General features: G+C 33.1%; 56 protein-coding genes and 1 tRNA gene (2 of these 57 only partly in view). 45 read left to right on the forward strand and 12 right to left on the reverse strand.

What is annotated here, in order from left to right:
- The 8 genes from CBF36_RS01915 to CBF36_RS01950 form a co-directional block, all read left to right on the forward strand.
- Nucleotides 1–503, forward strand: partial view of a response regulator transcription factor gene (locus CBF36_RS01915; RefSeq protein ID WP_125956127.1) — the 3' end only. Its footprint begins 967 nt before the window's first position; the window shows 503 of its 1470 coding nt (coding positions 968–1470); the start codon falls outside the window, past its left edge; it ends in the stop codon at nt 501–503.
- A gap of 51 nt (nt 504–554) precedes the next feature.
- Nucleotides 555–2078: a helix-turn-helix domain-containing protein gene (locus CBF36_RS01920; RefSeq protein WP_125956128.1), complete on the forward strand. Its 1524-nt coding sequence runs from the start codon at nt 555–557 to the stop codon at nt 2076–2078.
- A 296-nt stretch (nt 2079–2374) separates the two neighbouring features.
- Nucleotides 2375–4216: an asparagine synthase (glutamine-hydrolyzing) gene (gene asnB, locus CBF36_RS01925; RefSeq protein ID WP_125956130.1), complete on the forward strand. Its 1842-nt coding sequence runs from the start codon at nt 2375–2377 to the stop codon at nt 4214–4216.
- Between the two features lie 20 nt (nt 4217–4236).
- Nucleotides 4237–5478, forward strand: coding sequence for a carboxylate--amine ligase (locus CBF36_RS01930; protein ID WP_165865356.1), 1242 nt, complete (start codon nt 4237–4239; stop codon nt 5476–5478).
- A gap of 11 nt (nt 5479–5489) precedes the next feature.
- A complete protein-coding gene (locus tag CBF36_RS01935; protein ID WP_125956134.1) occupies nt 5490–6200 on the forward strand; it encodes an aspartate/glutamate racemase family protein in 711 nt (236 codons plus the stop codon).
- Nucleotides 6201–6305: 105 nt separating this feature from the next.
- Nucleotides 6306–8264, forward strand: a complete 1959-nt coding sequence (locus CBF36_RS01940) for an alpha/beta hydrolase family protein (protein WP_125956135.1) — start codon at nt 6306–6308, stop codon at nt 8262–8264.
- Nucleotides 8261–9235 (forward strand): biotin--[acetyl-CoA-carboxylase] ligase, encoded by a 975-nt coding sequence (locus CBF36_RS01945; protein WP_125956137.1) that lies wholly within the window; start codon nt 8261–8263, stop codon nt 9233–9235. The genes CBF36_RS01940 and CBF36_RS01945 overlap by 4 nt, the downstream gene beginning before the upstream one ends.
- A 72-nt stretch (nt 9236–9307) precedes the next feature.
- A complete protein-coding gene (locus CBF36_RS01950) occupies nt 9308–9844 on the forward strand; it encodes a biotin transporter BioY (RefSeq protein ID WP_207854434.1) in 537 nt (178 codons plus the stop codon).
- Between the two features lie 141 nt (nt 9845–9985).
- Here the strand turns inward: CBF36_RS01950 and CBF36_RS01955 are convergent, their stop codons facing one another.
- Nucleotides 9986–10873 carry a polysaccharide deacetylase family protein gene (locus tag CBF36_RS01955; protein ID WP_125956140.1) on the reverse strand — a complete coding sequence of 296 codons (888 nt, stop codon included), beginning with the start codon at nt 10871–10873 and terminating at the stop codon, nt 9986–9988.
- Nucleotides 10874–11071: 198 nt separating this feature from the next.
- Here CBF36_RS01955 and recJ point away from each other — a divergent pair, with 198 nt between their 5' ends.
- Together recJ and CBF36_RS01965 are read left to right on the forward strand one after the other, a co-directional pair.
- Complete coding sequence (recJ, locus tag CBF36_RS01960) at nt 11072–13321, forward strand: single-stranded-DNA-specific exonuclease RecJ (RefSeq protein ID WP_463673926.1); 2250 nt, start codon at nt 11072–11074, stop codon at nt 13319–13321.
- Nucleotides 13318–13830, forward strand: coding sequence for an adenine phosphoribosyltransferase (locus CBF36_RS01965; RefSeq protein ID WP_125956144.1), 513 nt, complete (start codon nt 13318–13320; stop codon nt 13828–13830). Before recJ ends, CBF36_RS01965 begins: the two co-directional genes overlap by 4 nt.
- A gap of 34 nt (nt 13831–13864) precedes the next feature.
- Here CBF36_RS01965 and CBF36_RS01970 read toward each other — a convergent pair whose 3' ends face one another.
- Nucleotides 13865–14395, reverse strand: coding sequence for a P-loop NTPase family protein (locus CBF36_RS01970; RefSeq protein WP_125956145.1), 531 nt, complete (start codon nt 14393–14395; stop codon nt 13865–13867).
- Between the two features lie 175 nt (nt 14396–14570).
- On the opposite strand from CBF36_RS01970, the gene CBF36_RS01975 reads away from it, so the two are divergent.
- Nucleotides 14571–14643: transfer RNA gene (locus tag CBF36_RS01975), tRNA-Thr, on the forward strand.
- Between the two features lie 43 nt (nt 14644–14686).
- On the opposite strand, the gene CBF36_RS01980 is transcribed toward CBF36_RS01975, so the two are convergent.
- Complete coding sequence (locus CBF36_RS01980; protein WP_270279536.1) at nt 14687–15010, reverse strand: zinc ribbon domain-containing protein YjdM; 324 nt, start codon at nt 15008–15010, stop codon at nt 14687–14689.
- A 179-nt stretch (nt 15011–15189) separates the two neighbouring features.
- Between CBF36_RS01980 and mltG the strand changes: the two genes are divergently transcribed.
- The 8 genes from mltG (at nt 15190) to relB (ending at nt 21099) form a co-directional block, all read left to right on the forward strand.
- Nucleotides 15190–16491 carry an endolytic transglycosylase MltG gene (gene mltG, locus CBF36_RS01985; protein ID WP_243637952.1) on the forward strand — a complete coding sequence of 434 codons (1302 nt, stop codon included), beginning with the start codon at nt 15190–15192 and terminating at the stop codon, nt 16489–16491.
- 171 nt (nt 16492–16662) lie between these two features.
- The gene (gene greA, locus CBF36_RS01990; RefSeq protein WP_125956149.1) at nt 16663–17136 is read left to right on the forward strand and encodes a transcription elongation factor GreA; all 474 of its coding nucleotides are present in this window, start codon (nt 16663–16665) and stop codon (nt 17134–17136) included.
- Nucleotides 17137–17273: 137 nt separating this feature from the next.
- Nucleotides 17274–18005, forward strand: coding sequence for a cell wall-active antibiotics response protein LiaF (liaF, locus tag CBF36_RS01995; RefSeq protein ID WP_125956151.1), 732 nt, complete (start codon nt 17274–17276; stop codon nt 18003–18005).
- Nucleotides 18002–19078, forward strand: coding sequence for a sensor histidine kinase (locus tag CBF36_RS02000; protein ID WP_125956153.1), 1077 nt, complete (start codon nt 18002–18004; stop codon nt 19076–19078). The genes liaF and CBF36_RS02000 overlap by 4 nt, the downstream gene beginning before the upstream one ends.
- Nucleotides 19071–19703 carry a response regulator transcription factor gene (locus CBF36_RS02005; RefSeq protein WP_125956154.1) on the forward strand — a complete coding sequence of 211 codons (633 nt, stop codon included), beginning with the start codon at nt 19071–19073 and terminating at the stop codon, nt 19701–19703. The genes CBF36_RS02000 and CBF36_RS02005 overlap by 8 nt, the downstream gene beginning before the upstream one ends.
- Before the next feature lie 25 nt (nt 19704–19728).
- Nucleotides 19729–20391, forward strand: a complete 663-nt coding sequence (locus tag CBF36_RS02010; protein ID WP_125956156.1) for a potassium channel family protein — start codon at nt 19729–19731, stop codon at nt 20389–20391.
- A gap of 79 nt (nt 20392–20470) precedes the next feature.
- Nucleotides 20471–20758: a HesB/YadR/YfhF family protein gene (locus CBF36_RS02015; RefSeq protein WP_125956158.1), complete on the forward strand. Its 288-nt coding sequence runs from the start codon at nt 20471–20473 to the stop codon at nt 20756–20758.
- Between the two features lie 116 nt (nt 20759–20874).
- Nucleotides 20875–21099 carry a type II toxin-antitoxin system RelB family antitoxin gene (relB, locus tag CBF36_RS02020; protein WP_125956160.1) on the forward strand — a complete coding sequence of 75 codons (225 nt, stop codon included), beginning with the start codon at nt 20875–20877 and terminating at the stop codon, nt 21097–21099.
- A 98-nt stretch (nt 21100–21197) separates the two neighbouring features.
- Here relB and CBF36_RS02025 read toward each other — a convergent pair whose 3' ends face one another.
- Nucleotides 21198–21995, reverse strand: a complete 798-nt coding sequence (locus CBF36_RS02025; protein WP_125956161.1) for a DUF1189 domain-containing protein — start codon at nt 21993–21995, stop codon at nt 21198–21200.
- Between the two features lie 173 nt (nt 21996–22168).
- On the opposite strand from CBF36_RS02025, the gene CBF36_RS02030 reads away from it, so the two are divergent.
- The 16 genes from CBF36_RS02030 (at nt 22169) to holA (ending at nt 38319) form a co-directional block, all read left to right on the forward strand.
- Nucleotides 22169–22780 carry a superoxide dismutase gene (locus tag CBF36_RS02030; protein ID WP_125956163.1) on the forward strand — a complete coding sequence of 204 codons (612 nt, stop codon included), beginning with the start codon at nt 22169–22171 and terminating at the stop codon, nt 22778–22780.
- A gap of 129 nt (nt 22781–22909) precedes the next feature.
- Entirely contained in the window at nt 22910–23197 is a 288-nt protein-coding gene (locus CBF36_RS02035; protein ID WP_125956165.1) for a DUF1507 family protein, read from the forward strand.
- A 23-nt stretch (nt 23198–23220) separates the two neighbouring features.
- On the forward strand, nt 23221–24420 hold the full coding sequence (locus CBF36_RS02040; protein ID WP_125956167.1) for an FtsW/RodA/SpoVE family cell cycle protein: 1200 nt from the start codon (nt 23221–23223) through the stop codon (nt 24418–24420).
- Between the two features lie 24 nt (nt 24421–24444).
- Nucleotides 24445–27873 carry a pyruvate carboxylase gene (locus CBF36_RS02045; protein WP_125956169.1) on the forward strand — a complete coding sequence of 1143 codons (3429 nt, stop codon included), beginning with the start codon at nt 24445–24447 and terminating at the stop codon, nt 27871–27873.
- A gap of 25 nt (nt 27874–27898) precedes the next feature.
- The gene (locus CBF36_RS02050; RefSeq protein WP_125956170.1) at nt 27899–29044 is read left to right on the forward strand and encodes a CAP-associated domain-containing protein; all 1146 of its coding nucleotides are present in this window, start codon (nt 27899–27901) and stop codon (nt 29042–29044) included.
- Nucleotides 29041–29472, forward strand: a complete 432-nt coding sequence (locus CBF36_RS02055) for a YlbF/YmcA family competence regulator (RefSeq protein WP_125956176.1) — start codon at nt 29041–29043, stop codon at nt 29470–29472. The genes CBF36_RS02050 and CBF36_RS02055 overlap by 4 nt, the downstream gene beginning before the upstream one ends.
- A complete protein-coding gene (locus CBF36_RS02060) occupies nt 29459–29791 on the forward strand; it encodes a YlbG family protein (RefSeq protein ID WP_125956178.1) in 333 nt (110 codons plus the stop codon). Before CBF36_RS02055 ends, CBF36_RS02060 begins: the two co-directional genes overlap by 14 nt.
- A 72-nt stretch (nt 29792–29863) precedes the next feature.
- Nucleotides 29864–30430, forward strand: a complete 567-nt coding sequence (gene rsmD, locus CBF36_RS02065; protein WP_125956180.1) for a 16S rRNA (guanine(966)-N(2))-methyltransferase RsmD — start codon at nt 29864–29866, stop codon at nt 30428–30430.
- Nucleotides 30423–30911, forward strand: a complete 489-nt coding sequence (coaD, locus tag CBF36_RS02070; RefSeq protein ID WP_125956182.1) for a pantetheine-phosphate adenylyltransferase — start codon at nt 30423–30425, stop codon at nt 30909–30911. The genes rsmD and coaD overlap by 8 nt, the downstream gene beginning before the upstream one ends.
- Before the next feature lie 18 nt (nt 30912–30929).
- A complete protein-coding gene (locus CBF36_RS02075) occupies nt 30930–31955 on the forward strand; it encodes a SepM family pheromone-processing serine protease (protein WP_125956184.1) in 1026 nt (341 codons plus the stop codon).
- Between the two features lie 49 nt (nt 31956–32004).
- A complete protein-coding gene (locus tag CBF36_RS02080) occupies nt 32005–32634 on the forward strand; it encodes a helix-hairpin-helix domain-containing protein (RefSeq protein ID WP_125956186.1) in 630 nt (209 codons plus the stop codon).
- An 84-nt stretch (nt 32635–32718) separates the two neighbouring features.
- Nucleotides 32719–33111, forward strand: coding sequence for a hypothetical protein (locus tag CBF36_RS02085; RefSeq protein ID WP_125956187.1), 393 nt, complete (start codon nt 32719–32721; stop codon nt 33109–33111).
- The gene (locus tag CBF36_RS02090) at nt 33101–34411 is read left to right on the forward strand and encodes a Y-family DNA polymerase (RefSeq protein WP_125956189.1); all 1311 of its coding nucleotides are present in this window, start codon (nt 33101–33103) and stop codon (nt 34409–34411) included. Before CBF36_RS02085 ends, CBF36_RS02090 begins: the two co-directional genes overlap by 11 nt.
- Before the next feature lie 66 nt (nt 34412–34477).
- On the forward strand, nt 34478–34954 hold the full coding sequence (locus tag CBF36_RS02095; RefSeq protein WP_125956190.1) for a ComE operon protein 2: 477 nt from the start codon (nt 34478–34480) through the stop codon (nt 34952–34954).
- Nucleotides 34955–35105: 151 nt separating this feature from the next.
- Nucleotides 35106–37250, forward strand: coding sequence for a DNA internalization-related competence protein ComEC/Rec2 (locus CBF36_RS02100; protein WP_165865352.1), 2145 nt, complete (start codon nt 35106–35108; stop codon nt 37248–37250).
- 49 nt (nt 37251–37299) lie between these two features.
- Nucleotides 37300–38319: a DNA polymerase III subunit delta gene (holA, locus tag CBF36_RS02105; RefSeq protein ID WP_125956193.1), complete on the forward strand. Its 1020-nt coding sequence runs from the start codon at nt 37300–37302 to the stop codon at nt 38317–38319.
- 51 nt (nt 38320–38370) lie between these two features.
- On the opposite strand, the gene rpsT is transcribed toward holA, so the two are convergent.
- The 6 genes from rpsT to CBF36_RS02135 all read right to left on the reverse strand — a co-directional run bounded on the left by rpsT (nt 38371) and on the right by CBF36_RS02135 (nt 43863).
- Nucleotides 38371–38625 (reverse strand): 30S ribosomal protein S20, encoded by a 255-nt coding sequence (rpsT, locus tag CBF36_RS02110; protein ID WP_117973051.1) that lies wholly within the window; start codon nt 38623–38625, stop codon nt 38371–38373.
- A 107-nt stretch (nt 38626–38732) separates the two neighbouring features.
- Nucleotides 38733–39587 carry a DegV family protein gene (locus tag CBF36_RS02115; RefSeq protein ID WP_125956195.1) on the reverse strand — a complete coding sequence of 285 codons (855 nt, stop codon included), beginning with the start codon at nt 39585–39587 and terminating at the stop codon, nt 38733–38735.
- Nucleotides 39580–40122 carry a DUF1836 domain-containing protein gene (locus tag CBF36_RS02120; RefSeq protein WP_125956197.1) on the reverse strand — a complete coding sequence of 181 codons (543 nt, stop codon included), beginning with the start codon at nt 40120–40122 and terminating at the stop codon, nt 39580–39582. The genes CBF36_RS02115 and CBF36_RS02120 overlap by 8 nt, the downstream gene beginning before the upstream one ends.
- Before the next feature lie 89 nt (nt 40123–40211).
- Nucleotides 40212–42128, reverse strand: coding sequence for a heavy metal translocating P-type ATPase (locus CBF36_RS02125; protein WP_125956199.1), 1917 nt, complete (start codon nt 42126–42128; stop codon nt 40212–40214).
- 144 nt (nt 42129–42272) lie between these two features.
- Nucleotides 42273–43106 carry an undecaprenyl-diphosphate phosphatase gene (locus CBF36_RS02130; protein WP_125956200.1) on the reverse strand — a complete coding sequence of 278 codons (834 nt, stop codon included), beginning with the start codon at nt 43104–43106 and terminating at the stop codon, nt 42273–42275.
- 127 nt (nt 43107–43233) lie between these two features.
- A complete protein-coding gene (locus tag CBF36_RS02135) occupies nt 43234–43863 on the reverse strand; it encodes an MBL fold metallo-hydrolase (RefSeq protein ID WP_125956202.1) in 630 nt (209 codons plus the stop codon).
- Nucleotides 43864–43984: 121 nt separating this feature from the next.
- Here CBF36_RS02135 and CBF36_RS02140 point away from each other — a divergent pair, with 121 nt between their 5' ends.
- Nucleotides 43985–45328, forward strand: coding sequence for a hypothetical protein (locus CBF36_RS02140; RefSeq protein WP_125956204.1), 1344 nt, complete (start codon nt 43985–43987; stop codon nt 45326–45328).
- Nucleotides 45329–45332: 4 nt separating this feature from the next.
- On the opposite strand, the gene CBF36_RS02145 is transcribed toward CBF36_RS02140, so the two are convergent.
- Nucleotides 45333–45902 carry a DUF308 domain-containing protein gene (locus CBF36_RS02145; protein ID WP_165865353.1) on the reverse strand — a complete coding sequence of 190 codons (570 nt, stop codon included), beginning with the start codon at nt 45900–45902 and terminating at the stop codon, nt 45333–45335.
- A gap of 74 nt (nt 45903–45976) precedes the next feature.
- Entirely contained in the window at nt 45977–46597 is a 621-nt protein-coding gene (locus CBF36_RS02150) for a histidine phosphatase family protein (protein ID WP_125956207.1), read from the reverse strand.
- 274 nt (nt 46598–46871) lie between these two features.
- Between CBF36_RS02150 and rpsB the strand changes: the two genes are divergently transcribed.
- From rpsB to CBF36_RS02195, 9 genes are all read left to right on the forward strand, one after another.
- The gene (rpsB, locus tag CBF36_RS02155; RefSeq protein WP_125956209.1) at nt 46872–47657 is read left to right on the forward strand and encodes a 30S ribosomal protein S2; all 786 of its coding nucleotides are present in this window, start codon (nt 46872–46874) and stop codon (nt 47655–47657) included.
- A 117-nt stretch (nt 47658–47774) separates the two neighbouring features.
- Nucleotides 47775–48656, forward strand: coding sequence for a translation elongation factor Ts (gene tsf, locus CBF36_RS02160; RefSeq protein ID WP_125956210.1), 882 nt, complete (start codon nt 47775–47777; stop codon nt 48654–48656).
- Between the two features lie 117 nt (nt 48657–48773).
- Nucleotides 48774–49496, forward strand: coding sequence for a UMP kinase (gene pyrH, locus CBF36_RS02165; RefSeq protein ID WP_125956212.1), 723 nt, complete (start codon nt 48774–48776; stop codon nt 49494–49496).
- A gap of 3 nt (nt 49497–49499) precedes the next feature.
- The gene (gene frr, locus CBF36_RS02170) at nt 49500–50057 is read left to right on the forward strand and encodes a ribosome recycling factor (RefSeq protein ID WP_125956214.1); all 558 of its coding nucleotides are present in this window, start codon (nt 49500–49502) and stop codon (nt 50055–50057) included.
- 158 nt (nt 50058–50215) lie between these two features.
- Nucleotides 50216–51019, forward strand: a complete 804-nt coding sequence (locus CBF36_RS02175; RefSeq protein WP_125956216.1) for an isoprenyl transferase — start codon at nt 50216–50218, stop codon at nt 51017–51019.
- Entirely contained in the window at nt 51016–51804 is a 789-nt protein-coding gene (locus CBF36_RS02180) for a phosphatidate cytidylyltransferase (RefSeq protein WP_125956217.1), read from the forward strand. The genes CBF36_RS02175 and CBF36_RS02180 overlap by 4 nt, the downstream gene beginning before the upstream one ends.
- 34 nt (nt 51805–51838) lie before the next feature.
- Nucleotides 51839–53119: an RIP metalloprotease RseP gene (rseP, locus tag CBF36_RS02185; RefSeq protein ID WP_125956219.1), complete on the forward strand. Its 1281-nt coding sequence runs from the start codon at nt 51839–51841 to the stop codon at nt 53117–53119.
- 23 nt (nt 53120–53142) lie between these two features.
- On the forward strand, nt 53143–54843 hold the full coding sequence (locus CBF36_RS02190) for a proline--tRNA ligase (RefSeq protein WP_125956221.1): 1701 nt from the start codon (nt 53143–53145) through the stop codon (nt 54841–54843).
- Between the two features lie 79 nt (nt 54844–54922).
- On the forward strand, nt 54923–57671 hold the 5' portion of the coding sequence (locus tag CBF36_RS02195; RefSeq protein WP_125956222.1) for a PolC-type DNA polymerase III. 1583 nt of this gene lie beyond the right edge of the window; 2749 of the gene's 4332 nt are visible here — the first part of the coding sequence; it begins with the start codon at nt 54923–54925; its stop codon lies beyond the right edge, outside the window.

Below are 57671 nucleotides of genomic sequence, written 5' to 3' on the forward strand. Positions count from 1 at the left end.
TCCGTCACGTCACGTTTTTATTATTTACGGATATTTATCGTCGTTTCCCTTCACTGAGTGTGGATATCTATAATGAAACCTTAGAAAAAATAAAGCAATCTCATAGTATCAAAGAATTAGAAGAATGGCTTATTCACTTACTTGAATTAACCAAAAACATGGACGGAAAAACACGTCGTTATTCAGAACTAGTACAAAAAAGCATGGATATCATTGATAAAGAATATAAAGAAGATTTAACGTTGAAACGGTTATCTGAAGAACTTCATGTTAATTCAGTTTATCTAGGCCAACTTGTCAAAAAAGAAACCGGACGTAGCTTTGCTCAGGTGTTAAATCAATTGAGAATTGAAAAAGCACAGGATATGTTATTAAATACTAATTTAACGATTAATGAGATATCTTTTGAGATTGGGTATAATAATATGACTTATTTTTTAAAGATGTTTCGTAAGTTAAATGGCATGACGCCAAAAGAATTCAGAGAAAAATATCAAAAATAGCATACAATAATGGTATGATAAAGGAAATAGTATACGAAAAGTGGTGAGCTGATGGAAAAGCAAATGTTTCGATTACTAAATTCGACGAATCAACAATTATTAAGTATTCTTGAATTAATCTCTGAAAACAAACGGTGGTACACTACTAAAGAAATCGGGTTACATATCAATGTGGCAGAAAGAACAGCTCAAAGGTATATCCAACAAATCCGTGATATGGCTGAAATATTTAATACTGCTTCAAAAAAGCCTGTTATGATATATTCTGAAAAATATCGTGGTATCTATCTGGATAGTGAGTCTGGTTACATTGAATTAAAAAATTATATTTTTGAACAGGATGAAACCATTCAACTATTAAAGCATATTATTGTAGAAGATGGCGTGATGATTGAACGCTATGCTAATGAGCATTACCTTAGTCCAAACGCTGTTAAATCATCATTAAAAAAAATTAAAATCCTTTTTGAATTATATGATTTGACACTTTCTAGACAAAATCACACTATCATTGGCAATGAAAAACAAATTCGCTTAATCATTTATATTATGATGTGGACGTTGTACAAAGGAATGACATGGCCTTTTTCTACTATTAATGAAGCGATTATTTATCAAACAGTTGATTTGTTTTCTGAGACTAATCACTTGACGTTTTCTATCATACAACGAAAACAGTTAGCTTATGTTTTATCGACCAATTTGATTCGACTTAGAAAAAAACATTTTGTAGTGATGGAAGAAGAATGGCGAGATTACGTTGACATAGATGCACTGCTTGAAAAATTATCTTTTTTGAAAAGTTTAATGCAAGAATTTAATATATACTCTGAATCTGAAGTCTATTTTTATGCAGTTGTGTCACAAATCAAAACCAAGTTCTATGAATCTAGCGTCTTTAAAGAAGAAATATTAGCTTATCACAAACAAAAAAAATCAGATGTTTATCTAGCAACGCAACAATTTATTCAGTTGTTTCAAGTAACGTTTAGTGAGATTCCAGAGGATTTAAAGGAACGCTTTTTTATTACGAGTTTTTGTGCACATATGTTTTCCCGTTTATTTAAACGAGTACATGTTGACGTGGATGGTTATTATGTCATTAGTGAGATTAACGACCGTTATCCAGTCTTAAAACACAAAATGTTAGCCATGATACAACAGCTATATAAAGAAACAAATAATGAATTATTTTTAATGGAAGATTTTTTATTGCAGAAATATATCTTATTGTTCTCATCTATCCGTCCACTGACGTATTATGAAGCAGAAATTGCCATTTATTTAGATACGGACTTACCTTATTTTATTATAAAAGATATTGAAGAGAGAATTTTGTATCGTTACAAATATGACTATCATATTGTGTTTAAAAGTATTAGTGACACCGAGCCTATTGATATAGTGTTAACAAACATTCCAAATACGCTAGAAGAAAACAATCGGTACTCACCGCATATTCAATTATTTGATTATCCAATTAAAGAGCGAGATTTAATCGATATTGGAAAAAAATTACAACTTTTAGTACAAGAGAAAAGTCAGATGAAAATGAGGCTGACCCAGAAGTCTTAAAATAGAAAAAATCCCGTGAAATCAGTTTATTAAAATATTGATTTCATGGGATTTCTGTTTTATTAGTTTGGTGATTTTTACTTAATAAATTACTTTTGGGTCAGCCTCGTTTTTTTATCGCTTTATTGTTGTATTCTTAATAAAATATTAATAGAATTGTCAGGTTATCTTATTTTAATTTGAAAGTATCTATTATATACTTTAATTTACAGGTGATTTGAAGTATACTTGATAGTTGAAGAATAATGAGTCACTTATGATTAGAAGTTTTATTTATAAAATTGGAGGACGAAAACATGTGTGGATTTGTCGGATATATGAACCAACCAGGTATTGATCCAACAGTCATCAAACAAATGGCGGATCGTATTATACATAGAGGACCAGATGATGAAGGGTTTTACCAAGATGATGTTATCTCAATGGGATTTAGACGTCTGTCAATTATCGATTTGAATCACGGTCAACAACCTATGACTAACCAAACCAATACAAAAGTATTAACGTTTAATGGTGAAATATATAATTATGTTGAATTAAGAGAAGAATTACAAGAATTAGGTTATGAATTTAAAACAGAAGTGGATTCTGAAGTGTTGATTCATGGTTATGATGCTTGGCAAGAAGGGTTATTAGATCGTATTCGTGGGATGTATGCGTTCGTTATTTATGATTCTGAAACAGGCGAAGTATTTGGAGCACGCGATCACTTTGGTATCAAACCTCTTTATTACTTTAAAAATGAAGATACTTTTATGTGGGGATCAGAAATTAAAGCCTTTTTAGACCACCCATCATTTGTTAAAGAATTAAATGAAGAATTATTACCTATTCATTTAAGTTTTGAATACATTCCAAGTGATGAAACACTTTTTAAAAATGTCTTTAAAGTGAACCCAGGACATTATTTTAAATTTAAAGACAATGATTTAGAAGTCAATGAATATTATCACTTTACATTTGAAGAAGAACAAAAAATGACCATGGATGAAGCAAAACGTGACATCATTGATACAGTGGACGAATCTGTGAAAAGACATATGATTGCAGACGTTGAAGTGGGAAGCTTTTTATCAAGTGGGATTGATTCAAGCTACATTTTAAATGAGGCATCACAAGATCGTGACATTCAATCTTTTTCATTAGGATTTGACGATAAAAATATTAGTGAATTAGAATGGGCACAAGAATTTGCAAAAGAAATTGACCAAAAAAATACAGCGATTATGATTAATGATGAAGATTTCTTTGGTATTATTCCTAAAGCGATGTATCATATGGATGAACCATTATCTAATCCATCTGCGATTCAGTTATACTTCTTATCAAAAGAGACTAGTAAACATGTAAAAGTTGCTTTGTCTGGAGAAGGAGCAGATGAATTTTTCGGTGGGTATAATACTTACTTAGAAGCTGGTACTTTTAGAAAATATGAAAAATTTACGACACGTAATATGCGTCAATTGTTTGCTCAAACAGCGAAACGCTTGCCACATTTTCATGGACGTCGTTTCTTAATTCGTGGGGCACAAGATATTAGTGAACGTTACTATCGTGTGAATTATGTGTTTAATGAAGCGGAAAGAAATGACTTACTAAAAGATACACGTTTTAACAAGTCATCATCATTATATGTAAAAGCGTTATTTGATGAAGCAAAAAGTAAAGATGATGTGACTAAAATGCAACACTTTGATATTCATGGTTGGTTAGCCTATGATATTTTACATAAAGCAGACCGTATGAGCATGGCTAACTCACTAGAGGTCAGAACGCCTTTAGTGGATAAAGAAGTGGCTGAAATTGCAAAACGCATGCCAACTGATACGCGTGTTGACATGAAAAATGGTGTGACAAAAATTGCATGGCGTGAGGCTTCTGAAGCTAAATTACCAGATCGTATTGTCAACCGTGAAAAACTAGGATTTCCGTCTCCACTTGCTTCATGGTTAAAAGAAGATAAATACCAAGAGATGCTAAAAGACGCATTTAATTCAGATATTGCAAAAGAATTCTTTAATGTCGATTACTTGAATCGCTTATTAGAAGAACAAAAACAAGGAATAGCAAATATGCAAAAAATATTTACTATTTACACATTTATTGTTTGGTATCGTGTTTATTTTATTGAAAATTAATTAGAAGAAGGGAACCGATTATATTGACTCAAAAACAAGATTTTATCCCAGTGTTGTTAGGGGGAGATTTGAATCTGTATGGGATGGCCCGCTCATTTTATGACATTACAAATAAACCAGTCCGGACAATCGCCAGTGCCTCTATTGCACCAACAAAACATACGAAAATACTAGCTATTGAAGTTGTACCAAATTTTGATACAGATCCAACGTTTATCGAAACTATGAGAGAAGTCGCAAAAGAATATAAAAATTCTGATGTGCCAGTTATTTTGATGGGAATGGGAGATTGGTATACAGAACTGATCTCAAAACATTTAGAAGAATTATCTGAAACATTTGTTTGTCCATACATCAATAAAGAGTTAGAAAAACAATTAGTTAATAAGCAAGATTTTTATGATATTTGCGAAAAGTATGATTTACCTTATCCAAAAACGAAAATTATCACTCGTCGTATGGTAGAAAATTCTGAAGCTACACAACCTTTTGATTTTCCAATCGCTTTAAAACCTGCAAATAGTGTGTCATGGAATGATTTTACTGATCCGATTAAGGAAAAAGTCTATATTATCGATAATATGACAGAGTATAATCGTGTCATTCATGGCATATATGGAGCCGGATATAAAGATAATTTAATCTTGCAAGAATTTGTCGAAGGTAATGAAAGCCCAATGCGTGTGTTAAATTGTTATGTTGACAAAAATCATCAAGTCAAAATGATGTGTCTAGGTCATCCATTACTTGAAGACCCGACGCCACTTGGTATTGGCAATTACTTAGCTATCATGCCTGATTATAATGAAGCGATTTATAAACAAGTAAAAGACTTTTTAGAAGATATTAAATACACAGGTTTTGCAAACTTTGATTTGAAATATGATATAAAAGACAATACGTTTAAGTTTTTTGAAATTAATTTGAGACAAGGAAGAAGTAGTTTCTTTGTAACGCTTAATGGATTAAACTTAGCTGAGTGGGTTGTGAGAGATTATATTTATGATGATTTAAAAGATAGTGATACAGTTTATGCCAACATCCCAGATGATAAGGGGCAACTATGGCTAAATGTACCAATCGATATTTTCGATAAATATGTTCCTGAAACACAATATAAAGATATTGCTAGAGAGATGATAGCCGATAAACGCTATGGTTATACTTTCTATTATGATGGAGATCGTAGTTTAGGTCGTTATTTATTGCTTCAACGTATGTTTAGGTATTATCGAAAAGCGTTTAAAAAATATGGTAAGTAAGGTGGGATGATATGGAAAATTTCTTTACCGTCATTGGAGGTATGGGAACTAAAGCAACAGAATTATACGTCAAAATGGTGAATGATAAAACACCAGCTGAAAAAGACCAAGATTATTTAAATTATGTTTTAGTTAATTATGCCACTATTCCTGATAGAAGTTCTTATATAATGGATAAAGAAAATAATGAAAATCCATTACCATACTTACTTGATGTGATTAAAACACATGACAAGTTATCGCCAGATTTCTTTGTTTTAACCTGTAATACAGCACATTATTTTTTTGATGAGTTAGAAAAAGCAACAGACAAACCACTTCTTCATATGCCAAAATTGGCTATATCAAGAGTCAGTGATGCGTATGAAAAAAATGCACGTGTCGGGATTATTGGGACAGAAGGAACGATAAAAAATAAGATTTATGACCCTTTTATTGAAGAAGCTGGTTTCAACGTCGTTCATCCAACAAAAGATATCCAAGATAAAGTGAGTACGTTAATTTTTGATAAAATTAAACACTTAGATCAATTAGATCATGACTTATATCATGAAATACTTGATGATATGTTCAATGAATTAAACTGTGATGTCATAGTGTTAGGTTGTACAGAATTATCTATGATGGAAGATGCTGAAAATCAGATGAATGAGCATGTCATTGATCCACAAAATGTCTTAGCAGAAGAAACAGTGGCACTAGCTTTACAAAATAGAAAATAATGAAAAGATGACCTTATCTGCGGATGAGGTCATCTTTTTTGTCTAAAACTAGTATATTTTTAATTGTTGATTTACAATGAGACTAACAAAGAAAGGAATGAGTCTATGAAAACAATAACGAAAGAAAGTTTATTTGAACTAACTAGTTTATCCCAACCTATTTCAGTGGGAAACATCATCTTTTTTATGGAGCATTCGATTAATAAAGAGAGTGATCAATATGAATCTCGTATTTATAGTGTAGATAAACAGACAAAAGAGCGTCGATTATGGAGTGGTGAGGAAGTTTCAATTAGCCAGTTGAAAGTATCGCCAAATAAAAAATGGCTAAGCTATGTGAGTAAAGTTGGCAAAAAACTTCATTTAAAGATTCAATCATTAGATGGAGGTAGTGCCTATAGTTTGATGCAAAAAGATTCTTTTTCAGATTATACTTGGAATGAATCAAGTAGTGCGATTTATTTTATCCAAACGAAATCAATTGATGAAAAGAAAGAAGAAAAGACTTTAGAACAACCAAAAAGATGGAATAAATTGATTTATAAACTAGATGGAGCAGGATTATTAGACTTAAACGCGACATATCAATTAAGTAAGATAGTGCTAGCAACGAAAGAAGAAAGCGTCATGTTTGAAACCACTGATGAAATCAATTTAACCTATGTCTCTAAAGATGAAAGTTACGTGTTACTTGGACGAGATAAAGAACCACAAGATGAGTGGGATTATGGTAGTACATTGTATAAATATGATTTAGCAACAAAATCTCTGATGAGTTTAACAGAGTCATTGCCTACAGGAAGTTTTTATTATGGTAAGATGAGTCCTACTGAAGAAGAGTTGTTGTTAGTTGGAAATACCTTTGAATATGGCTTTGTTACCCAAAATAAATTGTATTACTATAATATGAAAAATGGTCGCTTAGTCTGTTTAACTGAAAGCCTAGATGAAGAAGTAGGTGACGCTATTGTTGGAGATTTCCAACAACAAGTAAGAGGAGTCGATATTGACTTTTTAACTCCTGATACTTTTATTTTCCCTGTGACTCATCATGGGAAAATTGTGTTATACAAGGGTGATTTTGATGGTAATTTCAAAAAAATATATGATGAAAAAAATCATCTAACAGATGCGTATTTAACAGGTAATGAACTAATTGTGACGTATTCAACGTTAATAGAGCCATCAGTTTTAGCGACTTTATCTTTAGAAGATGTCACATTAAAAACAGTATACAATCCAAATGAGTTAGTTTTAAAAGATATGACATTATCAACACCACAAGAATTTTGGTACGAATCTGAGGAGGATGTCTCCGTTCAGGGATGGTATGTGCCACCTATATCAAGTGAAAAACAGCATCCAGCCGTTCTATATATTCATGGTGGTCCTCAAGTCTGTTATGGTGAAACGTTTTTCCATGAAATGCAATACCATGCGGCAAATGGTTATGGTGTGGTGATGTTAAATCCTCGTGGAGGACAAGGTTATGGTCAAGAATTTGTAAGTGCCATATTAGGTGATTATGGCAACAAAGACTATCTTGATTTAATGACAGGATTAGATGCTGTGCTAACAGAACATCCTGAAATTGATGAGAAAAAATTAGTGGTTGCTGGTGGAAGTTATGGTGGCTTTATGACAAACTGGATTGTTGGTCATTCTAAACGATTTAAAGCGGCAGTGACACAACGTTCTATTTCTAACTGGATTAGTTTTTATGGGACAAGTGATATTGGGGCATTCTTTGTAAAATATCAATTATTAACTGATTTACCCAATATTTCAGATATGTGGAAGTTATCACCATTAGCTTACGTTGAGCATGCGAAAACACCGTTACTTGTTTTACATGGAGAAGACGATTTACGTTGTCCAAAAGAGCAAGGTGAACAAATGTATACAGCGATGAAACGTTTTAACGTGCCTACTGAAATGGTCGTGTATCCGAAATCGAGTCATGGCTTATCAAGAGGAGGATTACCTCATTTACGTTTAGCCCGTCTGACAGATATTTCATCATGGTTTGATAAGTATTTAAACAATGGAGAGACAATAAAATGAGTGTAAAAGACAAAACATTAGCAATGTTAGAAAATCATCGGGGAGAGTTTTTCTCCGGTGAAAAACTAGCTGAAACATTAGGTGTTTCAAGAAATGCTGTTTGGAAGGCGGTTAAACAACTAGAAACAGAAGGATACCCGATAAAAGCAGTAAAGAGTAAAGGCTATTCATTAGAAGAAACAAGTGATAAGTTATCTCTGCAGGGAATGTTACCTTTTCTTGATGAAACCATTGATTCTAGTTTGATTCAAGTTTATGAGTCGATTGATTCGACAAACAATTTAGCAAAAGAATTAGCTGTGTCAGGAGCAAAAAATGGGACAGTGATTATTGCAAATGAACAAACAAAGGGGCGTGGAAGATACGGGAAAACATTTGAATCGCCAAAAGATTCAGGTATTTATATGAGTATCATACTAAGACCTGAAGAGATGCCGCAAATTGATCCATCTCTTATGACAGCCTATTCAGCAGTTGTTGTCTCAGAGGTATTAGAGCAATTATCTGGTGAAAAAATAGGCATAAAATGGGTTAATGATTTGTTTTTAAACGGAAAAAAAGTATGTGGTATCTTAACAGAGGCTGTTAGTAATTTAGAAACTGGATGTTTAGATTGGATTGTAGTCGGTATTGGTATTAATGTATCAACTAAATCTGAGCTATTTTCAAAAAATGTTCAATCTGTTGCAACAGCACTGTTTAACAATAAAAAAACGATAAGAAATAAAATTGCTGCTAACGTTATCAATCAATTTTTCTTACAAGCTTCTAACATGACGCAAAAAAGTATGATGCAACAGTATCGTGAAAAATCTATCGTAGTTGGTCAACTGGTTTCCATTGTGTCAGGAGCAGATTCTTATGTTGCTCAAGTGGAAGATATTAAAGATAATGGCTCTTTGATGATTAAATTGTCTAATGGGGAAACAAGAGAGTTGAGATTTGGTGAAGTGTCGTTAAAACTAAAATAGTCACCTTTTTATTTTTTTTAGTTGACTAACCTTTTCTTTTTGTTATAATAAAAAAAGAAAAGGGGAGAAATGATGACAAAATTTAAAACATCTGATTTAACAAAAATTGCTTTATTTACTGCTGTGATAGTTGTCTTATCACAAATTAGTATTCCAATGCCGTATGGTGTCCCAATGACGTTACAAACATTTATTATTCCGTTAACAGGCGTATTACTTGGAAAAAAATCAGGCACTATGTCCACAATATTATATGTTTTGTTAGGATTAATTGGTTTGCCTGTTTTTGCAGGATTTTCTGGAGGAGCTGCTATTGTATTTGGTCCAACAGGAGGTTTTATTTTAAGTTTTCCAATTATGGCATATATTGCAGGTTGGTTTGCAGAACGTGAGAATATTGTGTTCCTATATATAGGATTATTTTTAGGAGCTATGATTAATTTCTTAGTAGGCTTTATTGTGTTTCATTTTGTTACGGGAAGTAGCTTATCTGTGGCTTTTACAGCAACAGTGTTACCATTTATTCCAACGACTATTATAAAAGTTGTAGTCATTGGTTTAATATCACAAAAATTGAGACCATTAGTAAAAAATAAAGTATTAGTATAGAAAAAAGCTGATTAAAAAGCCTTAAAATAGAAAAAATCCCATGAAATCCGTTAATTCCAACGTTGATTTCATGGGATTTCTATTTTGTTAGTTGAGTGATTTTTATTTAAAAAATCACTTTTTGGTCAGTCTTTTTTTGTGTTATTGAGCTGATAGTAGGTAGTTTCCAAAGGCTTCTTTGTCATATCCGGGAGAAATTCTAACACGTTTTAAAGCAAATAAGCCATCATTCTTACTAGCATATCCAGGTTCGGTAGTCAGTGCTAATTTATATCCCACATTTTCTGCTTCTTTTTCAACTTGTTCATCATATCGACCAGCTGGATAACACACGACTGATGTATTCTGATTTAAAGTAGTGTCCATCCAAGTTTTAGAATCTGCTAGCTCTGTATGAATTTGTTCATCACTTAATGTGTTTAAATCCAAATGGCTCACAGTATGACTTTCGATTGAAACAAAGCCACTGTCAATCATTTTTTTCATATCGTCTTCATGAAAATAATATTGATTATCTAGTTTTGAGGTGATGTAATTAATAGTCGCATTCATTTTTAAATCTTCTAATATTGGAAATCCTTCAGTAAAATTATTTAAGTAACCATCATCTAAAGTAACCCAAACGATATTTTCTTTTGGCTTTTTATTTTCTGTTAATACAATGTAGGCTTCTTCAGGAGTTAACGTATAATAATCATGTTCTTTCAACCATTCCATATGCTGTTTAAATTCCTCAGGTGGGAGTTTCAAGGTATTACCATCATCACTTTTAGTTAAACTATGATACATTAAAATTGGAAAAGAAATAGCTGTGTCGCTGGTTATCCAATTAGACGTATCAATGTCATTAGAATATTTTTTCTTTTCAGATGTTTGAGTTGTTTCTTGGCTCGCTACATCAACTAAACTAGATGATGCGGTTGTTTTAGTAGTCTTTAGTTGATTATGTGGTTGAAATAATTTTACACCCAAAATAATAAGTTCAACAGATAATAGGATAACTAAAAACCATAGTATTTTTTTCTTCATTTGTTGCCTCCTTGTCTTGTCTATAGTATCAAAGCCCTCTTTAGATTGGCAAGTATTTGTTGAAAGAATTGAGCTATGTTAAACTGTTTAAGATGAGTTAAGCAGAATTAATAGATAAAATAGAATGGAAGTGTTTGGGTGAAACAATCTCAATTTAAATGGGAAGAGCAATCATTATCTGAAGAACAACAACAACTTATTGAAGTGTTTAAAGAAAATAAATTATCTCCAATTATTAGTGAATTATTAGTAAAACGTGGTGTAGCAACTTTAGAAGAAGCACAATCTTTTTTGACCCCTACATTGGCAGCTACGCATGATCCTTTTTTGTTATACGATATGGACAAAGCGGTTAGTCGTATTCAACAAGCTATCGAACAAGGCGAAAAAATCTTAATATATGGTGATTATGATGCAGATGGTATTACCAGTACAACTGTGTTAAAAGAAGCTATTGAATTGATTGGTGGAGAAGTAGAGTATTATTTACCCGATCGATTTGTTGATGGATATGGACCTAATACAGAAGTCTATCAATATTATATTAATCAAGGAATTAATTTAATTGTGACAGTCGATAATGGTGTGAGTGGCCATGAAGCGTTGATGTTTGCAAAAGAGCAAGGAGTAGATGTGATTGTCACAGATCATCATGAGTTGCCAGCTGAATTACCTGAAGCATATGCAATTATTCACCCGAGACATCCGTTGGGAGAGTATCCATTTAAAGATTTAGCAGGAGTTGGTGTAGCATTTAAAGTTGCAACAGCCCTTTTAGGTGAAATCCCTATGGAAAGCTTAGATTTAGTAGCTATTGGAACAGTAGCTGATTTAGTTTCTTTAACTGGAGAAAATAGAATATTAGTTAGTTCAGGATTGAAAATATTAAAACAAACTGAGCGAGTTGGCTTGCATGCTTTAGCAGAAATTGGGAGCTTAGATTTAGCCAATGCAAATGAAGAAACGATTGGATTTGGCATTGCCCCTAGATTAAATGCAATGGGACGATTAAAAAGTGCTATGCCAGCTGTAGAGTTAATGACAACATTTGATGATGAAGAGGCAATGTGTATTGCAACAGATATTCAAGAAACCAATGCTGAACGTCAAGCTTTAGTTAAAACTATTACAAAAGATGCTTTAGAAATGGTTGACGCTATGGGCGAGTTGCCTATCTATGTTTTGTATAAAGAAGAGTGGCATGAAGGGGTATTAGGTATTGTTGCAAGCCATATTGTCAGACAAACACAACGACCAACCATTGTTTTAACGAAAAATGATGATACACAATTATTAAAAGGATCTGGAAGAAGTATTGCTAACATTGATTTATTTCAAGTTTTATCACAAATAAAAGAACAATTTGTGTCTTTTGGTGGGCACCATATGGCAGCAGGGCTATCATTTGAGTCGGATAAATTAGATGAAATTAAGAATGATTTGATTAAGATTGTGTCTCCTTTAATAACGGAAGAAACCAAAGAAACTTTAACCATTGATGCGAGACTTGAACTCTCAGATATTTCAGTTGAACTGATTGAGGAATTAACTAAGTTATCTCCTTTTGGAACAGATAACCCATCACCACATTTTTTATTTGAAAAAAATCAAGTGGATGGAATGAAAAAAATCGGGGCAGATAACAATCATCTAAAGGGACAATTAGTTCAAACTACTAGTCAAATTGATTGTATTGCATTTGGAAAAGGGGATGCAATAGATGAACTAGTGACAGGTGAATCGGTTGATGTAGTAGGAAAGTTATCTATTAATGAGTGGAATGGATTTAGGAAAGCTCAATTAATGATGGAAGATTATCAGGTATCAGGCATCCAAATTTTTGATATGCGTGGTGGAAAAAACAATGATTTTGCTCAGCTATCAATTAATCCTACCTACGTCATTTTTAATGATGAAACATCTGCAGCTAATATACCAACAGAATGTTTGTATCATGTTAAAACTAAAGAAGATATTGAGGCTTTAACACAAATTAAAGAAATGGTGTTTGTTGATTGTCCTTATGATTTAGAAGTAGTTTCATCTTTAGTTTCACTGTGTGACATTCATCGTTTATACTTGTGGATAAATGTCTCGACAGAACATTATTTATCAGGCGTTCCAACACGAGAACAGTTTAGTAAAGTATTTAAATTGGTTCAAACGCAAGGAAGTCTAGATGTGCGTTATAAATTAACAGAGTTATCCAATTATCTACAAATATCTAAAAATCATTTAATTTTTATCATAAAAGTGTTTTTTGATTTAGGATTTGTTACAATAGAAGATGGTTTGATGAGTAAAGTTGCCAATCCTAGTGCTAAAGCTTTAGAAGAAAGTGACGTTTATCAAGCCTACTTACATAAAATTGACATGGAAAAACTATTTTTATATAGTAATGTAGCAGATATTCGTCATTGGATATCGCAACAGGAGGAAGACAGATGAACTTAAAAGATTATATTGCTAGTATCCCTAATTACCCTCAAGAAGGTGTTATCTTTAGAGATATTTCACCGTTAATGGGAGACGGAGCAGCTTATCAAGAAGCCACAAATCAAATTGTAAAATATGCTAAAGAGCGTGGAGCTGAAATGGTTGTTGGACCAGAAGCTCGTGGTTTTATTATTGGTTGCCCAGTTGCTTATGAACTAGGCATAGGGTTTGCACCAGCTCGTAAAAAAGGAAAATTACCTCGTGAAACCATTGAAGTAGACTATGGTTTAGAATATGGTAAAGCAACACTAACACTTCATAAAGATGCGATTAAACCTGGTCAAAAAGTGATTATCTGTGATGATTTATTGGCAACAGGTGGTACGATAGCAGCCACAATTGAATTAGTTGAGCAATTAGGTGGAGAAGTAGTTGGATGTGCTTTCTTAGTAGAATTAAACGAGTTAAATGGTAGAGAAAAAATTGAAGGCTATGATATCTTAGCCTTGATGGATTTTTAAAAACTAGATGATAATAAAAAAAGCGACAAGAAAATTATTTCCTGCCGCTTTTTTTTCTATTGGTTGTTTTAATACTTTTTTTGATTTCTTTATGGATACGTTTTTCATCTTCAGGGGATTCTAAAATGAGTAATTTAGTGTTGTTAGTATATAGAGTTTGCTTGATATCTGGCAATCGTTTTTTAAATCGATGATTCCATTTGTAAAGTTTAAACATTCGTTTGATGATTTTTTTTCGTTGACCAAATGTTTTTTTAGGCTCACAGCATTGTGAAAAGGCGCGTTTTGTGACACGATATTGTGTGAGTGAAACAGGATAATCTAAAATAATAATTAAATCAGCATCTTTTGTCGTTTTCTCAGTCCAGTGACTAACTTGTACTCCTTCAACAATCCAACTAGATAGTTCTGATAAACGATCATTGAGTTGAATATGGCGTTGAGTTTTATCTTTTGTTTTTAAGTAATCATCTAAAGAAATTCCTTGTATATTATATTTTTGCTGGAGTCTTATAGTCAGAGATGTCTTACCGCTTCCAGCATACCCTATAATTCGTATTTTCATCCTATTTTTATTCTCCAGTCAATCATTCTCTACATATCGTACAATAAATAGGAGGCTTTTTCAATAAAATAAAGGAATAAAAAGAAAGAATTAGGAATAAGTTTCATTTAATAATAATTATTTACGTATTGACAATTTTTAGTATCATCGGTATGATATGGAGTGTAATTTAATTGCCGCCTTAGCTCAGCTGGTAGAGCACCACCATGGTAAGGTGGGGGTCGTCGGTTCAAGTCCGACAGGTGGCTTATAAAGAAAAATATCACTAGGATGATTTCCTAGTGATATTTTTTATAGTTTTTTAACAAATTCTGATTTTAATTTCATTGGTCCAAAACCATCTACTTTACAGTCAATATCATGGTCGCCTTCTACTAAACGAATATTTTTCACTTTAGTCCCTTGTTTAATGGGTTGACTAGCACCTTTTACTTTTAAGTCTTTAATGACTGTCACTGAATCACCATCGGCTAATGGGTTACCAAAAGCATCTGTTTTGATTGTTTCTGTTACTTCTTCCGTTTCTTTAGACCATTCATGAGCACACTCTGGACAAATATACATTAATCCATCTTCATAGGTGTAAGATGATTGGCATTCTGGGCAATTTGGCAATGTTTCCACTGTCTTACCCTCCTTTCGACAATTTATTTTATTGTATCTTATTTGTTTTAAAAAAGAAAGACACTTTTAAAAAGTTAAATATTCGTGTTTAAATATAATAAGGTATTTGGATTTTTAACATAATCATGTATAATGGTAGGAGCAAATTTAAATAAAAGGAGGCTCCTTTTTTGACTGATAGAAATGATGACTTTAATCGTGAAGAAGAACATAAAACAGGAAAAGATTTGAAAAACTATGTTCTTGACTCGATGCAGTCTGAGAATACAGAAAAAGAAGAACCAACCAAACATACAAAAAAAGACGCTACGAAAGACACATATAAACGTCACACAGAAAAAAGTATGAGTAGACGACAAGAACAACAGAGTTATAAAGGCCGTAAAAAAGAGAATAATATGGTAAGGAAAATCGTGTTAATCATTGTAGCTGTTCTTATTTTAACCTTATCTATTGCGGGATTTTATGCGTATCAATATTTTACGTCTAGTCTAAAACCATTAGATAGTCATAATCAAAAATTGGTACAAGTTGAGATTCCACAGGGAAGTAGTAGTAAGCAAATTGGGCAGATATTAGAAAAAAATAAAATCATTAAAAGTGGTTTAGTTTTCTCCTACTATGTCAAAATGAATAATAAAGCAAATTTCCAAGCAGGATACTATCAAATGTCACCAAGTATGACACTAGAAGCTATTACAGATAGTTTAGAAGAAGGTGGAACAGATGAACCGGTTTCGCTAGCAGATGCTAAAATTACGATTCCAGAAGGTTATTCTGTGGATCAAATTGCTGAACTATTTAGTAAAGAAACGAAATTACCCAAAGATGATTTCTTAAAGGTCATGAAAGATGAGGATTTCTTTAATGAATTAGCAGAAAAATATCCTGAGTTATTATCCAGTGCAAAAGAAGCCAAAGATGTCAGATATCGTTTAGAAGGCTACTTGTATCCAGCAACATATTATTATTATAAAGATGTACCAATTAAAGATATGGTGACTCAGATGGTGGATAAAACCAATCAAGTCTTAGCACCCTATTATGATCAAATTAAAGAGAAGAAAATGTCCGTGCAAGAAGTTTTAACACTTGCTTCCCTAGTTGAAAAAGAAGGTGTGACACCTGAAGATCGACGTAAAATTGCACAAGTCTTTTTAAATCGATTAGCGATTGATATGCCAATCCAGTCTGATATTTCTATTCTATATGCAATGGATGAACACAAAGTTCACTTATCAGAAAAAGATACACAAATTGATTCTCCGTATAATTTGTATATTAATAAAGGAACAGGACCTGGGCCATTTAATAACCCAAGTCAGCAGGCTATTGAGTCAGTTCTTAATCCAGAAGCAACAGATGCCTTATATTTCTTAGCTGATGTATCAACAGGTAAAGTCTACTACGCTAAAACATATGATGAACATTTAGCGAATAAAAAAGAGTATATTGATGATAAAAATAATTAATTTTTATGATATTAAAAGTTTCATAAAATAAAGAGTTTACATTTTTCAAACAACGTGGTATTGTGTTGTGTATATTAAATAGGGTAAGCTTTTCTGATACAGTATTATCAGGAAAGCTATTCCTTTATTAGAAAATAAACTGATATAAATTAGTTAAGGAGAAGTGAGAGTATTATGGAAAAAGTCTATCCTATGACTTTAGAAGGTAAACTAAAATTAGAAGAAGAATTAGAAATGTTAAAAACAGTCAAACGTAAAGAGATTGTTGAACGCATTAAAATTGCCAGAAGCTTTGGAGATTTATCTGAAAACTCTGAGTATGAATCAGCTAAAGATGAGCAAGCATTTGTAGAAGGACGTATCACAACATTAGAAAATATGATTCGTTTTGCGCAAATTATTGATAATAATAGTGCTGACAAAGATACAGTATCTTTAGGTCGAACAGTTACATTCATTGAATTACCAGATGGTGAAGAAGAAGAATACACAATTGTTGGTAGTGCAGAAGCAGATCCTTTTGAAGGTAAAATTTCAAATGATTCTCCGATTGCTAAAGCGTTATTAGGACATAAATTAAATGAAACAGTAAAAATTGAAACACCAGGCGGAAGCATGGATGTTAAAATACAAAAAATTTCTTAAAAGTTATGCTTTAGCATAACTTTTTCTTTTGAGTCTAGGACTTAAGTCTTAGTAAAGTTTCAATCTTTTGAAGTTGTGTGTCTTATTTAAGAAACGTTATAATAAATGAAAAGAAAAATAAAAGGAGCCGGTTTATTATGCGTAGCTCATGGAGAGTATTTATTGTGATTGAGTCACTACTATTATTGTGGGCTCTTTATCAGATGTTAGGAAACATTCCTGCTATTATTTTTTTAACGTTTGCGTTAATTAATTTATTTTATGCTGTAAAGAAAAAAAGAAAAACGTCTTTTAATCAATTTCAATTAATTGCTTCAGTCATTATGATGATTCTGTGTTTACTGAGTAGTCCAGCGATTTGGTTGGCTTTAGTACTAGCTATTATTTATTTTGGTCTTGTTATGGGAGAAGTATCAGAAGTTAGGTTATTTAATTTTGCTCCTTGGAAGAAAAAACAGATTAAAATGATTCAAACGACGAGTCGTAATGTTCGATCGGGTAAACGATTTAAACGACCTTGGATTGGTAGTCAACGCTTAGGTAGTGATACTTATGAATGGGATGACATTAATTTTTCTGTTGTGATTGGTGATACGATTATTGATTTAGGTAACACGTTACTTCCAAAAGAAGATAATGTCGTGATGATTAGAAAAGGTTTTGGACGAACACGTATTTTAGTTCCAACAGGTATCGGTGTGATGTTAGAGCACTCTAGTATGCGTGGAGCCGTTCATTTTGATCAAGAAGTCTATCATTTAAATAATGAATCCCTTAAGTTATATAGTGAAGATTATGATGAATCTACAAGGCGCTTAAAAGTGATTACGAACACATTATTTGGGGATTTAGAGGTGATTCGTGTATGATGTCTAAAAAGAGTCGCCCTCTTATCTTTTTTTATACGTTTTTATTAACCTTTATTGTGCTAATAGTGACGCTTTACACGTATTTTTATGCGAATAATCAACGTAAATGGATGCTTGAATTAATTACAACGCGTCTATTTAAAGTGCCGATTATTGTTTATATTGTGTTAATAGCAATAGCAGTTAGTGGCATCGTCTTTTCAATTTTGTATTTAGTTAACCGACACACATATGGAAAAATTGAAGAACAATTGCATTTTTTAAGTGTTGGTAACTATGATCATAGTATTTTTTCAAATAAAGAGAAAAAATATCAAGAAGATGGCTTGATTGATGAATTGGAGCAAGATGTTCAAAATGTTCGTTCAAAAATGTTATCCATGTCAAAAGAATTACAAGAGTTGAGTGCCATTCCCAAACAGGTGAATGGTGAGTCGAAAGAGGATATCATTAAGTCAGAACGTCAGCGAATTGCTAGAGAATTACACGATTCTGTGAGTCAGCAGTTATTTGCTGCAACGATGATGTTATCTGCTTTAAATGAAGTGGTGGAAGAGATGGACGTTCCAGATATTATCGAAACTCAACTACAAGTTGTCGCATCGATTATCAATACATCTCAGTCAGAAATGCGTGCGTTATTATTGCATTTAAGACCAATTAATTTAGAAGAGAAAACCTTGCAACAAGGAATCGAAATGTTGTTGAAAGAATTACAAACGAAGATTAATATAGAGTTGAAGTGGCAAATAGAAGATGTGTCACTGCAAAGTTCAATAGAAGATAATTTATTTAGAATTACACAAGAGTTGTTATCTAATACCTTACGTCATGCTAAAGCCAATTTATTAGAAGTCTATTTAAAAAAAATCGATCAAATGGTTTTATTGAGATTGGTAGATGATGGAGTTGGATTTGATGTCAAGGAAGAAAAAGTAGGTAGTTATGGCTTACAAAATATTCGTGAACGTGTTCAAGGTATGGGAGGAACATGTCGCATAGTAAGTTTTAAAGGACAAGGAACCAGTATTGAAATTAAAGTCCCTATTTTAAAGGAGGAACGTGATGATTAGAGTTCTGTTAGTAGATGATCATGAGATGGTTCGTTTAGGCGTATCATCTTATTTATCCATTCAGCCTGATATTGAGGTAGTAGGAGAAGCAGAAAATGGTTTGATTGGTTATGAAAAAGCATTAGAGACAAGACCAGACGTTATTTTAATGGATTTAGTCATGGAAGTAATGGATGGAATTGAAGCAACAAAAAAAATCTTATCAGAGTGGCCTGAAGCAAGAGTTATCATTGTGACGAGCTTTATTGACGATGAAAAAGTTTACCCTGCTATTGAAGCAGGAGCTGCTGGTTATTTATTAAAAACCTCATCAGCTAAAGATATTGCCAATGCTATCAGATCAGCTCATAATGGAGAAAAAGTGCTAGAACCTGAAGTGACAAGCAAAATGATGGAACGATTATCTAAACCAAAAGTACATGTCTTACATGAGGATTTAACTAATCGGGAGAAGGAAATCTTACTATTAATCTCTGAGGGAAAAAGTAACCAAGAAATAGCAGACGAATTATTTATTACATTAAAAACAGTCAAAACACACGTATCAAATATTTTATCAAAATTAGATGTGGACGATAGAACACAGGCAGCCATCTATGCGTTTAAACATGGTATTGTAAAATAACTAAGTCATTAAGGAGACAAAAAACATGAGAAAAACATTTGCAGTTATCGGATTAGGGCGTTTTGGTGGAAGTGTTTGTAAGGAATTAGTGGAATCAAACCAAGAAGTATTAGCAATTGATAATTGCGAAGATCGTGTTAATGAGTACATGAACATTGCGACACACACGGTTTTAGCGAATGCACAAGATGAAGCAACCTTACGTTCGTTAGGATTAAGAAATTTTGATCATGTCATCGTAACGATTGGTGAAGACATTCAGGCAAGTATTTTAGTGACATTGATGGCAAAAGAAATGGGAGTCCCACATATTACAGCTAAAGCCCAAAATGAGTATCATGGACGTGTATTAGAAAAAGTTGGAGCTGATTTAGTGGTCCATCCTGAGCGTGATATGGGATTTCGATTGGGACATAAACTAACTTCTAATAATATGATTGATTTTATTGAACTATCAGATGATTATTCTTTAGCAGAAATTCGTGTTAATTATAAACAATTTTTCAATAAGACCATTCAAGAAATTAATTTTAGAAAACATTACAATGTGACGATTGTGGCTATTCGCCGAGGAAAAAATGATTTGATTGTTTCACCTCCTGCTGAACAGGTAATTTTAGAAGGAGATGTTCTGCTGGTGGTAGGGCATAATGATGATGTGGATTACCTAGATGCTAAAATGAAATAACAAATGAGCATGAAATTAAAAGCTTTTTAATGTTTATGTTACAATAAGTGCGACATCCGAATAGTTGGAGGAAGATAAAATGAAACTTATAGTAACTGATGACGCCCACAAGTGGTTTGTGGAAGAACTTGGACTGAAATCTGGTGATTTTGTCCGTATTTTTGGTAAATACGGTGGCAGTACTAATGTCCATGTAGGTTTTTCAACTGGTATTCAACTAGTTGAGCCAGAAAACCCATTAACAACTACACTGATTGATGGTATCACCTATTTTACAGAACAAGCAGATGATTGGTTTTTCACTGATTATACACTGACTGTGGGTATGGATAATACATTAAATGAGCCTAACTTTACATATGCCTAGATAAAACATTTAGGAACAATATTGTTTTAAAAGAGAGTGGAAGTTTATTTCTCTCTTTTTTATTATTATAGACATAATGTGTTATGTTACTTTGTTAATCAAAAGGAGAGTAAAAGATGTCTGGTTTTTTTATTAACGTATCAAAAGAAGAAGCTCAGCTTATTCGTTCATATTCAATACGTCATGACATTAGTATAGAAGATTTATTTAAAGAATCCGTTTTAGAGAAGATAGAAGATGAATTAGACTTTCAAATGTACAATAAAGCAATGGAAGAATATCGTAACCATTCTGTTAGCTATACATTTGATGAAGTAAAAAAAGAATTAGGTTTTGATTGATAGAACAAAGCGTGTCATCTATTATAAAAATAAACGAAAAAGCCATCAATTTTCTGATGGCTAAATGTCATAAATAGAAAGATTAGACAATCATCTTTCTATTTTTTTATTCGTTTTGGTAAAGCGTTGAAATAGATTAGTAAAGTTAGTGCCACACCAACAGAACCAAAAGAAATCGCCGGCCAAATAAATTGAAGAATGGCTGTTAAAATACTTGGTAAAGTTGCCGCATACACAATAATTTTAAAGACATCTTTGTATCTAAAACCAATTAATCTAAATTTCGTAAATAGATTGGCGAAAAAGGCAAGGATGACAATATCAACAAATAGATTAAAGAAAACCATAAACCATGTCACAAAGAAAATCACACTAAACCACATTGATTGACTACTATTACTAGTTAAAAGTTGTTCTAGTACTTGCTTGTTTAATCCGTTTGCTTGGTACATTGAGTATGGAATGCTAAGGACATTGTTATCCATAATATCTGTTGTTGTTCCAATTCTAGGTAAAATCATGATAATTTCTTTTTTTAATAATCCAACAACTAACACATTACTGGTTGCATCTGATTCGATTTCTTTTTTTGTTCTCTTGTCAGTTGGATCAAAGGTAAAAATAATTGAGTCTGTTTGGTAGATAAAGCCATCTGTTTTTTCTTTTGTTACTAATGTGTTATCTTCAATAGAAAAATCAGGAAGTTTTTGAATGATTTTTTCTCCATCATCTTGTATGGTTCTTGTGATTAAAGTTGCCTGATAAATAACAGGAAGAGAAAGTACAATAGCTAGCAACAATAGATATAAGAAAACATGAAATCCTTTTTTATTTCTACCTTCTAACAACAAAGTAGGTTGCTTAAAACTAGCTTTGATTAAGTCGATTGTTCGCATAATTACTCCTTTACAATATAAATTGAATTACTATTCATTGTAACGCTTTTACTTAATGAATACAAGAAAGCAGAAATTACGAGTTTTCAGTTTTATTTTTTGCTTTTTCTATTGTTTCAATGGTATATTGAGATTGTTCATAATTATCAAAAAATTTAGGGGGCTTTATTATTATGACTTATACTTTACCAGATTTACCATATGCTTATGATGCGTTAGAACCACATATTGATGAATTAACAATGAAACTACATCATGATAAACATCACAACACATATGTAACTAATTTAAATGCGGCAATTGAAAAACATCCAGAATTGGGTGAACAATCAATCGAGGAATTGATTACTAATTTAAACGATGTCCCTGAAGATATCCGTATGGCTGTTAGAAACAATGGTGGTGGACACGCAAACCACGCATTCTTCTGGGAAATTATGGGACCTAATGGTGGTGGAGAACCTACTGGAGCAATCAAAGGTGCCATTGAAAGTGCATTTGGTAGCTATGATAACTTTAAAGATCAATTCTTAGCAGCTGCAACTGGTCGTTTTGGTTCAGGCTGGGCATGGTTAGTTGATAATGACGGAAAATTAGAAATTATGTCAACACCAAATCAAGATTCTCCATTAACTGAAGGAAAGACTCCTTTATTAGGTATAGATGTTTGGGAACATGCTTACTACAAAAAATATAGCAACGTTCGCCCTGACTATGTGAAAGCATTTTTCAATGTGATTAACTGGGATGAAGTAAACAACCGTTATAAAGCAGTTCAAAAATAATTATTTTAAGGAGAGCAAAACGCTTTCCTTTTTTTTTGGTAAAAATTCGAATGTATCCTATAAAAGTTAAACATATGAATGAAAAGAATGTGGTATAATGAACGAAAATAAAAGGGAGGGCAAGTCCGTATGTTAGAACTATCTAAAGAATCGGTATTAAGTGCACTAAAACATGAGGCTGATAAAATCAAACACTTATTAACGAACCAAAGAAATCATCAATGCATTGCCCAATGTAAAGCCTTTGAAGAAGTCGTTGATACACAAATGTTTGGCTTTTCAAAACAAGTAGAATTCGCTCAATCCATTGGTTTAATTGACAGACAAGAAGGGCTTGATATGGTTATCGAATTAGAAAAAGAGTTAAATAGAGTTTATAATACGGTATATCAAGAAGTAAAAGAGTCAGAAAGTTAAGGGATTTGGGGGTTGTTTGATCGGTGCATAAAAAAATAAATAAAAAGGTTTTTCTAGACTATCTCATTTTAGTCCCTTATTTGATATTATCAGTTGTTGGGATATTAATGGTATATAGCGCTAGTTCTGTTAACTCACAAGGTTTACCTTTGGAAGCAATCAAACAAGGTGGATTTTTTATTGTGGGTTTAATTGCTATTTTCTTTATTTATAAAATGAAAACACAAGTGTTTCAGAATAAACAGTTTATAATGACAGCTATTATTACAATCGGTGCTTTGCTTGTATTAACTAAGTTTACCAGTTTAGGGGTTAAAGGTGGTGGAGCTGATGGGTGGTTAAAAATCGGTTCCATTACACTACAACCTGTTGAATTTTTAAAAATTATTATCATTTGGTATTTGGCATATATCTTGTCTAGACGTCAAGACATGATTTTATCTCATTTTAAAGAGGCTATTTTAAAACCAATGATACTAATTGCGTTATTAATCTTTTTGGTCTTAATTCAACCAGATACAGGTGGAGCGGCTATTTTGATTTTAATTACATTAGTTATGACTTTAGCTAGTGGTATTCCTTACTTGTATAGTTTGGTAGCAATTGGCGGAGGCGTGGTTATATCGACACTTTTGATTCAGTTTGTGGCTTTATTTGGTGGGGTGTTATTTCCAAAACGTATGATGTATGTGTACAAACGATTTAAAACTTTTACCAATCCATTTGAGGACCCATTAGGTGACGGTCATCAAATGATTAATTCTTATTTTGCTATGAATAATGGTGGCTGGTTTGGTCTAGGTCTTGGTAAGAGTATTCAAAAAAAGGGCTTTTTAACGAATGCGCAGACAGATTTTATGTTTTCAATTGTCGTTGAAGAACTGGGGTTAATTATTTCATTGATTTTACTGGTGTTATTATTCTTTTTGATTTTAAGAATTTTTGCCATTGGTATTCGCTCAACGGATAGTTTTAATTCGTTGATGTGTATAGGGATTGCAGGAATGATGTTAATCCAAGTATTTGTCAATTTAGGTGGCATTACAGGAATAATTCCATTGACAGGTGTGACGTTTCCTTTCTTGAGTCAAGGGGGATCAAGTCTAGTCACTTTATCAATTGGTGTTGGCTTTGCACTAAATATTAGTGCGGATGAAAAACGTAAAAAATATGAAGGAAATGAGTATGATGATACTCGTTTGCTATTAATGTTAAATGATTAATAAAAAAATGTGGGGGATGTAAATATGAAGAAAGTATTAGTAGCTAACCGCGGGGAAATAGCGATCAGAGTGTTTCGAGCGTGTACGGAGTTAAACTTACAAACAGTAGCAGTATATGCAACAGAGGATGATCGTTCGATTCATCGTTTTAAAGCGGATGAGGCATACTTAGTTGGAAAAGGAAAAAAACCAATTGATGCTTATTTAGATATAGAAGATATCATTCGTATCGCAAAAAAATGTGGAGCAGATGCTATCCATCCGGGATATGGATTTCTATCTGAAAATATTCATTTTGCTAGACGTTGTGAAGAAGAAGGAATCAAATTTATTGGACCAAGTTTACATCACTTAGATATTTTTGGAGATAAAATTAAAGCAAAACTTGCTGCACAAGAAGCAGGCATTTCTTCTATTCCAGGAACAGATGGACCTGTCAGTGGAGTGGATGATGTTGTCGCATTTGGTGAAGAATTTGGTTACCCAATTATGATTAAAGCCGCTTTAGGTGGAGGCGGACGTGGTATGCGTGTGGCTCATAATAACGAAGAAGCACGCGATGGGTATGAACGTGCTAAAAGTGAAGCTAAAGCTGCATTTGGTAGTGATGAAATTTATGTTGAAAAATACATTGTGAATCCAAAACATATTGAAGTACAGATTTTAGGAGATGAACATGGAAATGTTATCCATCTCTTTGAACGTGACTGCTCTGTTCAACGACGTCATCAAAAAGTAGTTGAGGTTGCACCTTGTGTGTCTATGTCGGATGAAAAACGTGAAGAAATTTGTCAAGCAGCAGTAAAATTAATGTCACACGTTGGTTATATTAATGCTGGGACAGTAGAATTTTTAGTTGATAAAGATAGCTTCTATTTTATTGAAGTGAACCCACGTGTCCAAGTAGAACACACTATAACAGAGTTAATTACTGATGTTGATATCGTGACAAGTCAATTACAAATTGCGATGGGAAAAGATTTACATAAAGAAATTGGCTTACCAGAGCAAAAAGATATTCATATTCACGGATATGCAATTCAATGTCGAATTACAACAGAAGACCCATTGAATAACTTTTTACCTGATATTGGTAAAATTGATACATACCGTTCTCCAGGTGGCTATGGTATTCGTCTAGACGTAGGGAATGCTTTTGCAGGTGCAATGGTCACGCCATTTTTTGATTCATTATTAGTGAAAGTTTGTACACATGGTATTACGTTTGAACAAACTGTCCAAAAAATGTTACGTGCCTTAAAAGAATTTAGGATTCGTGGCGTTAAAACCAATATTCCGTTTCTTTATAATGTGCTATCTCATCCAGTGTTTACAAGTGGTGAAGCAACGACAACTTTTATTGATACAACGGATGAATTATTTAATTTCCCTAAACTACGTGACCGTGGAAATAAAACCATGAAATATATTGGAGAAGTGACAGTCAATGGGTTCCCAGGCATTGGGAAACATGAGAAAAAATATCATTCTTCTCCGAGAATTCCTGAAATCATCACAACAGCAGGCAAAAAAATCGAAACACCGAAAATGATTTTAGATGCTAAAGGTCCTGATGCTGTGGTTGATTGGGTGAAAAATCAATCGTCTGTTTTAGTGACGGATACAACCTTTAGAGATGCACATCAAAGTTTACTAGCAACACGTGTTAGAACAAACGATTTAAAACGTATTGCAAAAGAAACAGGTGAACTTGTTCCAGAGCTATTCTCACTTGAGATGTGGGGTGGTGCGACATTTGATGTGGCTTATCGTTTCTTAAATGAAGACCCATGGGTGCGTCTGAAAAAATTACGTAAGTTAATGCCAAATACCTTATTCCAAATGCTATTTAGAGGATCAAATGCTGTTGGGTATCAAAATTATCCAGATAATGTGATTAAAGAATTTATTACGGTTGCAGCTAGAGAAGGCATTGATGTATTCCGTATCTTTGATAGCCTAAACTGGTTACCACAGATGGAAAAAAGCATTCAGTATGTAAGAGATGCTGATAAGATTGCAGAAGCGGCAATTTGTTATACAGGAGATGTATTAGATCCAAGTCGACCAAAATACAACATGGCTTATTACAAACAAATGGCACGTGATTTAGAAAATATGGGTGCTCATATTATTGCCATTAAAGACATGGCGGGGTTATTGCAACCACAAGCGGCGTATCATTTGATTTCTGAATTAAAAGCAACTGTTGATGTTCCAATTCACTTACATACACATGATACAGCAGGTAATGGAATCATCACGTATTCTGCAGCAGCTAAAGCTGGAGTGGATATTGTGGATGTGGCAATGAGTGCAATGAGTGGTTCAACAAGTCAACCAAGCATGAGTAGTTTATACTACGCGTTAGAAAATGGTGATCGCGATTTAGATGTTAACATTGAGTCTGTTCAAAAAATTAATCACTATTGGGAAGATGTACGAGCATTTTATGCGCCATTTGGTAATGGCATTAATGCGCCACAAACAGAAGTCTATCAACATGAAATGCCAGGTGGTCAATACTCTAACTTACAGCAACAAGCTAAAGCAGTTGGACTTGGCGATCGCTGGGAAGAAATCAAGAAAATGTATGAACGCGTTAATTATTTATTTGGAGATATTGTTAAAGTAACCCCATCTTCAAAAGTTGTGGGTGATATGGCACTGTTTATGGTTCAAAATAATTTAGCAGAAGAAGACATAGAAGAAAGAGGAAGTGAGTTAAACTTCCCTGAATCAGTGATTAGTTTCTTCCAAGGCGATTTAGGTCAACCAACTGGTGGTTTCCCTAAAAAATTAAAAGAAACTATTTTAAATGGTCGACCATCAATCGAAGTTCGTCCTGGTAGTTTAGCAGAACCGGTTGATTTTGATAAAGTAAAATCAGAATTAGCAACTAAAATTGACCGTGAGCCAACAGACAAAGAAGTGATTAGTTATATCATGTATCCTCAAGTATTTTTAGATTACATGAAAATGTATAATGCTTATGGAGATATTGAATTACTTGATACGCCAACCTTCTTCCAAGGAATGCGCGTCGGTGAAACGGTTGAAGTTCGTATCGAAAAAGGTAAGACTTTAATCATTACACTAGACGAGATTGGGGAACCAAACCTTGAAGGAAACCGTGTGTTATTCTTTAATTTAAATGGTCAACGTCGTGAGATTGTCATTAAAGATAGTAATATTAAATCAACAGTCATGGTAAAAGAAAAAGCTGAACCAACAAATGATGCGCATGTTGCCGCAACTATGCCAGGTTCTGTCTTAAAAGTGTTAGTGGCACCAGGAGATTCATTGCAAAAAGGAGATCCAATTATGATTACTGAAGCAATGAAAATGGAAACAACCATTTACGCTAAACGTAATGGTATTGTAAAACGTGTGCTTGTATCAGATGAAGAACCAATTCAAGCAGGCGATTTGTTAGTTGAATTAACGATTTAATAATCAAGGTGGGAGAGGTGACAAGATGCGTCGTATAGGAGAATTTCTTTTAGTATTTCTGATTGTTCTGACATTTTTTTATATGAAACCAGTCGTCTTGTCACAAAAATCTCCAAAACCTGTAGATGAATTAGTTGTTAATGAGATAAAACCTCAAACAAAAGCTACACAACAAAATGAATTAAATGCTACAGGTATGTCAACTATGATTGGCTTGTCGGAAACACAATTAAAAGAAAAAATGTCCAATCCAAAAAAAGAATGGGTAGTAGGAGTTAATAGAAAATGGTTGGTTTACGGAGATAATGCTAAAAATTATTATCAAGTGGAATTAACCGATGACAAAGTGTCCAGTATATTTGTCTTAGGGACAGAGGTTGACATTGCTCCTTTTAATGTGGACATGACATTAGGTGATGTATCTGAAATTACAACGATTTATCCAAATTTTGAATTTGATTATCATGATAAAAAATATGAAATAGAACTGACAGAAGATGATATGAATTATCGTCCGCTAGTTTCATTTGACAATGGAACGTTTGCTTTATTACATTTTAATTACGATACCGGAAAATTATTGGGTATTCGTTATGTTGGAAAGAACACGTTGGTCGAGATGATTCCCTATCAATTAAATGAAGAAACACCTGTTAAACCAGTTGAGTTAACAGATGAGCAGTGGAATCAATTTAATCAAGCGAACACAGAGCAACTATTTACCATTTTAAATGTAATGCGTGAAAGAATTAATCGAAAACCTTACAAACTTGATACTGAGTTGACATTGGAAAGTAAAAAAGCGTTAGAAGGATTTAATAAAGAGCCTAAATCAGTCATAAAAAAAGAGGACCGATTAGAACAATGGCAAGAAAAAGTGGATTCAAGTAATCCAAGTGATCGTTTTATTTTAGTTGATGAAGAGATGGAACGTTTGTTAAAATTAGGAAAGCCTATTGATAAAAACACCCATGGTTTATTTGTCCAGAGTATGGGTGATGTGCCATTTATTGTGTCCAATTGGTTTGTTAATCGATTTGATCAACGAGAAATAAAAGATGCAAAAGATGAGTATATAGGAATCGCCTTTAATAAAAATCAAGTATTGGTCTTATTTAATCAAAAGGCAGTAAATACTTCACTAACCACTGAAAGTAGTGATAATAAATGATTTATAATGATGAATTATTTGATTTAGAAGATAAAGTCAGTCAATTAGCAAAAGATGTATTGAATAGTCAAATAGTGACAGATTACATTCAATCCTATCAAACGATTGAAAAAAGTAGCGAGGTATCTGATTTAGTGTCAGATTTTTTAACTAAAAAAGAAGCATTTGAAAAAATAGAACCTTATGGGAAGTATGCCCCTGATTTTAAGGAAACAAGACGTGCTTTGAGAAAAGCAAAACGAGCACTAGATGTAAATGAATTAGTTGCAGCGTTTAAAGTAAATGAAACAACCGTTCAAAATGTGTTAGACTATATTAGTCTAGATATCGCACAAGCAATATCTGACACAATAAAAGTTGATGCAGGAAATCCCTTTTTTGAATTTGCTAAAAAAGGATGTGGAGGGACATGTCATGTTAACAAATGAATTAGAATTAACGCCAAGACGAGGTTTAATCGTTTGGGTCTATAGTTTAAAGCAATTAAGAAATCTAAAGCGATTTGGTTATGTTTATTATGTATCAAAAAAAATGAAATATGTGGTTTTATATGTAGATGAAGAGGTTGTTGAAGAAACAATCGAAAAATTAAACAAGCAATTTTTTGTTAGAAGTGTGGATCAGTCTTTTAGACCAGATATTAACATGAACTTTACTAATAGATTAGGAAATCAAGACTGTCATGATGAACCGTTAGATTTTGAAGAGCAAAAAACAGAAATTCGCTTAGCAGAATTTGATGATTAAAGTATTTGTCTGGCGAAAGACAAATACTTTTTTTATCTAAAGATTTATGGATAGAAAGGAAGAAATAACGAAATGCGAGTCATTGCGGGTGAATTTAAAGGAAGAAAATTACAATCATTAAAAGGGGATAATACTAGACCAACCTCTGATAAAATTAAAGGATCTATTTTTAATATGATTGGCCCATATTTTGATGGTGGTATTTGTTTGGATTTATATAGTGGTAGTGGGAATCTTGCTATTGAGAGTGTCTCAAGAGGGATGGATAAAGCCTATTGTTTTGATGTGTTTTTTCCAGCAGTAAAAGTGATTCAAGAAAACGTCACGATGACTAAAAAGAAAGATGCGTTTGTTGTGAAAAAACTAGATGCAAAAAAAGCACTTGATTTTTTAGCAGGCCAGTCCGTTTTATGTGATTATGTGTTTTTAGACCCACCTTACGCCAAAGAAGAGCTAGAAAAAAATATGTTAGCATTGCAATCATTAAATTTATTAAAAAAACAGGCAAAAATCATTTGCGAGATGGATAAACATGTTATATTACCAGATATAATCGGCCAATTGGTATTGAAAAAAGAACAACAGTATGGTGTGACAAAAGTTAGAATTTATCAATTAGAGGAGAAAAAAGATGACTAAAAAGCGAATTGCTCTTTTTCCGGGAAGTTTTGATCCAGTCACTAAGGGACACTTAAACACGATTCAAAAAGCTAGTAAATTATTTGATGAGCTAGTGGTAGGAGTCTTTACTAATACAACAAAACAAACATTATTTACACCAGCTGAAAGACGAGCGTTTATCGTTGAAGAAGTGAAAGAGTTGGGAAATGTGTCGGTTAGATTATGTGAGAATGACTTAACTATCCGAATTGCGGATGAATTAGGGGCAGATTATTTAGTACGTGGGATTCGAAATCAATTAGATTATGAATATGAAAAAAGTATTGCTGTCTTAAATAAACATCTCTCTTCTCATATTGAAACAATTTTTTTGATTTCTGATGAAGAATATAATCATATTAGTTCTAGTATGGTAAAAGAAATTGCTAAATTTCAGGGAAATATCACTGATTTTGTTCCCCAAAAGGTTAATGAGGCACTTAAACTAAAATATAAATAAAACAAGAAGGTTATAGTCATGAATAAAGAGCTTTTTAAAAAGAAATCATTTTATCTAAAAGTGTTAGGTGTTTTAGTGTGTGTGTTGGTTTTGATTTTTCCATTACCCTATTATATTGAATCACCAGGCAGTGCCGATAAGTTAAATCAAATTATCACTGTAGATGGTAAAAAGGATACACAAGCAGGCTCGTTCATGATGACGACAGTTCAAGTCCAAAAAGCCAATGTTTTGACGGTTTTATTAAGTCAATTTGATCGAAACGCAGAATTAATCCCTAAAAAAGATATATTGGGAAGTTCTGATTCAGCCGAGTATGAGCGGATTCAAGAGTATAATATGGAAGATTCAAAAAATGAAGCCATTCAAATTGCATTAGAATTAGCAGATATTCCTTATAAGAGAGTATATAAGGGGATTTACGTGTTATCTGTTGCAGACTATTCTAGTTTTTATAAAAAACTAGAAGTTGGTGATTTAATTCAAAAACTCAATGGAAAAACTGTCTTACAATCAGATGAATTCATTGAGTCCTTACAAAAAATGCCAATTGATGAACCTCTTTCTATTGGTTATGAGCGAAATGGAAAAGAAGAAGTGGCTGATGGAAAAATTATTAAATTACCAAAATTAAATCGACCAGGTGTTGGTGTCACAGTAGTTGATCAAACAGAAATTGATACCAAAAAAGATATTGAATTTAATACACAAGGTGTAAGTGGTCCCTCAGCTGGCTTGATGTTTAGTTTAGAGCTTTATAGCATGTTAAGCAACAAAGATTTAAAACAGGGACGAAACATTGCAGGAACTGGAACGATTAATGATAAAGGTGAAGTTGGAGACATTGGTGGAATTGAGAAAAAAGTGGTAGCAGCTGAAAAAGCTGGAGCCACAATATTTTTCGCTCCTAATAACGAATCAGAAGGTAAAACCAATTATGAATTAGCGAAGGAATCAGCTAAAAAAAATAACTTAACTTTAAAAATAGTTCCTGTTAAAACAATTCAAGATGCGATAGATTATTTAGAAAAACACACGACTTAGAAATAAGTGGTGTGTTTTTTCGTATGTAATAAATGAAAGGGGAGGTAAGATGAATCGATTTAAAAAAACAGAAGAGAAAAAATGGATTCTAATCGGTATTGCTAGTCTCATCATGGTAATTATTTTTTTAGCAGTAAGGTTGTTTTCTTCAAATAACATGATAGTTGAAGAAACACAAAACATCATGACGAGCAGCACAACATTAGAGAGTACAGAGGTAATTAGTGATCGGACTGATGACATGTTTGTCGATATTAAAGGTGCCGTTAAAAACCCAGGTATTTATCAAGTGACTGGAAACATGAGAGTGTTAAATGTCGTTGAACTAGCAGGTGGATTTTTATCTGAAGCAGATGATAAACAAGTGAATTTGTCTGAACGAGTAGTTGATCAAATGGTTATTTATATCCCTAAAGAGGGTGAAAAGTTAGAAGACTTATCATTGATAAAAGCAAATGAAAAAAGCGAACAAGAATCAAGTAAGTCAGATTTAATTAATCTCAACACAGCAACCATAGATGAGTTAAAAACGTTAAACGGTATCGGTGAGAAAAAAGCGGAAAGCATCATTAGATATCGTGAAGAAAAAGGTTTATTTAAAGCGATTGAGGACTTAAAAAATGTTGATGGCATTGGTGAAAAAACATTTGAAAATTTAAAATCATCACTCACTATTTGATATTTCACTTTACTTTCAGAACGTATGTTCGTATAATTATCTTAAGAAAAGAGAGTGAATAATTAGAAAGAAGAGATGAGTATCATGTCAAATGGCCCAATAGAATTAAATCACTACTATCATGATAGAGGCATAAAAAAATATTTAGGCTTTTATTTATCAGAACATACAAGAGAGCTTCATCAACGTGATAAAGAGCAATCCTTAGTTAATGAAGGAAAAGATATGATGACATTTGATGATATATTTGAAATCATCAATATTGCTGTAATGAAACAAACCCCCGTTGTTATTCAACCTAATGTAGCTAACAGTGATGATGGCGGTTTTTTTGATGAAATAAAAGGAAAAATTAATGGGTTTACAGAAACAACGATTTATATTGATGATTTACCAATAGAGTTATCACTCATTCGTCATATAGAATTAACTTCAGATGCCAAATGGTATCAAGTAGCTGATGTTGATGAGTTATAATCACGCACAATTTTTTGATTATAGTAAAGAAAAGCAAGAAGATATGTTATGTGTCGATATGAAAAGTTTTTATGCGTCGGTTGAATGTGTGGAGAGGGGACTTGATCCCTTGACGACATTGTTAGTTGTGATGAGTGGATCAGACTCACCAGGAGGGTTGGCTTTAGCCACAAGTCCTAGAGCAAAAACAGAATTAGGTATCAGTAATGTATCAAGGCGTTTTGAAATACCAAATCACCCAGAGTTAGTGATTGTTCCTCCTCGAATGAACTTATACATTAAAAAGAATATTCAAATTAATGAATTGTTTAAGCAGTATGTAGCAGATGAAGATATTTTAATCTATTCCATAGATGAGACGTTCATTCGAGTGAGTCAATCTAAAAAGTTATTTCATATGACAGCCTATGATTTTGCACAACAATTTAAACAAGAGATTTACCATGAATTTGGATTACATTGTACAATAGGCATAGGGGATAATATGTTATTAAGTAAATTAGCTTTAGATAATGAAGCTAAAAATAATTCGGATATGATTGCACAATGGCGTTACACAGATGTTCCTAAGACTGTTTGGAATATTCAACAATTAACAGATTTTTGGGGAATTAATCGGGCAATGGAAAAAAGACTTAATGAATTAGGGATTTATACTGTTTATGATTTAGCACATTATGATTTTTTTCATATCAAGCAACCTCTAGGCGTTATGGGACAACAATTAGTGGCTCATGCATGGGGAATTGATCGTTCCGATATGACTAATACCTATCAACCTGTTTCTAAAAGTATAGGAAACAGTCAAATTCTTAAAAAAGATTATACTAAACTTTCTGAAATAAAGATTGTCATTAAAGAAGTAGCTGAACAAGTGGCAACGCGATTACGTGCTAGAAAATATCAAACGGAATGTGTCTCACTATCAATTGGGTATTCGCGATATAGCGAACAAATAGGCTTCTCTAGGCAATTAAAAATAAGTCCCACAGATTCCTCCAAAGAACTAGTTGCCTATTGTCTCCAATTGTTTGATACATATTATACGGGTGAGCCAGTACGAAAATTATCAGTTAATTATTCAAATTTAGTACCAAATCAGGCTGTTCAGTTGAATTTATTTGAAGAACCAGAAACAACGATACAGGACCGATTATTAGATCAGACAATCGATGTGATTCGTAGGGGGTTTGGGTTTGACGCGATTATTCATGCTTCTAGTTTATTAGAAGGTGCTACTGCAATAGAAAGAAGTCACCTAGTAGGAGGACACGCTGGTGGTATGGACGGATTAACATAAAAAAATTGGTTAAATCATTAAAAATCAATTACAATAAACTTAAGTTAAAGAAAAAGAGGTTTAAAGATGAGTAGAGAAAGAATTCCTTGGGATCAATATTTTATGGCTCAAAGCATGTTATTATCTTTACGTAGTACATGTACAAGGTTATCAGTTGGAGCGACAATTGTTCGAGATAGACGGATAATAGCTGGAGGATATAATGGCTCTGTAACAGGAGATGTTCATTGTATTGATGAAGGGTGCTATCTTGTAGATGGGCATTGTGTTAGAACTATCCATGCAGAGATGAATGCTATTTTGCAATGTGCAAAATTTGGTGTGGAAACAGATGGGGCAGAAATTTATGTCACTCATTTTCCATGTCTGCAATGCACCAAAATGATTTTACAAGCAGGAATTAAGACCATTCATTATTTGAAAGATTATCGCAATGATGATTATGCGATTAAATTAATTAAACAAGCGGGCGCAACAATTGATAAAGTCACGTTATCTCAAGAGTATTTTGACACACTTGCTTTTGGTGAAGACAATGATTAAAGAAAATACCTCTATAAAGGGGTATTTTTTTTATCCCATGATAATATTTGTGATGTGGCTATTATGTTTATTAAATCCATCGTGGCTAGGATTTTTTTTAGTGTTATTTTGTATGGTTCATGTGTGGTGCTTAAACAATCATAGGCTATTAATGTTGAGTATTATTTGCTTTATTTTATCAAATGGTTATTTTTTTCTAACAGTCCCTTATAGACAAGATGTATTTATTAATGAAGATAAAGAAACATGGACAGTACTACCTGACACATTACAAGTAGATGGTGATTTTGTTAAAGCTAAAGCGAAGAAGAATCATCGTCGCTATTTTTTACGATATAAACTGACTTCTAAAGAAGAAAAAGAGGCTTTGTTATCAGTTAAGCACCCATTGGTCATAACCAGTAGCCAAGAAAAAGTATCAGCACAATCAAAACGAAATCTAAATGGTTTTGATTATGCTGATTATTTATTTTCTCAACAAGTTGTTGGGATTTACCAGTTAAAAAATATTGTGGAGGTTAAAGAAAAACCGTTATCTATCTTGCATCCAATTGAGTGGATATCAAGTTTTAGAGTGTCAGTCCATCAATCAATGACTCAAACTTTTTTACCGTATACTTCCTTTTATATGACTAGTTTACTATTAGGAATCAATGACGGAGAAAATAGAGAAGTGTGGAATAAATTAAGTTTATCTCACTTGTTTGCTTTGTCTGGTCTACATGTTACTTTTTTAGTGATGATGATACGCTCAGTGTTACTAAGAGTAGGCATCACAAAAGAAGTCACGTCAATCATAGAGTGTTTATTTTTATTGTTATTCATTGGATTCACAGGATACAGTGTCGGAGTGATTCGAGCAAGTTTACAACATATCATAAAAAAGGGCTCGACTCATTATCAGTGGTATTTGAGTTCACTGGATTGTTGGAGTGCGACATTATTTATCCATACGCTTTTATTTCCAACCGTTTTACTGACTATTGGGGGAGTACTTAGCTATTATTTAAGTTTTTTAATTATATTTATTCAACCAATTATATCGACTTATAAAAAATATCAACAGACGATACTTTTTCAATTATTGTTGACATTTTTTTCTCTTCCATTAATTTGCTATTACTTTTTTGAGTTCAATATCTTATCTGGTTTATTTAGTTTATTATTTACACCTATTTTGTTCCAAGTATTATTGCCACTGTTGATTATTAGTTTAATAATGTCAAGATTGTTACCTAACTTCATTGTCGTTGCGATAGAAAGTGTTGTGAGAGCGATCCATCTATTAGCCATATGGTGTCAGAAGTGGACCATGTTTCAAGTCACAACAGGAACATTTTCTAAAGTATTGCTTATTCTTATCATCATGGGCCAATTTGGTTGTTTAATCTATTGGGAGAAAGTAAAGAAGATATCAGTGAAACAGATATCCTTTATTTTGTTGAGTCCAATTCTCATGCTAAGTATTAAATACATTAATCCGTTCGGCATGATTGCATTTGTCGACGTAGGGCAAGGAGATGCGATTTTTATTCAACTTCCATTTCATCAAGGGAATTATTTAATTGATACAGGTGGAAGTTTATCTTTTGAGCAAGAGGCTTGGAAGCAAAAAATAAACAGTAAACGAAATGCTGACTACACTTTACTGCCATTTTTAAAAAGTAAGGGTGTATCAAAACTAGATGCTCTTTTTATTACACATGCTCATGAAGATCATTTTGGTGATATGGACCGATTGAGTGAAGAGGTAACGATTAAACAGATTATTACCACACCAGGGGCATATCAACAAGAGAATTTCCAACGAAAATTAGAGAAAATGAATGTATCATCTGTTCATCAAGTAACTCAGAAAAATCAATTAACGCTATCTAATTTACAACTTGATGTATTATCTCCTTTAGGTGTAGGCGATGGTCAAAATAATGATTCACTTGTATTAAAGGTTACGATTCATCAAAAAGCATTTTTACTAATGGGTGACTTAGAAAAAGAAGGAGAATTACGTTTAATAGATCAATACAAACGAGATGATTTAAATGCTGACTGTATTAAAGTTGGGCATCATGGTAGTAAAACATCTAGTTATAATGACTTTATAGAAAAAGTAAATCCCAACCAAGCTATAATACTTGTCGGGGAAAATAATCGATTTAAACATCCCTCACCAGAAACATTGGATACCCTAACAAATTATGATATTGCTATTTTTAGGACAGATGAAGATGGAATGATTTATCAAAAATGGTTACCTTTTAAAAAAGAGATGTTGAAAATGAAGTCAATAAAATAAAAATCTGTTAGAATAGTGAAGAGAAGACAAGAAGGATGTGTCATAATAAGTGAGTTTTCAAAAAGAAATCGCAAAAATTAAAGAAAAAAAATTTGATTCTGTTTATGTCCTATTGGGAAAAGAGCGGTATCTTACTAATCAATTTAAACAACAATTAATCGCATCTGGCATGGAAGAAGAAGAGCAATCTTTTAACTTGATGACTTTTGATATGAAGCAAGACTTGTTAGATAACGTTATGATAGAAGCGCAAACGATTCCTTTTTTTGGAGAAAGAAAGATTATCTTCATTCAAGAACCATACTTTTTGACAGGTGAAAAGAAAAAGACAGATGTTGAACATAATTTAAATACATTATTAGACTATCTAGATGAGCCTTCCCAATCAACGATATTAGTGTTTTTAGCACCTTATGATAAGTTAGACGAACGTAAGAAAATAGTAAAAAAATTAAAAAAAGAAGCAACACTGATTGATGTTTCGAATATGACGAATCGTTTGGCGCAACAATATGTTTCAGATACGATAAAAAATGAAGGCTACGAGATAAGTAAAGAGGCGTTTGAAGAATTTATTTATTTGACGAATGCTAATCTTAGCCAAATGATGAATGAATTAGATAAATTATTTTTGGTAGCAACTGAATCAAAAAAAATAACCAAAGAGATGGTTAAGCAACTCATCCCAAGGTCACTAGAACATAGTATTTTTGACTTACTGAAGTATATTTTAGCTAATCAAAAAGAGCAATCATTGGCTTTATATAATGAATTATTGTTACAGGGAGAAGATCCTATTAAAATTAATGCTATTTTAATTAGTCAGTTTCGTTTGTTGTTACAAGTGAAAATAATGGCAGAAAGGCATTATCAACAAAGTAATATGATTGATGTGTTGAAAATCCATCCCTATAGAATAAAACTATCACTACAAGAAGCAAAAAAATTTGATTTAAAAACACTAGGTGCTATTTTTGATTATTTGGTCGAAAATGATTATAAGATGAAATCAGGTTATATGGATGCTAATTTGTTGTTTGAACTCTTTTTAATGAAACAATTTAAATAAAAGAAAAAACTTGATGACTAGAAATCAAAAGATTCAGTCAATCAAGTTTTTTTATTTTGCGATTTTTTTAGCTAAACGTGATTTTTCACGGTTTGCTTTGTTTTGATGGATTAATCCTTTTGCACTAACCATATCAATTTCGCGTGTAGCAGCAACTAATAATTCTTGTTGATTATCAGCATTTTCTTCTACAGCTTTTTCAAATTTCTTCATAGCAGTACGCATTTTGCTTAATTTTGCAGAGTTAGACTCGTTTGCAATCTTGCTAGTGCGAGCACGTTTGATAGCAGATTCGATATTTGGCATTTATTTTCACCTCCGACATAGAGTTTACATTGATAAATCATATGTAATCAACATTCTCATTATACAGAAACCATAATCAGTTTGCAATAAATTAATTGCAATGTTTCTTAATTTAAATCTAAAATAGTGACACCAATGACATCTGGACCAGTGTGAACCCCTAATACAGGACTGACGTCATTAAAATAAATAACTGTAGCATGTGGTAATTTTTCCTCAATTGTTTTTTTGACAAGTTCAGCTTCCTCTTGACAGGTTCCATATGCAATGCCTATGCGGTAGTCTGTACTATTTTCACCAAAAGCAACTAATTGGTCAATCATTTTTTGTAAACTTTTTTTTCTACCACGAGCTTTTGTCACCGTATAGTAAATGCCTTCATCATTACATGAAATGACTGGGTTAAGGTTTAAAGCTGTCCCTAAAATAGAAGTAACTAAACCAATTCTTCCACCTTTTTTTAAATATTCAAGAGTCGGAATGCTAAAAAAGATCCGACCTTTTTTAGGTAACAATTCTCCAATTTCAACAAGAGAATCAAATGAATAGTGTTTGTCAATTGATTCTTTTAAGTAAGCAGCTTGTATCCCACCACCAATACCAATACTTTTCGTATCAATAATGTGAGAGGTGATATCTTCATGATCATTTAGTAATAATCTTAATGCATTGTGAGTCCCACTTAAGCCACTAGAAATAGATACAGCCAAGATGTGTGTGTATCCTTCATTTTTTATTTGTTGAATAGTATTTTCAATAATTTCAAGTGAGGGAAGAGACGTTGTGGGGATTTCTTGATCTAATCGGTCATAAATTTCAGTTGCTGTGATATCGATTTTATCTAAGAAGCTCCCATTTGAATAATTAATACTTAAAGGAACAATAAATACACCATCTAGTGCTGCGATTTCTGGTGGTAAGTCCATTCCAGAATCAACAAATAATGCAATTTTTTCAGTCATGTTGTGTTGCCATCTCCTTATTATTTATCGTATTTAGTGTGGTTGTGAGGGCGCATTCTGTAAATAATTTACTCACAATTGTAATACAAGCCCAACGAATAGGGGCAATGTCTGTTTCAGGATTATTAAATATAATGGTTTCGCCTTGTGTTGAAAAAGCATGAAGAGATTCATGAAGGTACTGACAAAATAAATTGTAAGCATCTTTAGAATTCGTATTTTCAGTTTGTAAATCAATGCTTTGTTGAATAGACGGTATATCAAATACTTGTTTTAAAATTGTAATCACAATAATCCTTGCAATGTGTTTTCGACTATACCTTTTTTTTATCGGTTTAGGAATTAGTTTTAGTTTGACATAATTATTTACCATCGAAGGGGTTAATGGCTTAAATGGTATGCCATTTGCTGATAAAGGTTGTAAATATCGCTCAACAATGGTAACTAATTGATCCATATAAACATCAATATCTGGTAATTCGTCCCATAATGGTAGGGAAAAATCGGTTAAATTAATTGTGATAGGTTCACTCAATATTAAAAACTCCTTTATCTAGTTTTTAAAACTATATCATGAAGTTTATAAAATGACAATAAAAAAGTTTGGACAAATTGTCCAAACTTTTAATGAGCAGTATTTGTTTTAGTTTGAGTGTGATAGTGAGTGTTTTTTTCTTTTTTAATTGGTTTTAACATTCTCAATCCATTTAATATCACTAAGATGGTGCTACCTTCATGCCCAATCACACCTAATGGAAGGTTAATGACTTGTAAGAAATTTGAGATAATCAATAAAACAATCACAGAAATAGAAAAGATGATATTTTCAGTCACGATTTTTTTTAGTTTTAGAGACATTTCGTGACTCATTGCCAATTTATTTAAATCATTTTGCATTAATACAATATCAGCAACATCAATAGCAATGTCAGTTCCTTGCCCCATAGCAACACCAATCGTTGCGTTTGCCAATGCTGGAGCATCATTTATTCCATCACCAATCATAGCGTTGGTTCCAACTTTTTCTTTTTGTTCTTTAATAAAAATAGTTTTATCTTCAGGTAAACAATCAGCTACCACATGATCCACGCCCACTATTTCAGCGACTGCATTAGCTGTTTGATGATGATCACCTGTTAACATGGTTGTCGTAATACCAGCCTCTTTAAAGTAACGAACGCAGTCGATTGCTTCAGGTTTTGGGACATCAAGTAAGCCAAAGAACGCGACTATTTGATTGTTTTTAGACAAATAAATAACAGTTTTTCCTTCTTGTTGTAATTGCAATGTTTTTTCCATCGTATTGTCATCAAGACTTCCCTCTGTTACAAAATCACTGTTTCCAACTTTCCATAAAGTATCTTCTTCAGTTGCTTGCATACCTGATCCAGCTATTTCTTCCACTATTAGTGTGTCATTAATTGATATATTTGAATCTTGGTAAAACCTTACAATGGCATTAGCTAAAGGATGAGTAGAATTTTTTTCAATGGTCACTAAAGCAGAAATGGCTTTGTCACATTGAGCTTCAATAAAAATTTCATCTGTTACAACAGGAATCCCTTTTGTAAGAGTTCCAGTTTTATCAAAAGTAATGGCTTTTAAATCAGATAATGATTCTAAAAAGACACCACCTTTAAACAGGACACCATTTTTAGCACCATTTGAAATGGCAGCTAGAGTTGCGGGAGTAGCAGAAGCAACAAGAGCACAAGGAGAGGCGACAACTAATAGAACCATTCCACGATAAAAGCTCTCACTCCAAGTCCAACCTAAAAAGAAATAGGGAAGGAAAATCATTAGTGGGACAATAATCAAAATGGCTTTAACGTAGACATTTTCAAATCGATCTAAGAAACTAGCTGTTTTTGAAGGTGTATTTTGTGCTTCATCAACTAATTGAATGATTTTACTAAACAATGTATCTTTAGCTTCTTTAGTCACCACCATTGAGATAGCATTTCCTACATTAATTGTTCCAGCAAATAATGCATCATGATGTAATTTTTCAACTGGAATAGATTCACCTGTAATGGCGGCTTCGTCAATAGAAGAGTGAGTACTTAATAATTCTCCATCAATTGGGACACTCGCTCCTTTAGGAACAAGTAATGTATCACCAATCTTTAGCTCTGCAACCGGAACTTCTTTTGTTGTGTTATCAGCTAATAGTAAAAACGCATTTTCTGGCTGGATAGCCATTAAGTTTTCAATTTCTTTTTTACTTTTACTCGTTGTGTATTCTTCTAAAGAACCACTTAATGAAAAAATAAATGTTAACATAATTCCTTCAAAATAAAATTGGATTGTACAGGCACCAATCGCAGCTAGAGCCATTAATAAATCGACACTTAAATGTTTATTCTCAATTGTGTCTTCAATTCCTTCTTTTGTCTGTGAGAACCCTCCGATAATCATTCCAAAAATATAAATAATTGGAGCAAATCTCATGTTATTTTTATCTACAATAAAACCTAGTAACATAAGGACACCACAGATGATTGTAGCAAGCATTTGTTTGTTTTCTTTAATATAAGTCATTTGTATTACCTCCTTATAAAGCAAGTGTAACATAAAAAAACTTAGATTAGAATAGTTATAATCTAGATGGGATTGATAGTCGTTATCAATGAGAATGATTATAAAAAAAGAAGCGATAAATCGCTTCTTTAATGGTTTTATTTATTATAATGTTGTTAACCAGTAAATGAGAATGATCGTTCCCAAAATAATTCGATACCAACCAAATACTTTGAAATCATGTTTTTTGATGTAACCCATCAGGAATTTAATAGCTAAGATTGAAACAACAAAAGAAACAATGGTTCCAATTGATAATAAAATGATTTCAGGAGAACCGAATGAATTACCTTTTAATAGGAATTTTAAGATTTTAACCCCACTTGCACCAAACATAACAGGAATACCTAAAAAGAAAGTAAATTCAGCCGCAACATAACGAGAACAGCCAATAATCATTGCACCGATAATTGTCGCACCAGAGCGAGATGTTCCTGGTATTAATGAAAGAACTTGGAATAACCCGATGATGAATGCTGTTTTATAAGTTAACTGATTAAGTGTTGTCGTAGTAGGTTTGATTGTTTTGTTTCTATTTTCAACGATAATAAACAAAATACCATATAATATCAACATCATCGCAACAGGAACGAATTTATGGAAATGTTCTTCTAGAAAATCATCAAATAAAATACCCAAAACACCTGCTGGAATACAAGCAACCACAACTTTAAACCATAAAGACCAAGTGTCCTTTTTTTCTATATCTGATTTATTTCTAGCAAATGGGTTTAATTTGTTGAAATAAAGAACCACTACGGCAAGAATTGCCCCTAATTGGATGACGACATTAAACATTTCTTTAAAGTCGTTTGAAGCATCAAGTTTTAAAAATTGGTCTACTAAAATTAAGTGACCAGTACTACTGATTGGTAGCCACTCTGTAATCCCTTCAACAATCCCTAAAAAGATTACTTTTAATATATTATAAAAATCCATTCTTAATATTCCCCTTTTTCCTTTTTATCACAATTAAGTATACATTATCTTTTTTTAAAACCAAATCTTTTTTTGAGAATAAAAAAACCCTTAGAAAAATTTAAATATCTAAGGGGATAAAGGCTATTTAATTAAAAAATGGGTTTTCTCGTTTTTCACGACCGATACTTGTTACAGGTCCATGCCCTGAGTAAGCTTTAAAATCATCTGGTAGAGTAAATAATTCAGCTTTTATACCAGACAGAAGAGTTTGTGCGTCGCCAAAAGGTAAGTCCGTCCGTCCAACACTACCTCTAAATAGTGCATCACCACAAACAACAAAATCATCAAAGATAAAGCTAACACTACCTGGTGAGTGTCCAGGTGTTGGAACGACTTTAAATGTCATATCACCAATAGTGTATGTATCATAGTTTTTAAATTCAAATTCAGCTTCTCTTGCTGTAACGTTAGCCATGTCATCATGACGAGATAGACCTGATAAGTTTAATTGTGGATCAGTCAGCCATGACTGTTCAATTGGACTAATGTATACAGGAATATTGTATCTATCTCTGATTTCATCTACGGCACCAATATGGTCATAGTGGGCATGCGTGATTAAAATAGCTTCCGGTTTTACATTCAGTTCATCTATGATGGATTCAATTTTTTTAGCTTCGTCACCTGGGTCAACGATTAATAGAGAATGATCATTATAAATTAAGTAGCAATTTTCTTGAATTGCTCCTGTTGGAATTTGTTTAATTGTTAGCACATGAATTCCTCCTTTGAGTATAAATGTATTATAACGAAAAAAAGGATATTTCTAAAGTATAAAGAATTTTGTTAAGAAGGAAAAAATATTGTAAACTAGGTAAGGAAAGAGAGGTGCTATGATGGAAGATTTAAAAAAGAAATTTGAGTCATTGCAATTTATACCTTTTATATTAGTCAATGGAATGAACTTGTTCCCAATATTTATTTTAGTACATATTTTTTTACAAAATAATCGTGAGTTTCGCTACTTGTTGCCATTGCTATTTTTTTATTGTTTTAAATCAACCATATTATTTTTAATACGGTTAAAGACATTGCCTATGCAACGCTTATTATTTGTAGCTGTTGGACTAGGTATTTTAGGTTGTGGGTTTGGCTTATTGCTTAATCAATCGATTGTGTTTGGTTGGATTGCTGGAAGTTTGTTGGGCATGTGTTCAGGTTTAATGTTCCCAAGCTATATGACAGTCATGTTTCATGAGAGAACACTGAATGATTTTAATAATAAAGGGAGTAGTCAATTATATTCCTTAGGTTTTGCCATTGTTTTTTCAGCTATATTATTTAAGTTGATTGATGTATCAATAGTAGGAACCTTTTTGTTTTTAGGATTAAATTTACTGTTGTTAGTTGGCATTTTTTCAACTTATCCAACCTATATAATAGATGAAACTATTCCTTATCCAAATTATTCAACCATTGAAACATTTGTTTTATTTTTTGTTGGATTTTTTAGTGTATTTATCATAAAAGGTGATAAAAAGCTAGGAGTAAGTCATTTTTTATTGGCGTTAATGATTGTGATGGTAGTGCTTTTAGTTATCTATTTCATTTACTATAAAAAAATTACTCGTCAACGTCAATTTAAGCCTTTGGAAAGTGCAATGATGATATATAAAGGAATGTTGACTAATTTTATTTTAGTTTTTTGTACGCTATATCAAATGATTAATCATGGAAAGTCATCATTGATGATTATATATAGTTTATATTTGACCTCCATTATTATTTCTCCGATGATTGGTAAAAAAATCAAGAATAAAGAAAAAGCTATTTTTTATGGTTTAATAGTTAGTTTTTTATTATTGATGACACATGGGGTATTTTATGTGGGAGTGTTTACTTTAAGTATTATGACGTCTATTTATAATCAACAACTCAATCAAGCTGTTTATCATTATCCAGTTTTACCTCGCGATTTTCGGTTGATTGCCAAATATCGTTTAGGAAATATTGGAAGTATTTTACATCAGTTGATTATGATGGGAGTTCTTTTTATCGTAACAAATTGTTCACATAAAGTGTCTTTGGATAATATATTACACAGTTACACATTTAAAAAAATAGATGTACAGGCTATATCAGTATTAGATACGAGCAAATATGTCTTATTAGGCTTATTTTTACTAGCTCTTATATTGTTAAAACAAGGAAAGAAAAAAGAAGCTGTCTTTTTGAAATAAAAGATTAGCTTCTTTTTTTGATAATTTGATAATTTTCCCATAAAAGAACACTTCCAGAGAGAAAATAATAAACAATGGCAAACATCAAAGGGTTAATAAATGGAATAAAAGATTGAAATATCAACACTAGCCCACATAGGATAGAAATACCTTGGATGATTCTAAACGTAATGAGGACTTTTGGTCTATTGATAAATTCTAATTCACTCAGAATAAATTGTGGAATATAGTCCCAAATAAACCAAAAACCACAGATAATACAAAGGGTATTATTTGTTGCAGAAAAATTAAAGATAATAGAAAGACCAATGATGACACTCACAATTCCAGAGATTAGATAGATAATATGCCAAGATTCTTTTGGTTCTAATCGAATGTTTGTCGAATAGTAGTTAAAATTTAAAAATCCTTTTAAAATGGCGATAAGTCCAATAATGATACTAAATTGTTTGATTTGTGAATCAAGATGGAATACCATAATGAATCCAAAAATCATCATCAAACCACCCATTAAAAATGAATGCCATTCTATTTTTTTTGCATATTGTAAAAGTGTGTTATTAAATCGACTCATTTTGTTGTGACACTCCTTTAATCTAATCGAACTTTTCCATTCTACCATGAAATAAAGTAGCTGAGTAGATTAAATTACAGAGTGTGTGCTAAGTCGTTATAACGTGTGACAGAAAAATCCTCGCCATTTTCTGTTTCGACAATAGAGATGCTGGTATTACCTAAGAGTTCGCCTTTTCTAATGTCACTAATAGGGATTCCTTGAAAATGTTTTAGTAGTGTTTGTAGAGTTAAGCCGTGAGAAACAACTAAAATAGTTTCATCGGGATAGTTTGTGGCATATTCTGTGAAGACTGATTTTGCTCTATTTAATAGAGTGTCAAAGTCTTCTCCGCCAAATTCACTTGGATCATAAAGATGAGGGCGATGTTTTAAGTGTTCAAATTGGGTCTGTCCTTCATAGTTGCTTTCAACTGTTCCATCCCATGAACCAAACTCCATTTCACGAATATCTTGAATGGTTTCTTTAATTGGTGTAGAAGGATGACTAGATAAAAAAGCTTTAGCGGTATCTTGTGCGCGTTTTTGTGGCGAGATAATCACTCGGTCAAAAGACACATCTTGCAAATAGTTCCCTGCTTTTTTTGCTGTTTCAATCCCTTCATCAAGTAATGGCGAATCAACCAGTCCCCCTTGAAAAATACCAGCTTGATTAAATTCAGTTTTCCCATGTCTCATGCAGTAAAAAATTGTCATGTAGTAAATTTCCTCCCTTATAATAGTAATTTAAGTATACAAGAAAAGTAGGGTATAGTAAAAAAGAAAAATAAAAAGGCTCTGATACAAAAAATTAGTGAAAAATGTTTGATTTTCTTATATGGCTGTTATATACTAACAAAGGTGCTACTGTAAGGTAGTATCAAATCCACATTTTCAGCTGATTTTTTGTGAGGTGCTTAATTATTTTAAGTCCACAAGAAAAGTGAGGCTGTTAAGAGGGAAAATAAAAACCACATTGGAGGAAACACAAATGGCAGTAATATCAATGAAGCAGTTATTAGAGGCTGGTGTACATTTTGGTCACCAAACTCGTCGCTGGAACCCAAAAATGAAGAAATATATCTTCACAGAAAGAAATGGTATTTATATCATTGACTTACAAAAAACAGTTCGCTTAGTAGATGATGCTTATAACTATATGAGAAACATCGCTGAAGAAGGCGGAATTGCTTTATTTGTAGGAACTAAAAAACAAGCTCAAGAAGCGATTAAAGACGAAGCAATTCGTTCAGGTCAATTCTACGTTAACCATCGTTGGTTAGGTGGAACATTGACTAACTGGGATACAATCCAAAAACGTATCGCACGTTTGAAACAAATCACAGCTATGGAAGAAGATGGAATTTTCGAAGTTCTACCTAAAAAAGAAGTTGCTGGTTTAATGAAAGAACGTGAAAGATTAGAAAAATTCTTAGGTGGTATCGCTGATATGCCAAGAATTCCTGATGTTATGTTTATCGTTGACCCACGTAAAGAACGTATTGCAGTTCAAGAAGCTCATAAATTAAATATTCCAATCGTTGCTATGGTTGATACTAACTGTGATCCAGATGAGATTGATGTTGTTATCCCATCAAACGATGACGCAATTCGCGCGGTTAAATTAATTTCTGGAAAAATGGCTGATGCATTCATCGAAGGTCGTCAAGGCGAAGATGAAATCGTAGAAGAAGTCTTTACAGAAGAAGTTGTTTCTGAAGAAGCTCCATCAATCGAAGAAATTGTTGAAGTTGTTGAAGGAAGTAACGCTGAATAATAAATAAATTGAAGCTGTCTAGGGCTGCTGGCAAAGGTGAACGAAGTAGCCAATGGTTTTGTCAATTGTCTTAGATGGCTTTTTCATTAAAAACAAACACTTGGGAGGAAACAATAAATGAGTAAAATTAGTGCTTCTATGGTAAAAGAATTACGCGAACGTACAGGTGTCGGCATGATGGATGCTAAACGTGCGTTAGTGGAAGTTGAAGGAAAAATGGAAGAAGCTATCGACTTATTAAGAGAAAAAGGAATGGCTAAAGCTGGTAAGAAAAATGACCGTATCGCTGCTGAAGGTTTAGCAAATGTATACATTAATGGAAACACAGCTGCTATTGTTGAAGTTAACTCTGAAACAGATTTCGTTGCTAAAAACGAAAAATTCCAAGATTTAGTTAAAAACATTGCAAAATTAGTTGCTGAAAATAAACCAGCTACTATGGAAGAAGCTTTACAAATTAAAACTGAAACAGGAACAATTGATTCTGATGTAATTGAAGCAACTCAAGTTATTGGAGAAAAAATTAGTTTCCGTCGTTTTGAAATTTTAGAAAAAGACGATAACGCTGCATTTGGTGGATACTTACACATGGGTGGACGTATTGCTGTCTTAACAGTTATTGAAGGAACAACTGATGATGTTGTCGCTAAAGATGTTGCGATGCACGTTGCAGCTATTAATCCTCGTTATGTTTCTAAAGACCAAGTATCTCAAGATGAATTAGATCATGAGAAAAAGGTATTAACAGAACAAGCTTTAAACGAAGGTAAACCAGAAAATATCGTTGAAAAAATGGTTATTGGCCGTATGAACAAATTCTTAGCTGAAATTTGTTTAGTAGACCAACCATTTGTTAAAGATCCAGATATGACTGTTGAAAAATTTGTTGCATCTAAAGGTGGAACAGTGAAAGAATTCGTACGTTTTGAAGTTGGAGAAGGTATGGAAAAACGTGAAGAAAACTTTGCTGACGAAGTTGCAAGTCAAATGGGTAAATAGTTAATCATCGGGAACGCATTTATTGTTGTTATGATATATGCGCTCCTTTTTTTTGAAAAAATTACTGTATGAATTCTTTGTATAGTAAGACTAAAGGATAAAAGCGGAGGCATAAAAATGGTAGAACCTAAATATCGCAGAGTGTTATTAAAAGTCAGTGGCGAGGCATTGGCCGGAGAAAAAGGATTTGGTATTAATCCAACTGTTGTAAATGGTTTGGTTAAAGAAATCAAAGAAATTCATGCTCTTGGAGTAGAAGTGGCTATAGTTGTTGGTGGCGGGAATATCTGGCGTGGAAATATTGGTGCTGAGATGGGAATGGAACGTTCTCAAGCAGATTATATGGGAATGCTTGCAACTGTGATGAATGGTTTAGCACTGCAAGATACGCTTGAAAATTTAGGTGTCCCAACTCGTGTCCAAACATCGATTGAAATGAGACAAATTGCTGAACCATATATTAGACGTCGTGCTATTCGTCATTTAGAAAAACGTCGTGTTGTTATTTTTGCTGGTGGAACAGGTAACCCATATTTCACAACAGATACAACAGCAGCCCTTAGAGCAGTTGAAATTGGGGCAGATGTTATTTTAATGGCTAAAAATAACGTGGATGGCGTATACTCTGCAGATCCTAAGTTAGACATGAATGCCACAAAATTTGAAGAATTAACTCATATGGAAGTTATTTCAAAAGGCTTATCAGTAATGGATTCAACAGCAAGTAGCTTGAGTATGGACAATGACATACCTTTAGTGGTTTTCAATATGAATGAACCAGGAAATATTAAACGAGTTTGTTTAGGTGAACAAATCGGAACAACAGTAAGGGGGAAATAAATTATGAGTCAAACAATTTTAAATGATGCAAAAGAAAAAATGAAAAAATCTGAAGAGAGCTTACAACGTGAATTAGGTCAAATCAGAGCTGGTCGTGCGAATGCTAGTTTGTTAGACCGTATTACAGTAGATTACTACGGTGCACCAACACCGTTAAATCAATTGTCTTCAATTACTATTCCAGAAGCGCGAGTGTTAATGATTACACCATTTGATAAATCAGCTATGGAAAATATCGAAAAAGCTCTTTTAGCAAGCGATATTGGTATTTCTCCAACAAATGATGGAACAGTGATTCGACTAGTAATTCCTCAATTAACAGAGGAACGACGTAAAGAAATTGCTAAAGAAGTAAATAAACAAGGCGAAAATGCAAAAATTGCTATTCGTAATATTCGTCGTGATGCGATTGACGAATTGAAAAAATTAGAAAAAAATAAAGAAATTTCTGAAGATGAATTACGTGGATTTGAAAAAGATGTACAAGCCTTAACAGATGCTAGTGCAAAAAATATTGAAGCCATTGTAAGCGAAAAAGAAAAAGAAATTTTAGATGTTTAATCAGTAAAATAAAGCCACGAAGAGATTCGTGGTTTGTTTTTTTATAATTTCTTTTAAAAAAAGGAGGATTATCCTTTTTTTTATAGGTTTTTCTAGTCCCATTTGCTACAATAAGATGAGTGCATGTTTATGCTCAAGTCTTTTGAGGGGGCTTTTTTATGTTTAATTTATTTACAAAACAAACAAAGGAAAAATTAGGAGAAGAAAAAACAATAAACTTTTCCAAAGATGGGGAGATTCCCAAGCATATAGCGATTATTATGGATGGTAATGGACGATGGGCGCAAAAAAGGCGATTACCACGTATTGCTGGTCACAAAGAAGGCATGAATAATGTTAAAAAAATAACAACTCATGCCAGTAAGCTAGGTGTTAAAGTATTAACCTTATATGCTTTTTCAACAGAAAATTGGAAACGTCCGTCAAGCGAAGTTGATTTTTTGATGAAATTACCAGTCGACTTCTTTGATGTCTTTGTACCAGAATTGGTCAAAGAAAATGTGAAGGTAAATGTGATGGGATACAAAGACTATTTACCAAAGCATACACAAAAAGCTGTGGAAAATGCCATGGAGGAAACCAAGGATAATACGGGAATGATACTGAATTTTGCGTTAAATTACGGTAGTCGGGCAGAAATTTTAACAGCAGTGAATGAGTTGTTAAATGAAGCTAAGCAAGGAAACATCACAGAAGAAGTTGATGAAGACATGTTCTCTGATTATTTAATGACAGCCAGTTTAGGAAAAGAGTTACGAGACCCAGACTTATTGATTCGTACGAGTGGGGAAGAAAGAATTAGTAATTTCTTGTTATGGCAAATTGCTTATAGTGAACTATATTTTACTGATAGCTATTGGCCAGATTTTAGTTTAGAAAATTTAGAAGAAGCAATTGGTTCATACCAAAAGCGTCAACGTCGTTTTGGGGGATTGAACACAGAAGGAGAGGCAAATAAATGAGACAAAGAGTGATTACAGCAGTCGTTGCATTAATTTTATTTATTCCATTAATAGTCATTGGACAAATGCCATTACAAGTTGTTATGGCCATGTTAGGTGGGATTGCTGTTTACGAGTTATTTAGAATGAAAGGCTTGGAAATCAAATCAACAGAAGGGATCCTTGCTATAATTGGGGCAGTTGTATTAATTTTACCACGCTCAACTTGGTATGATTTCTTACCCAAGTCGGTGAATGGCAATACGCTATTTTATTTAATTGTTATGGCATTATTGGTTTTACCTGTTTTTCTTAAAAATGCATTAACGTTTGATAATATAGGGTTTCCAGTATTAGTAAGTTTATATGTGGGAACAGGTTTTCAAAATTTTATTTCTGCTAGAGAAACAGGCTTACACGTATTGATGTATGCCTTACTCATCGTTTGGTCAACAGATATTGGAGCCTACATGATTGGTAGAAAATATGGTAAAAGAAAGTTAGCACCAGATATTTCACCCAATAAAACGATTGAAGGCTCTCTTGGTGGTATTGCATGTGCGATGGTCATCTCACTTGTTTACACGTTAATTTGGCCACTGACGTATAATGTTGTTGCCATGTTATTGTTAGCTATTGTCTTCTCTATTGTAGGACAATTAGGTGATTTAGTTGAATCTTCATATAAACGTTATTACGGTGTAAAAGATTCAGGAAATATTTTACCAGGTCATGGTGGAATATTAGACCGATTTGACAGTTTATTATTTGTTTTTCCATTGATGCATTTAGTAGGATTATTTTAAATAAATTAATACGATAAGTAGGAAGGATGTTCTGATGAAAACATTTTTAACATTTATTTTTGTGTTTGGTTTAATTGTTCTCGTTCATGAGTTTGGTCATTTTATTTTTGCCAAACGTGGTGGGATTTTAGTTCGTGAGTTTTCAATTGGTATGGGACCAAAATTGTTTTATCATCGTCACAATGGCACAACGTATACTATTCGGTTGTTACCAATTGGTGGCTATGTTCGTATGGCAGGAGAAGGTGAAGATGAGGGCGAGTTATCTCCAGGGATGCACTTATCACTTGTTGTCGATGAAACAGGTGTCGTGACGAAAATCAACCCAACGAAAAAAATTCAACTCCCTAATAGTATTCCAGTTGAATTGATTGCCTATGACTTAGAAGATGAGCTATTTATCAAAGGCTATGAAAATGGTGACGAGTCAGAGGAAAAAGTTTTTCCTGTGTCACATGATGCAACCATTATTGAAGAAGATGGAATTGAAACCCAAATCGCACCACGAGATGTTCAATTCCAATCAGCATCGTTAGGCCGTCGAATGATGACTAATTTCGCTGGACCATTGAATAATTTCATTTTAGCTGCAGTACTATTTATTCTTGTTGCTTTTATGCAAGGTGGAAAATATGTTGAGGATCCATCAAATGCGATTGGTGGTATTATCCAAAACAGTGTCGCTGATAAAGCAGGGATTAAGCCAGGTGATAAAATTGTTCAAGTGAATAGTAATGAAACACCAAAATTTTCAGATATTTCAGCAGAGATTTCTTCTAATGCTGGAAAAAAAGTGTCATTAGTTTTAGAAAATGATAAAGGTGAAAAAAGAACAGTAGAAGTAGTACCGGAGAAAAGCGAACAAAATCCTAATGTTGGAATGATTGGGATTCAGATGAGTAGTAAATTTACGCCGTTATCGTTTTTTGGTAAGATAAAATATGGCATTATACAAATGGCAGCTAACTCATTAACTATCTTTAAAGCATTAGGGGATTTGATTACAGGATTTAGCATCAATAAATTAGGTGGACCAGTGATGATTTTTAAACTATCTGAGTCGGTATCAAAAAGTGGTATCATTGCTATTTTATCATTTACAGCGATGTTATCAGTCAACTTGGGAATTATGAATTTAATTCCATTACCAGGTCTTGATGGTGGAAAATTAGTGTTGAATTTATTTGAAGGTGTACGTGGTAAACCATTAAGTCAAGAAAAAGAAGTCATGATTACTATGGCTGGAGTGGTTATTCTAGTTGTATTAATGGTGGCAGTAACATGGAACGATATTCAACGATTTTTTATTCAATAATATAATTAGGGGAGTTTATAATTATGAAACAATCAAAATTTTTTATGCCAACTTTACGTGAAGTACCAAGTGAAGCAGAAGCAATGAGTCATCAAGTGCTACTTCGTGGGGGATATATTAGACAAGTATCAAGTGGGTATTACATCTATTTACCACTTGCTCATAAAGTCATTCAAAAAATTGAAAAAATCATGCGTGAAGAATTTGCTAAGATTAACGCAAATGAGATGCTTTTACCAGCTGTTATTCCAGCTGATTTATGGCGTGAAAGTGGTCGTTATGAAACATATGGTGATGCATTAGTAACATTTACAGCAGATGGTGACAAAGAATATCTTTTAGGGCCAACACATGAAGAAACCTTTACTGATTTAATTCGTAAAGATGTGAATTCTTATAAAAAATTACCACTTTATTTATACCAAATTCAATCAAAATATCGTGGAGAAAAACGTCCACGCTTTGGATTATTACGTGGACGCGAGTTTATCATGAAGGATGCGTATTCTTTCCATGCCTCAACAGAGAGTCTAGATGAAGGATTTAATGATTTTGAAGAAGCCTATAAAAAAATATTTGACCGTTGTGGCTTAAACTACCGTATTATCATTGGTGATGGTGGTGCAATGGGAAGTAATGACTCAAAAGAGTTTATGGCTATTGCTGAGATTGGTGAAGATACCATCGTGTACTCAAATGAAAGTGACTATGCTGCTAACTTAGAAATGGCAACGAGCTACTATGCCTCTAAAAAATCTCATGAAACACCACTTGAAATGGAGAAAATCGAAACACCAGGTGTTGGAACAATTGCAGAATTATCTGATTTTCTATCTATTTCAGAAGATAAAACAGTGAAATCTCTGCTTTATATGGCTGATGGAAAACCTGTGATGATTTTACTTCGTGGAGACCATGAATTAAATGACGTAAAATTAAAAAATTATTTAAATGCGATTAATTTAGAACCAGCAACAGATGATGATGTAAAAGAAGTTTTAGGAGCAGAATTTGGTTCTTTAGGGCCTATTAATTTACCTGATACGGTTGAATTATTAGCTGATTTGTATGTACAAGATTTATCTAATACTGCCGTTGGAGCAAACGAAACAGGCTATCATATCATTAATGTCAATCCAGGCCGTGACTTTGAACCGAAAGAATACTTAGATTTACGATTAGTCAAAGAAGGCGAAATTTCTCCTGATGGTCGTGGAAAATTACAATTTACACGAGGGATTGAATTAGGACATATCTTTAAACTTGGTACATTCTATTCGGAAAAAATGAAAGCAGAAGTGTTAGATGAAAATGGAAAAGCTATTCCAGTTCAAATGGGTTGTTATGGTATTGGTGTGAGTCGTTTACTTTCTGCTATTACCGAGCAAATGTCAGATGGTGAAGGCATTAATTGGCCAGCTGAAATTGCGCCATTTGATGTACATATCATTCCAATTAATCCAAAAGATGAACACCAATGGAACTTGGCTTTAGATATTGAAAAAGAATTAGAAAGCTATGGTTTAGATGTGTTACTAGATGATAGAAAAGAACGTCCAGGAGTGAAATTTAAAGATGCTGACTTAGTTGGTGCTCCATTTAGAATCACTGTTGGTAAAAAAGCAGAAGAAGAAATCATTGAAGTGAAAATCAAGAAAACACAAGATGAGTTAGAAATTCGTCGTGACGAGTTGTATGCAACGTTAAATATCTTGAATAAGTAACAATACCTTTAAGGTTCTTAGTCTTTATTTACTAAGAACCTTTTTCATGTATAATGTAAAAAGGAAAGTAGGGATGAACATGAGCTTATCACCAGTAGAATTATATGCTCAATTAGTAAAACAAATTGCTTTAGATGACCAATTATCCAACTATCCTCTTTTAGAAACAGGTGAAGTGAAAAAAGTCACTGTACATAAAAAAAGTCGACTATGGGAGTTTAATTTAGGGTTTCATCATATTTTACCAATGTCACATTATCAGTTATTGTCCACTCATTTAGAGACAGCTTTTAATGATATTGCTAGCACTTCTTTAGTTGTAACGAGCCAAAATAAAGAGATAAATGATGATTTGTTGGCAGATTATTGGTATCAAGTATTAAAAGAGAATGAAGAGATGACAAATGTTGTCAAAAATTCATTGCTTCAGACACCACCATTTGTTGATGACCAACAGATTATTTTATTAGTTGAAAATGAAGGTGTCGAAAAATATTTAAGTCAAAAACATTTAGGACACCTTAGTGAATTATACAAACGCTACGGATTTCCTGAGTTTAAATTTGTTGTTCGAATTGATGATACAAAAGAGTCAGATATTCAGAAAGCCTTTGAACAACGTCAACAAGAACAAGCTGAAGAGTTAATGAAACAGACTGCAGCAGCCATTGAAAAAAATCAACAACAAAAGAAAAAACAAGAAACGCTTGAACATGAGGGACCAATTCAACTTGGAAGAACCATTCCAAGTGATGAGATGATCACACGTATGGAAGATATCATTGAAGAAGAACGTCGTGTGACTATCGAAGGGTTTGTGTTTGATAAAGAAATTAGAGAGTTGCGTTCAGGCAGAAAGTTATTAATTGTCAAAATCACAGATTATTCATCGTCATTTGCTGTGAAGAAATTTTCTAATAATGAAAAAGACGTCGCTATATTTGAAGCAATTAAAACCGGAAGTTGGTTAAGAGCGCGAGGTAGTATCCAGGAAGACACGTTTATGCGTGATTTAGTGATGAATTGTCAAGACTTAGTTGAGGTAAAAAAAGAATTAAGAAAAGATACAGCTCCTGAAGATGAAAAACGTGTTGAGCTTCACGTTCATACAAATATGAGTACCATGGATGCAACGAATAGTGCCACAGATTTAGTGGCTCAAGCAGGAAAATGGGGCATGCCAGGAATCGCCATTACGGATCATAGTGGTGCGCAGGCTTATCCCGATGCTTATTTTGCCGGACAAAAACATGGTGTGAAAGTGTTATTTGGTGTGGAAGCAAACATTGTTGATGATGGTGTACCGATTGCGTACAATCCAGAACATATTAGTTTAACAGACGCCACCTATGTTGTATTTGACGTGGAAACAACGGGGCTTTCAGCGGTTTATGACACGATTATCGAGTTAGCGGCAGTTAAAATGCATAAGGGAAATATTATTGATACCTTTGAACAGTTTATCGACCCAGGACATCCATTATCTCAAACAACAATTCACTTAACAGGGATTACAGATGATATGGTGAAGGGATCAAAATCAGAAAAAGAAGTCCTAACTCTTTTTGAAGAATTTTGCCGAGATAGCATTCTTGTCGCCCATAATGCCAGTTTTGATATGGGATTTTTGAATACTAGTTATGAAAAATATGATATGCCAGAAGCACCAAATCCTGTCATTGATACTCTGGAACTATCACGACTACTTCATCCAGAATTGAAATCACATCGTTTAAACCGTTTGTCCAAAAAATATAACATCAATTTGGAACAACATCACCGTGCGATTTATGATTCGGAAGCAACAGGTCACTTGTGTTGGATATTTGTCAAAAAAGCACAAGAAGAATTTGGTGTGCATTTCCATGATGAATTTAATCAACACATTGGTGAGGGAGACGCGTACAAACGAGCACGACCATTTCATGCGACGATTTTAGCACAAACACAAGTAGGATTAAAAAACTTATTTAAGTTAATCTCGATGTCAAATGTGAATTATTTTTACCGTGTACCACGTATTCCACGCTCTAAATTATCTGAATTACGTGAAGGTCTACTAGTTGGATCAGCATGTAGTAATGGTGAAATTTTTGAAGCGATGATGCAAAAGGGTGTTGAGGAAGCGAAAAAGCGTGCGAAATTTTATGACTACATTGAAGTCATGCCAAAACATGTTTATGCTCCATTGATTGAAGCAGAACTTGTTAAAAATGACGAGGATTTAGAAGATATCATGACCAATCTTGTGTCGATTGGAGATGATTTAGGTAAGATAGTTGTGGCAACAGGAAATGTTCACTATTTAAATAAAGAAGATGCAATTTATCGTAAAATTTTAATTAATTCGATGGGTGGAGCTAATCCTCTAAATCGTTATGAGTTACCAGACGTTCACTTTTTAACAACCAATGAAATGTTGGATGCGTTTAGTTTTCTAGGTGAAGAAAAAGCCAAAGAAATCGTGGTAGACAACACACGTAAAATTATGGATATGTGTGAAGATGTTGTGCCTGTCAAACAAGATTTATATACCCCAAAAATCGAAGGATCAGAAGATGAAATTACCAAATTAAGTTACGATGAAGCTCATCGACTTTACGGTGAAGAGTTGCCTGAGATTGTTGAGAAACGTATTGAGAAAGAGTTAAAAAGTATTAACGGCAATGGGTTCTCCGTTATTTACTTAATCTCGCAAAAGCTGGTTCATAAGAGTTTAGAAGATGGTTACTTAGTTGGATCTCGTGGGTCAGTTGGGTCAAGTTTTGTCGCAACCATGACAGGTATTACAGAGGTCAACCCACTTCCACCACACTATTTGTGTCCTG

The sequence above is a fragment of the Vagococcus bubulae genome (assembly GCF_003950315.1).
GTDB classification, from domain to species: domain Bacteria; phylum Bacillota; class Bacilli; order Lactobacillales; family Vagococcaceae; genus Vagococcus; species Vagococcus bubulae.

Excerpts from the sequence above, each read along its gene's own strand:
- CBF36_RS01920 (WP_125956128.1), top strand. The coding sequence starts at position 555 with ATGGAAAAGCAAATGTTTCGATTACTAAATTCGACGAATCAACAATTA.
- asnB (WP_125956130.1), top strand. The coding sequence starts at position 2,375 with ATGTGTGGATTTGTCGGATATATGAACCAACCAGGTATTGATCCAACA.
- CBF36_RS01935 (WP_125956134.1), top strand. The coding sequence starts at position 5,490 with ATGGAAAATTTCTTTACCGTCATTGGAGGTATGGGAACTAAAGCAACA.
- CBF36_RS01940 (WP_125956135.1), top strand. The coding sequence starts at position 6,306 with ATGAAAACAATAACGAAAGAAAGTTTATTTGAACTAACTAGTTTATCC.
- CBF36_RS01945 (WP_125956137.1), top strand. The coding sequence starts at position 8,261 with ATGAGTGTAAAAGACAAAACATTAGCAATGTTAGAAAATCATCGGGGA.
- CBF36_RS01950 (WP_207854434.1), top strand. The coding sequence starts at position 9,308 with ATGACAAAATTTAAAACATCTGATTTAACAAAAATTGCTTTATTTACT.
- CBF36_RS01955 (WP_125956140.1), bottom strand. The coding sequence starts at position 10,873 with ATGAAGAAAAAAATACTATGGTTTTTAGTTATCCTATTATCTGTTGAA.
- CBF36_RS01965 (WP_125956144.1), top strand. The coding sequence starts at position 13,318 with ATGAACTTAAAAGATTATATTGCTAGTATCCCTAATTACCCTCAAGAA.
- CBF36_RS01970 (WP_125956145.1), bottom strand. The coding sequence starts at position 14,395 with ATGAAAATACGAATTATAGGGTATGCTGGAAGCGGTAAGACATCTCTG.
- liaF (WP_125956151.1), top strand. The coding sequence starts at position 17,274 with ATGCGTAGCTCATGGAGAGTATTTATTGTGATTGAGTCACTACTATTA.
- CBF36_RS02000 (WP_125956153.1), top strand. The coding sequence starts at position 18,002 with ATGATGTCTAAAAAGAGTCGCCCTCTTATCTTTTTTTATACGTTTTTA.
- CBF36_RS02005 (WP_125956154.1), top strand. The coding sequence starts at position 19,071 with ATGATTAGAGTTCTGTTAGTAGATGATCATGAGATGGTTCGTTTAGGC.
- CBF36_RS02010 (WP_125956156.1), top strand. The coding sequence starts at position 19,729 with ATGAGAAAAACATTTGCAGTTATCGGATTAGGGCGTTTTGGTGGAAGT.
- CBF36_RS02015 (WP_125956158.1), top strand. The coding sequence starts at position 20,471 with ATGAAACTTATAGTAACTGATGACGCCCACAAGTGGTTTGTGGAAGAA.
- relB (WP_125956160.1), top strand. The coding sequence starts at position 20,875 with ATGTCTGGTTTTTTTATTAACGTATCAAAAGAAGAAGCTCAGCTTATT.
- CBF36_RS02025 (WP_125956161.1), bottom strand. The coding sequence starts at position 21,995 with ATGCGAACAATCGACTTAATCAAAGCTAGTTTTAAGCAACCTACTTTG.
- CBF36_RS02030 (WP_125956163.1), top strand. The coding sequence starts at position 22,169 with ATGACTTATACTTTACCAGATTTACCATATGCTTATGATGCGTTAGAA.
- CBF36_RS02035 (WP_125956165.1), top strand. The coding sequence starts at position 22,910 with ATGTTAGAACTATCTAAAGAATCGGTATTAAGTGCACTAAAACATGAG.
- CBF36_RS02045 (WP_125956169.1), top strand. The coding sequence starts at position 24,445 with ATGAAGAAAGTATTAGTAGCTAACCGCGGGGAAATAGCGATCAGAGTG.
- CBF36_RS02050 (WP_125956170.1), top strand. The coding sequence starts at position 27,899 with ATGCGTCGTATAGGAGAATTTCTTTTAGTATTTCTGATTGTTCTGACA.
- CBF36_RS02055 (WP_125956176.1), top strand. The coding sequence starts at position 29,041 with ATGATTTATAATGATGAATTATTTGATTTAGAAGATAAAGTCAGTCAA.
- CBF36_RS02060 (WP_125956178.1), top strand. The coding sequence starts at position 29,459 with ATGTTAACAAATGAATTAGAATTAACGCCAAGACGAGGTTTAATCGTT.
- rsmD (WP_125956180.1), top strand. The coding sequence starts at position 29,864 with ATGCGAGTCATTGCGGGTGAATTTAAAGGAAGAAAATTACAATCATTA.
- coaD (WP_125956182.1), top strand. The coding sequence starts at position 30,423 with ATGACTAAAAAGCGAATTGCTCTTTTTCCGGGAAGTTTTGATCCAGTC.
- CBF36_RS02075 (WP_125956184.1), top strand. The coding sequence starts at position 30,930 with ATGAATAAAGAGCTTTTTAAAAAGAAATCATTTTATCTAAAAGTGTTA.
- CBF36_RS02080 (WP_125956186.1), top strand. The coding sequence starts at position 32,005 with ATGAATCGATTTAAAAAAACAGAAGAGAAAAAATGGATTCTAATCGGT.
- CBF36_RS02085 (WP_125956187.1), top strand. The coding sequence starts at position 32,719 with ATGTCAAATGGCCCAATAGAATTAAATCACTACTATCATGATAGAGGC.
- CBF36_RS02090 (WP_125956189.1), top strand. The coding sequence starts at position 33,101 with ATGAGTTATAATCACGCACAATTTTTTGATTATAGTAAAGAAAAGCAA.
- CBF36_RS02095 (WP_125956190.1), top strand. The coding sequence starts at position 34,478 with ATGAGTAGAGAAAGAATTCCTTGGGATCAATATTTTATGGCTCAAAGC.
- CBF36_RS02100 (WP_165865352.1), top strand. The coding sequence starts at position 35,106 with ATGTTGAGTATTATTTGCTTTATTTTATCAAATGGTTATTTTTTTCTA.
- rpsT (WP_117973051.1), bottom strand. The coding sequence starts at position 38,625 with ATGCCAAATATCGAATCTGCTATCAAACGTGCTCGCACTAGCAAGATT.
- CBF36_RS02115 (WP_125956195.1), bottom strand. The coding sequence starts at position 39,587 with ATGACTGAAAAAATTGCATTATTTGTTGATTCTGGAATGGACTTACCA.
- CBF36_RS02125 (WP_125956199.1), bottom strand. The coding sequence starts at position 42,128 with ATGACTTATATTAAAGAAAACAAACAAATGCTTGCTACAATCATCTGT.
- CBF36_RS02130 (WP_125956200.1), bottom strand. The coding sequence starts at position 43,106 with ATGGATTTTTATAATATATTAAAAGTAATCTTTTTAGGGATTGTTGAA.
- CBF36_RS02140 (WP_125956204.1), top strand. The coding sequence starts at position 43,985 with ATGGAAGATTTAAAAAAGAAATTTGAGTCATTGCAATTTATACCTTTT.
- CBF36_RS02145 (WP_165865353.1), bottom strand. The coding sequence starts at position 45,902 with ATGAGTCGATTTAATAACACACTTTTACAATATGCAAAAAAAATAGAA.
- CBF36_RS02150 (WP_125956207.1), bottom strand. The coding sequence starts at position 46,597 with ATGACAATTTTTTACTGCATGAGACATGGGAAAACTGAATTTAATCAA.
- rpsB (WP_125956209.1), top strand. The coding sequence starts at position 46,872 with ATGGCAGTAATATCAATGAAGCAGTTATTAGAGGCTGGTGTACATTTT.
- tsf (WP_125956210.1), top strand. The coding sequence starts at position 47,775 with ATGAGTAAAATTAGTGCTTCTATGGTAAAAGAATTACGCGAACGTACA.
- pyrH (WP_125956212.1), top strand. The coding sequence starts at position 48,774 with ATGGTAGAACCTAAATATCGCAGAGTGTTATTAAAAGTCAGTGGCGAG.
- frr (WP_125956214.1), top strand. The coding sequence starts at position 49,500 with ATGAGTCAAACAATTTTAAATGATGCAAAAGAAAAAATGAAAAAATCT.
- CBF36_RS02175 (WP_125956216.1), top strand. The coding sequence starts at position 50,216 with ATGTTTAATTTATTTACAAAACAAACAAAGGAAAAATTAGGAGAAGAA.
- CBF36_RS02180 (WP_125956217.1), top strand. The coding sequence starts at position 51,016 with ATGAGACAAAGAGTGATTACAGCAGTCGTTGCATTAATTTTATTTATT.
- rseP (WP_125956219.1), top strand. The coding sequence starts at position 51,839 with ATGAAAACATTTTTAACATTTATTTTTGTGTTTGGTTTAATTGTTCTC.
- CBF36_RS02190 (WP_125956221.1), top strand. The coding sequence starts at position 53,143 with ATGAAACAATCAAAATTTTTTATGCCAACTTTACGTGAAGTACCAAGT.